At 75.3% G+C, this 57,268-nt stretch carries 47 protein-coding genes and 1 pseudogene (2 of these 48 running past the window's edge); 28 read left to right on the top strand and 20 right to left on the bottom strand.

Annotated features, from left to right (window positions below; genetic code table 11):
• Positions 1-371, bottom strand: partial view of a GNAT family N-acetyltransferase gene (locus J0910_RS07145; protein ID WP_420157727.1) — the 5' portion only. Its footprint begins 154 nt before the window's first position; only the first 371 of its 525 coding nucleotides appear in the window; it begins with the start codon at positions 369-371; its stop codon lies off the left edge, out of view.
• A 507-nt stretch (positions 372-878) separates the two neighbouring features.
• Here J0910_RS07145 and J0910_RS07150 point away from each other — a divergent pair.
• Together J0910_RS07150 and J0910_RS07155 are read left to right on the top strand one after the other, a co-directional pair.
• Complete coding sequence (locus J0910_RS07150; protein WP_420157728.1) at positions 879-1,760, top strand: hypothetical protein; 882 nt, start codon at positions 879-881, stop codon at positions 1,758-1,760.
• A gap of 32 nt (positions 1,761-1,792) precedes the next feature.
• Complete coding sequence (locus J0910_RS07155; RefSeq protein ID WP_420157729.1) at positions 1,793-2,047, top strand: RpnC/YadD family protein; 255 nt, start codon at positions 1,793-1,795, stop codon at positions 2,045-2,047.
• A gap of 9 nt (positions 2,048-2,056) precedes the next feature.
• On the opposite strand, the gene J0910_RS07160 is transcribed toward J0910_RS07155, so the two are convergent.
• Positions 2,057-2,767, bottom strand: a complete 711-nt coding sequence (locus J0910_RS07160) for a DUF5710 domain-containing protein (RefSeq protein WP_420157730.1) — start codon at positions 2,765-2,767, stop codon at positions 2,057-2,059.
• A 137-nt stretch (positions 2,768-2,904) separates the two neighbouring features.
• Between J0910_RS07160 and J0910_RS07165 the strand changes: the two genes are divergently transcribed.
• Positions 2,905-3,663, top strand: a complete 759-nt coding sequence (locus J0910_RS07165; protein WP_420157731.1) for an RNA ligase family protein — start codon at positions 2,905-2,907, stop codon at positions 3,661-3,663.
• A 222-nt stretch (positions 3,664-3,885) separates the two neighbouring features.
• Positions 3,886-4,263 (top strand): ADP-ribosylation/crystallin J1, encoded by a 378-nt coding sequence (locus J0910_RS07170; protein ID WP_420161914.1) that lies wholly within the window; start codon positions 3,886-3,888, stop codon positions 4,261-4,263.
• A 188-nt stretch (positions 4,264-4,451) separates the two neighbouring features.
• On the opposite strand, the gene J0910_RS07175 is transcribed toward J0910_RS07170, so the two are convergent.
• Together J0910_RS07175 and J0910_RS07180 are read right to left on the bottom strand one after the other, a co-directional pair.
• Complete coding sequence (locus J0910_RS07175; RefSeq protein ID WP_420157732.1) at positions 4,452-4,715, bottom strand: hypothetical protein; 264 nt, start codon at positions 4,713-4,715, stop codon at positions 4,452-4,454.
• The gene (locus tag J0910_RS07180) at positions 4,712-5,065 is read right to left on the bottom strand and encodes a hypothetical protein (RefSeq protein ID WP_420157733.1); all 354 of its coding nucleotides are present in this window, start codon (positions 5,063-5,065) and stop codon (positions 4,712-4,714) included. The genes J0910_RS07175 and J0910_RS07180 overlap by 4 nt, the downstream gene beginning before the upstream one ends.
• Before the next feature lie 225 nt (positions 5,066-5,290).
• Between J0910_RS07180 and J0910_RS07185 the strand changes: the two genes are divergently transcribed.
• The 5 genes from J0910_RS07185 to J0910_RS07205 all read left to right on the top strand — a co-directional run bounded on the left by J0910_RS07185 (position 5,291) and on the right by J0910_RS07205 (position 11,745).
• Positions 5,291-6,472 (top strand): hypothetical protein, encoded by a 1,182-nt coding sequence (locus J0910_RS07185; RefSeq protein ID WP_420157734.1) that lies wholly within the window; start codon positions 5,291-5,293, stop codon positions 6,470-6,472.
• A gap of 213 nt (positions 6,473-6,685) precedes the next feature.
• The gene (locus tag J0910_RS07190) at positions 6,686-8,305 is read left to right on the top strand and encodes an MFS transporter (RefSeq protein WP_420157735.1); all 1,620 of its coding nucleotides are present in this window, start codon (positions 6,686-6,688) and stop codon (positions 8,303-8,305) included.
• A gap of 212 nt (positions 8,306-8,517) precedes the next feature.
• A complete protein-coding gene (locus J0910_RS07195) occupies positions 8,518-10,113 on the top strand; it encodes an MFS transporter (RefSeq protein WP_420157736.1) in 1,596 nt (531 codons plus the stop codon).
• 166 nt (positions 10,114-10,279) lie between these two features.
• Positions 10,280-11,107: a TIGR02452 family protein gene (locus tag J0910_RS07200; RefSeq protein WP_420157737.1), complete on the top strand. Its 828-nt coding sequence runs from the start codon at positions 10,280-10,282 to the stop codon at positions 11,105-11,107.
• A 101-nt stretch (positions 11,108-11,208) separates the two neighbouring features.
• Positions 11,209-11,745, top strand: a complete 537-nt coding sequence (locus J0910_RS07205; RefSeq protein ID WP_420157738.1) for a GNAT family N-acetyltransferase — start codon at positions 11,209-11,211, stop codon at positions 11,743-11,745.
• A gap of 66 nt (positions 11,746-11,811) precedes the next feature.
• Here the strand turns inward: J0910_RS07205 and J0910_RS07210 are convergent, their stop codons facing one another.
• Positions 11,812-14,082: an ATP-binding cassette domain-containing protein gene (locus J0910_RS07210; protein WP_420157739.1), complete on the bottom strand. Its 2,271-nt coding sequence runs from the start codon at positions 14,080-14,082 to the stop codon at positions 11,812-11,814.
• A 65-nt stretch (positions 14,083-14,147) separates the two neighbouring features.
• On the opposite strand from J0910_RS07210, the gene J0910_RS07215 reads away from it, so the two are divergent.
• Positions 14,148-15,104, top strand: coding sequence for a helix-turn-helix transcriptional regulator (locus J0910_RS07215; RefSeq protein WP_420157740.1), 957 nt, complete (start codon positions 14,148-14,150; stop codon positions 15,102-15,104).
• A gap of 435 nt (positions 15,105-15,539) precedes the next feature.
• Complete coding sequence (locus J0910_RS07220; RefSeq protein ID WP_420157741.1) at positions 15,540-16,412, top strand: ATP-grasp domain-containing protein; 873 nt, start codon at positions 15,540-15,542, stop codon at positions 16,410-16,412.
• A 273-nt stretch (positions 16,413-16,685) separates the two neighbouring features.
• On the opposite strand, the gene J0910_RS07225 is transcribed toward J0910_RS07220, so the two are convergent.
• The 3 genes and pseudogenes from J0910_RS07225 to J0910_RS07235 all read right to left on the bottom strand — a co-directional run.
• The gene (locus J0910_RS07225; RefSeq protein WP_420161915.1) at positions 16,686-17,330 is read right to left on the bottom strand and encodes a response regulator transcription factor; all 645 of its coding nucleotides are present in this window, start codon (positions 17,328-17,330) and stop codon (positions 16,686-16,688) included.
• The gene (locus J0910_RS07230) at positions 17,321-17,731 is read right to left on the bottom strand and encodes a sensor histidine kinase (protein ID WP_420162124.1); all 411 of its coding nucleotides are present in this window, start codon (positions 17,729-17,731) and stop codon (positions 17,321-17,323) included. The genes J0910_RS07225 and J0910_RS07230 overlap by 10 nt, the downstream gene beginning before the upstream one ends.
• A 64-nt stretch (positions 17,732-17,795) precedes the next feature.
• Positions 17,796-17,879 (bottom strand): annotated as a pseudogene (locus J0910_RS07235) (hypothetical protein); the annotation flags it as partial.
• On the opposite strand from J0910_RS07235, the gene J0910_RS07240 reads away from it, so the two are divergent.
• The 3 genes from J0910_RS07240 to J0910_RS07250 all read left to right on the top strand — a co-directional run bounded on the left by J0910_RS07240 (position 17,851) and on the right by J0910_RS07250 (position 20,629).
• Positions 17,851-18,141, top strand: coding sequence for a hypothetical protein (locus J0910_RS07240; protein ID WP_420162125.1), 291 nt, complete (start codon positions 17,851-17,853; stop codon positions 18,139-18,141). The pseudogene J0910_RS07235 and the gene J0910_RS07240 overlap by 29 nt on opposite strands.
• Before the next feature lie 618 nt (positions 18,142-18,759).
• Positions 18,760-19,431, top strand: a complete 672-nt coding sequence (locus tag J0910_RS07245) for a DedA family protein (protein WP_420157742.1) — start codon at positions 18,760-18,762, stop codon at positions 19,429-19,431.
• 190 nt (positions 19,432-19,621) lie between these two features.
• Entirely contained in the window at positions 19,622-20,629 is a 1,008-nt protein-coding gene (locus J0910_RS07250) for a zinc-binding dehydrogenase (protein WP_420157743.1), read from the top strand.
• A 466-nt stretch (positions 20,630-21,095) separates the two neighbouring features.
• On the opposite strand, the gene J0910_RS07255 is transcribed toward J0910_RS07250, so the two are convergent.
• Positions 21,096-21,719: an HAD family hydrolase gene (locus J0910_RS07255; RefSeq protein ID WP_420157744.1), complete on the bottom strand. Its 624-nt coding sequence runs from the start codon at positions 21,717-21,719 to the stop codon at positions 21,096-21,098.
• Positions 21,720-22,045: 326 nt separating this feature from the next.
• Here J0910_RS07255 and J0910_RS07260 point away from each other — a divergent pair, with 326 nt between their 5' ends.
• The 3 genes from J0910_RS07260 (at position 22,046) to J0910_RS07270 (ending at position 25,828) form a co-directional block, all read left to right on the top strand.
• Positions 22,046-23,422: a DUF2786 domain-containing protein gene (locus J0910_RS07260; RefSeq protein ID WP_420157745.1), complete on the top strand. Its 1,377-nt coding sequence runs from the start codon at positions 22,046-22,048 to the stop codon at positions 23,420-23,422.
• Between the two features lie 484 nt (positions 23,423-23,906).
• Positions 23,907-24,716, top strand: a complete 810-nt coding sequence (locus J0910_RS07265) for a sulfite exporter TauE/SafE family protein (protein ID WP_420157746.1) — start codon at positions 23,907-23,909, stop codon at positions 24,714-24,716.
• 53 nt (positions 24,717-24,769) lie between these two features.
• Positions 24,770-25,828 carry a DUF2293 domain-containing protein gene (locus tag J0910_RS07270; protein WP_420157747.1) on the top strand — a complete coding sequence of 353 codons (1,059 nt, stop codon included), beginning with the start codon at positions 24,770-24,772 and terminating at the stop codon, positions 25,826-25,828.
• 496 nt (positions 25,829-26,324) lie between these two features.
• On the opposite strand, the gene J0910_RS07275 is transcribed toward J0910_RS07270, so the two are convergent.
• Both J0910_RS07275 and J0910_RS07280 read right to left on the bottom strand, forming a co-directional pair.
• Entirely contained in the window at positions 26,325-26,855 is a 531-nt protein-coding gene (locus J0910_RS07275; RefSeq protein ID WP_420157748.1) for a DoxX family protein, read from the bottom strand.
• Positions 26,856-27,355: 500 nt separating this feature from the next.
• On the bottom strand, positions 27,356-28,771 hold the full coding sequence (locus J0910_RS07280) for an MFS transporter (RefSeq protein ID WP_420157749.1): 1,416 nt from the start codon (positions 28,769-28,771) through the stop codon (positions 27,356-27,358).
• 879 nt (positions 28,772-29,650) lie between these two features.
• Here J0910_RS07280 and J0910_RS07285 point away from each other — a divergent pair.
• Positions 29,651-30,178 carry a hypothetical protein gene (locus J0910_RS07285; RefSeq protein WP_420157750.1) on the top strand — a complete coding sequence of 176 codons (528 nt, stop codon included), beginning with the start codon at positions 29,651-29,653 and terminating at the stop codon, positions 30,176-30,178.
• Between the two features lie 92 nt (positions 30,179-30,270).
• Here J0910_RS07285 and J0910_RS07290 read toward each other — a convergent pair whose 3' ends face one another.
• From J0910_RS07290 to J0910_RS07320, 7 genes are all read right to left on the bottom strand, one after another.
• Positions 30,271-32,106, bottom strand: coding sequence for a tetratricopeptide repeat protein (locus J0910_RS07290; RefSeq protein ID WP_420157751.1), 1,836 nt, complete (start codon positions 32,104-32,106; stop codon positions 30,271-30,273).
• A 156-nt stretch (positions 32,107-32,262) separates the two neighbouring features.
• The gene (locus J0910_RS07295; RefSeq protein ID WP_420157752.1) at positions 32,263-32,745 is read right to left on the bottom strand and encodes a hypothetical protein; all 483 of its coding nucleotides are present in this window, start codon (positions 32,743-32,745) and stop codon (positions 32,263-32,265) included.
• A 26-nt stretch (positions 32,746-32,771) separates the two neighbouring features.
• Entirely contained in the window at positions 32,772-33,323 is a 552-nt protein-coding gene (locus J0910_RS07300) for a hypothetical protein (RefSeq protein ID WP_420157753.1), read from the bottom strand.
• Between the two features lie 166 nt (positions 33,324-33,489).
• Positions 33,490-34,956, bottom strand: a complete 1,467-nt coding sequence (locus J0910_RS07305; protein ID WP_420157754.1) for a GntP family permease — start codon at positions 34,954-34,956, stop codon at positions 33,490-33,492.
• A 698-nt stretch (positions 34,957-35,654) separates the two neighbouring features.
• On the bottom strand, positions 35,655-36,068 hold the full coding sequence (locus J0910_RS07310) for a RidA family protein (protein WP_420157755.1): 414 nt from the start codon (positions 36,066-36,068) through the stop codon (positions 35,655-35,657).
• 59 nt (positions 36,069-36,127) lie between these two features.
• Positions 36,128-36,889 (bottom strand): IclR family transcriptional regulator, encoded by a 762-nt coding sequence (locus J0910_RS07315; RefSeq protein ID WP_420157756.1) that lies wholly within the window; start codon positions 36,887-36,889, stop codon positions 36,128-36,130.
• Positions 36,886-37,947: a sugar kinase gene (locus tag J0910_RS07320; RefSeq protein ID WP_420157757.1), complete on the bottom strand. Its 1,062-nt coding sequence runs from the start codon at positions 37,945-37,947 to the stop codon at positions 36,886-36,888. Before J0910_RS07320 ends, J0910_RS07315 begins: the two co-directional genes overlap by 4 nt.
• A gap of 155 nt (positions 37,948-38,102) precedes the next feature.
• Here J0910_RS07320 and J0910_RS07325 point away from each other — a divergent pair, with 155 nt between their 5' ends.
• The 8 genes from J0910_RS07325 (at position 38,103) to cas6e (ending at position 49,594) form a co-directional block, all read left to right on the top strand.
• Positions 38,103-39,413: an alanine racemase gene (locus tag J0910_RS07325; RefSeq protein ID WP_420157758.1), complete on the top strand. Its 1,311-nt coding sequence runs from the start codon at positions 38,103-38,105 to the stop codon at positions 39,411-39,413.
• A 121-nt stretch (positions 39,414-39,534) separates the two neighbouring features.
• On the top strand, positions 39,535-41,142 hold the full coding sequence (locus J0910_RS07330; protein ID WP_420157759.1) for an N-acyl-D-amino-acid deacylase family protein: 1,608 nt from the start codon (positions 39,535-39,537) through the stop codon (positions 41,140-41,142).
• 367 nt (positions 41,143-41,509) lie between these two features.
• A complete protein-coding gene (gene cas3, locus J0910_RS07335) occupies positions 41,510-44,344 on the top strand; it encodes a CRISPR-associated helicase Cas3' (protein ID WP_420157760.1) in 2,835 nt (944 codons plus the stop codon).
• Positions 44,341-46,101, top strand: a complete 1,761-nt coding sequence (gene casA, locus J0910_RS07340; RefSeq protein ID WP_420157761.1) for a type I-E CRISPR-associated protein Cse1/CasA — start codon at positions 44,341-44,343, stop codon at positions 46,099-46,101. Before cas3 ends, casA begins: the two co-directional genes overlap by 4 nt.
• Positions 46,098-46,835 (top strand): type I-E CRISPR-associated protein Cse2/CasB, encoded by a 738-nt coding sequence (gene casB, locus J0910_RS07345; protein WP_420157762.1) that lies wholly within the window; start codon positions 46,098-46,100, stop codon positions 46,833-46,835. Before casA ends, casB begins: the two co-directional genes overlap by 4 nt.
• 9 nt (positions 46,836-46,844) lie before the next feature.
• Entirely contained in the window at positions 46,845-48,020 is a 1,176-nt protein-coding gene (gene cas7e, locus J0910_RS07350; RefSeq protein ID WP_420157763.1) for a type I-E CRISPR-associated protein Cas7/Cse4/CasC, read from the top strand.
• On the top strand, positions 48,013-48,852 hold the full coding sequence (gene cas5e / locus J0910_RS07355; RefSeq protein WP_420157764.1) for a type I-E CRISPR-associated protein Cas5/CasD: 840 nt from the start codon (positions 48,013-48,015) through the stop codon (positions 48,850-48,852). The genes cas7e and cas5e overlap by 8 nt, the downstream gene beginning before the upstream one ends.
• A 1-nt stretch (position 48,853) precedes the next feature.
• Entirely contained in the window at positions 48,854-49,594 is a 741-nt protein-coding gene (gene cas6e, locus J0910_RS07360; RefSeq protein WP_420157765.1) for a type I-E CRISPR-associated protein Cas6/Cse3/CasE, read from the top strand.
• A gap of 167 nt (positions 49,595-49,761) precedes the next feature.
• On the opposite strand, the gene J0910_RS07365 is transcribed toward cas6e, so the two are convergent.
• Both J0910_RS07365 and J0910_RS07370 read right to left on the bottom strand, forming a co-directional pair.
• The gene (locus J0910_RS07365; protein ID WP_420157766.1) at positions 49,762-50,358 is read right to left on the bottom strand and encodes a hypothetical protein; all 597 of its coding nucleotides are present in this window, start codon (positions 50,356-50,358) and stop codon (positions 49,762-49,764) included.
• A 346-nt stretch (positions 50,359-50,704) separates the two neighbouring features.
• Positions 50,705-51,307 carry a hypothetical protein gene (locus tag J0910_RS07370; protein ID WP_420157767.1) on the bottom strand — a complete coding sequence of 201 codons (603 nt, stop codon included), beginning with the start codon at positions 51,305-51,307 and terminating at the stop codon, positions 50,705-50,707.
• 453 nt (positions 51,308-51,760) lie between these two features.
• Here J0910_RS07370 and J0910_RS07375 point away from each other — a divergent pair, with 453 nt between their 5' ends.
• Together J0910_RS07375 and J0910_RS07380 are read left to right on the top strand one after the other, a co-directional pair.
• Positions 51,761-55,141 carry an AAA family ATPase gene (locus tag J0910_RS07375; RefSeq protein ID WP_420157768.1) on the top strand — a complete coding sequence of 1,127 codons (3,381 nt, stop codon included), beginning with the start codon at positions 51,761-51,763 and terminating at the stop codon, positions 55,139-55,141.
• A gap of 157 nt (positions 55,142-55,298) precedes the next feature.
• On the top strand, positions 55,299-57,268 hold the 5' portion of the coding sequence (locus J0910_RS07380) for an AAA family ATPase (protein ID WP_420157769.1). It continues 1,399 nt past the right edge of the window; the window shows 1,970 of its 3,369 coding nt (coding positions 1-1,970); the start codon lies at positions 55,299-55,301; its stop codon lies off the right edge, out of view.

The following is a 57,268-nucleotide window of genomic DNA, read 5'->3' on the forward strand; positions in this document are numbered from 1 at the left end:
TCGGCGTGCCCGAGCACCAGCACCAGGTTCTCGCCCATCGCGCGGGCCGCCTCCAGGGCGGCGCGGACGGCCGCCGAGCCCGCTCCCCTCCCCTGGTACTCGGGGAGCACCGCGCACGGCGCCAGGGCCAGCGCCGGAGCGCCGTCCACCCGGCAGCGGGTGATCAGGGCGTGCCCGACGACGGTTCCGTCCGGCGCCTCGGCGACGAAGGACAGGCCGTCGATCCACGCCTCGGGGTCGGCGCGCAGCGCGTCGACCAGGTCGGCCTCCCCCTCGGTGGGGAAGGCGGCCGCGTTGACGGCGCGGACGGCGCCGGCGTCCCCGTCGGCCTCGGGGCGGGTGGTCCACTCGGTCGTGGCGTTGTCGTCCATGGCGTTGTCGTCTTCCGTTCTCTTCCGTTCCGTGGTTCAGGGTGCGCGGCCGCCGCCGGTCCTGCGGGCGGAGAGCGCCGGGCGCGGAAACGGGCGGCCGCCGGGCGGCGGTGCGGTGATCCCCGTGCCCCCGGACGGGCGGGCGCGAGCGCGCCGGCCCCGGGGGCGGGAACGGTGAACGGAGCAGGACCTCAGCGGTCCGGGAAGGACGCGAGCAGAGGGCTCGGGTCAGACCGGAATCCGGTCCGTGAGGACGGTCCGGGCACCGCGCGCCGCGGCGGCCTCCTGGGAGGCCATCAACTCACCTCCGGGTCGGGTCTGCTTCGGATGCGGTGCGGACACCGCAGCAGGGAAGACGCTAGCACGGCCCCCGGGGCTGCCCGGTGAGAGCAGGGCCGCGCGGAGCAGGGGCCGCTCGTTCAAGGTGCGGAGGCCTCGGGGAGTGGGAATGCGGACTTATCGGAAACACACTGTGCTGGACTTATCGCCGTCGGTAGTTTGCCGGTCATGCCCAAGATCGAGCACGAGTTCATGACCGAGCTGCTCCAGAACGACCCGGGCCTGGTCGCGGAGCTCGCAGAGCTCGGCTTCGGGGTCCGGCTCCCCCCTTTCTCCCAGGCCACCCTGGAGAGCAACCGGGTGGGGCGCATCGACCCGCCCGAGCTGACCGCCGACTCGGTGGTGCTGCTGCGGGACCCGGCGAAGAAGCGGATGGTCCACGGGAAACCGACCGATGCGGTGGCCGGGATCATCGCCGAGGTGCAGCGCGGTGAGGACCCGGGCAAGCGGTTGAGCCGGCCCTGCTATATCGCCAACCTCCGGCACCGGATCGATGCCCCGGTCCTGCTGGTGGTGCTGTGCCCGAGGCCGTCCGCGGCGGCCTGGGCCCGGAGGGCCATCCCCACCGGGCATCCCGGGTTCACCCTGGAACCCCTGGTCCTCGGCCCCGCCGAGGTCCCGGTGGTCGCCGACCCGGACGCCTTCGCCGAGTCGCCCGAACTGGGCGTGCTGTCCGCCCTGGTGCACGCCGACGACGACGTCGACCTGGTCGACGTGATGATGGAGGGCCTCGACAAGATCGACCCCTCCCGCGCTGAAATCTATACTCAATTCGTGATGGCGCTCCTCAGCGGGGCGCCGCGACATCGGCTGGAGGCGATCGTGGCATCTGCGATCTATGACTTCACCACCCCGTTCACCGAGCGCTACGTGGAGAAGGGCCGCGCTGAGGGCATTGCGGCGGTGATTCTCGACGTGCTGGACACGCGGGGGATCCCGGTCGGGGTTGAGGTGCGTGCGCGGGTGTCCTCCTGTACCGATGTCGAGACGCTGCGCACCTGGGCGCGGCGTGCGGCCGTGGTCTCCTCCGCCGACGAGCTCTTCGCATGACGGAGGAGCGGCGGAAGGCGATCGGGGCTCTCATGGTCGAGGAGTTCAGTACCCCGTTCACCGAGAGCTACGTGGAGAAGGGGCGGGCCGAGGGCCGTATTGAAGGCCGTGCTGAAGGCCGCGCCGAGGTCATTGCGGCGATGGTCCTCGACGTGCTGGACGCGCGCGGGATCCCGGTCGGGGTTGAGGTGCGTGCGCGGGTGTCCTCCTGTACCGATGTCGAGACGCTGCGCACCTGGGCGCGGCGTGCGGCCGTGGCCTCCTCCGCCGACGAGCTCTTCGACTGACGCGGCCGCTCAGGCCTGCCCGGGGCGGTGCTCCAGTTCGATGCGGGCGGCCTCGGCGCGGGACAGGGCCTCAGGGGGCGGGGCGATCTCGATCCCGGCGGAGGTCAGCATGGACAGGTCCAGCGTCCAGGCCAGAGCCGAGCGGGCCTCCCACAGCGTGAACGCGTCGTCGATGTGCTCCCGGGCCTGGGCGTCGGTCATCCCGGTGACCTCGCGCAGGTGGTCCAGGGCCTCGGCGGCGCGGCCGCGGATCCCGGCCAGGCCGAAGTGGGTGACGGTGTGGCACGGGGTGCACAGGCAGATCAGCCGCCCGAGCGCCTGCACCCGGGCGGCGCCGTCGTAGGTCCACCGCTCGTGCACCTCCATCCAGGTCCGCTCGGCAGGAACCGCGGCGGCGCCGCAGACCTCGCACCGGCGGCCGGCGCGGCCGACGACCATCCGGCGCAGCCGCTCCCAGTCCCGCTGCGGCACGCACGACCGGACGTTGGTGAACCAGCAGGTGCTCGGGACCAGGTCGACGTAGAGACCGGAGCCCAGCGACCGGTCCTCGCCGGGGAGCGGGTCGGGCACGTCCGGTGCGGCGGCCCACCGGTCCAGCCCCGCCATGCCCGGCCGCGGCGCGTACCACCGCCGCTCCCGCGCGTCCCAGCGCGCGCCGAGCGCCTTCGCCTCGTCCTTCTCCGCGAACGGCACGTCCAACCAGATCCGCTCGGCCGCCATGGTTTCCTCTCCGCTCGGCGCGGCCACCGACCGCGCCCCGACCCTACGGTCCGCCGGGCGCGGTGAAAAACGGGTGCGCCCGGCCCGGCGCTTCGGGCACCCTGGGACCCCGACCCCCGCCGGAAGGATGAAGGCCCGTGGACCCCCGGACGGTCGACCTCGACGCGCTCAACTCGGCCACCAAGTACCCGAGCATCCCCACCTACCACGTGCTCGACCCGAAGAACGGCGGCCTGCTGGAGCAGACCGCCGCCTTCTCCGGCGAGGTGGTGCTGAGCGAGAAGGTGGACGGGACCAACGCGAGGATCATCCTCTTCCCCGGCGGCGACTACATCCTCGGCAGCCGGGAGGAGCTGCTCTACGCGCGCGGCGACCTGATCGGCAACCCGGCGCTGGGCATCGTCGACGCGCTGCGCGGCCCGGCCGGCCGGCTCACCCCGCCCGAGACCGGTCTGCGCGTCCACTACCTGGAGGTCTACGGCGGCAAGGTCACCGGTGCGAGCAAGGAGTACACCGGAAGCCGGGCGGTCGGCCACCGCCTGTTCGACATCGCCGACGTCGGCGCGGACGTGCTGTCCCTGCCGCGCCCCAGGATCTCGGCCTGGCGGGAGGAGGGCGGCCAGGCGTTCCTGCCCGAGGACGAGCTGGCCGCGGCCGCGGAGAAGGAGGGCTGGGAACGGGTCCCGCTCCTGGGCGCCGTCGACGCGGCGGAGCTGCCCGCCGGCGTCGCCGAGATGCAGGAGTTCCTCGCCGAGCGCCTGCCCGGCACCCGTGCGGCCCTGGACGGCGGCGCCGGCGGCCGCCCCGAGGGCGTGGTGCTGCGCACCCCGGACCGCTCCGCGATCGCCAAGGCCCGGTTCCAGGACTACCGCCGCACCCTGAAGCGGCGCGGCTGACCCGGCCCTCCGTTGCCGGGGGAGGGCCGAGGGCCTTCCGGGCCTGCGGCCGCCCTCTTTCCCGGGAGGCGGGGGCTCGGGAGGGCGGAGCCGCGGGTCCGCCGCTCCGCCCTGCCGCGCCGGAAAAGCGGTGGCCGCCCGGCCCGCGGTGCCGCTATCGTCCGGGCCCCGGACGGAGAGCGGGCTTCGGGCCCGGTTGGGAGGCGGCACCCCATGACCGGCATGACCGGCGCGGACACGACGACCCTGTGGCGCCCCACCGGCCCCGCCGAGCTGGAGCTGGTCCGCGGACTGGAGTGGAGGGCCTGGCCGCCGCGCCTGCCGGAGCAGCCGATCTTCTACCCGGTCCTCAACGAGGACTACGCGGTGCGGATCGCGCGCGACTGGAACGTCCGCCACGACGGGGCGGGCTATGTGACCCGGTTCGAGGTGGACACCGCCTTCCTGGCCCGCTACCCGGTCCGCCGGGCCGGCGGCCGGACCATCCTCGAACTGTGGGTCCCCGCCGAGGAGCTGGACGAGTTCAACGCGCACATCGCTGGCGAGATCCGGGTCGTGCACGAGTTCCACGGCCCCGGCGGCACCGGGGAGGAAGAGTGACCGGCCCGCCCGGCGCCGGCCCTGCGGCGAAGGCGCTCCGCCGCGGCCGGATCCGGCCGCCGTACGGAGGCGGAATCCTGCCGCCTCGGTGATCGGGAAGGAAGGGTCGAGGGGCGCGGGGGACGAGGAGGGCGAGGGGCGAAAGGCGGGTTCATGCCCGAGCGGGCGGTCGGCCCCTCGACCGGGGGTCAGCCGAGCCAGACCACGCGGACGATCGAGATGACCTGCATCCGCTCCGGTGCCAGGTACATGAAGAATCCGCGTCCGCCGAAGAGGTCCAGGGTGCGAAGGCCGCCGCCGTGGGCCGGGCCGCGGCCGGCCGCGGCGGCGTCGTGGGCGAGGACGGTGAGCTGCTCGGCCAAGCGCTCCACCTCGGTGACGACTTCGGCGGGGAGCCCGGCGGCGACGTGCTCGGCGTCAGGGTTGTAGTGCCAGGTCCACTCGTCGCTCACGCCGCGACCTCGCGGCGGGCCTCCGCCAGGATCCGCCGGATCTCGGAGGCCAGGCGGGTGAGGGTGTCCGGGTCGGTCGCTGCGTCGGCGGCGGCTTCGAGCTCCTGGAGGCGGGCGGCCCGCCGGGGGAAGCGCTGCACCGCGATGAACTCGCCCCAGTACTGCAGGAAGGCGCGCAAGGGGGTGATGGTGCTCTGCTCCGCGGCCTGCTCGGCGGCCCGGTCGAGGTGCTCGCCGAACTCCGGAAGCCGGGCGGGGGCGATCTGCGCGACGGCGCTGCGCAGGGCGGCCGGAGTGAGTGCGGGCATGGAGATCAGCGGCGCGTCGGGTGGGAGGTGCTGCTCGGTCATCACCGTGCTCCTGGACTGCCGGTCGGGAATGCAGGGCGGCCACGGCGCTCGTGTCCGGTGTCCCCGGTAGCCAGCTTAGGTCCTGGGAGGCCGGTGCACACCGATATCCGGTAGGCGGCCGCCGCTGGATTCCGTACCTCCGGGGCCTCCTGGCGTAAGGGCGGGAACTCTGCGGGGCTCCGGGGCGTCGCAGGTGCGACGGTCGGATGAGCGATGGGCAGTGGGATGCAGAACGGTTTCGGGCAGGTCATGGTCGCGGCGTTCGCGGATGCGCGGATCGAGGCGGAGTACGTGCCGCCGGCGGGGGTGCGGGTGGTGCTGCCGGACGGGCGGTCCAGCGAGATGGATCTGAGTGCGGCGTTCCGGCACGTCGAGGCTGAGGTGCCGGAGGCGGAGCATCCGGACTTCGCCGCCGGGGTGGTGCGCGGGATGATGCGGTCGTTCCGGCGGAGCGGGATCCGGATCGGCACGCACTACCCGCCGCCGGCCGACGACGCGGCCGGGCACGCGCTCCTCGAGGCGTTCCGGCAGGCCGGGCACCGGGCCCTGTTCGAGGAGCCGGAGGTGCTGGCGGTGGAGTACGGCGACGGCCGGAAGGGGGTGTTCAAGGTCGACCGGTACCGGGCCGCCGCCGAGGGCGCGTACGAGCAGGAGGTCCGCGGGCAGGCCGCGGAGTTCGTGGCCGGGACGGTGCGCGGCTTCGCCCAGGGGGAGGCGCAGAGCGACCACGTCGGCGGGGACACCGAGGCGCTCCGGCTCCGGCTCTACCCGGAGGGCATGCTCACCGAGGAGCTGCGCGGCTCCGTGGTGACCCGGTCGCTGGCCGACGGGGTCTGGGAGACCGTCGCGGTCGACCACCCCGACTCGGTGCAGCCGCTGTCCCGCAGCGCGGCGGAGGGGCCGAACGCCCAGCCCTTCGACCGGCTGTTCCAGGCCGCGGTGGAGAACTCCCTGGCCGAGCCGTTCGAGGTCAGCGAGCACGAGATGCACGGCGTCAAGCTGCTGCACATCGGCGGCGAGCACTTCTACATGGCGGCGCACGCGCACGTCCTCGGCCGCTACCTGGGCCGGTACGCGCCGCTGGAGAACGGGGCGCTGGTCGCCTTCCCCGTGCCCCAGGTGGTGCTGGTGAACCCGTTCGGCGCCGGGCACCCGATCGCCGCGATGGAGGCGATGCAGGACCTGGCCGCGAGCTTCGCCGAGGGGGACAAGCCGATCAGCCCGCAGGTCTTCTGGTGGCGCCCCAGCGCCGCGGAGCAGGCCGACCCGGGCCGCGCCCCCGCCCAGGACCACCGCCCCGACCTGCGCCAGGTCCGGGTGGAGGTGGACCACGAGGCCAAGAGCGTCTCGATCTTCGGCGACGAGGACTTCCGCGCCCTGCTCAACCGGCTGATGTCGGAGGAGTAGCGGGCGGGGCCGCCGGCGGAGGGGCGGGGCGGCGGCGGATCGGCGCCTCCCCGCCCCTCCGCCGTGTCCGGGGCGGCGCCGGCGGGGGAGGAGGAAGGAGAAGGGGAGAAAGGGGAGAGGCGGGGGGTTGAGCTCGAGTTAACTCGAACTTCTAAGGTCGCCCTGTCGCGATCGGGCACGACGGCCCGGCGCAACCGAGAGAGGGACGGAGACATGGCGACCGACGGCCCGGAACGGGCGACCTGGCGGGAGTGGGTCGGACTGGCGGTGCTGACCCTGCCGCTGCTGATGACCGCCGCCGACATGAGCGTGCTCTTCCTCGCGCTGCCGAGCATCGCGGCCGACCTGGGCCCCGGGAGCACGCAGCTGCTCTGGATCACCCACGTCTGCGACTTCCTCGCCGTCGGGTTCGCGCTGACCATGGGGCGGCTGGTGGACCGGCTGGGCGCCCGCCGGGTGCTGGTCGCCGGGGCGGCGGTCTACGGGCTCGCCTCGCTCGCCGCGGCCTACGCGCCGGCGCCGGAGGCGCTGATCGGGATGCGCGCGGTGCTGGGGATCGCCTCGGCCACCGTGATGCCGGCGGTGCTGTCCCTGCTGCGCCCGATGTTCCGCGCCCCGGCCCAGTTCTCCCTGGCGGTCGCGGTGGTGATGAGCGCCTTCTCGGTGGGGATGGCGGTCGGGCCGCCGCTGGGCGGGCTGCTCCTGGAGCACTTCTGGTGGGGCGCGGTCTTCCTGATCAACGCGCCCGTCGTGGCGGTGCTGCTGCTCAGCGCCCCGCTGCTGCCGGCCGGGCGCGGGGCCGGGGCGGGCAGGGTCGACATGCCCAGCGTGCTGCTCTCGCTCGGCGCGATCCTCTCCGTGGTCTACGGCTTCCAGGAGATCGCCGACGCCCGGGCCGGCGGCGGCGGGGAGGCGGTGTGGCCGCACGCCGCGGTGGTCGCGGCCGGGCTGGTGCTGGGCGCGCTGTTCGTCCGGCGGCAGCTGCGCCTCGCCGACCCCCTGCTCGACCTGCGGCTCTTCGCGATCCCGGCGTTCTCCGTCTCGCTCGGCGGCATGCTGCTGATGCTGCTCGCCTACGGCGGCGCCGATCTGCTGCTCACCCAGTTCCTGCAGACGGTGCTCGGGCTGCCGCCGGGCCGGGTCGGCCTGCTGATGGTCGCCCCGGCGGCGGCCGCGCTGGCCAGCGGGATGGCCGCACCGCTGCTCACCCGGATGTTCGGGCCGGTCCGCACGATGGCGGGCGGCCTGCTGCTCGCCGGCGCCGCCGCGGCCGGCATGGCGGTCCTGGTCGGCCGGGCCGACCCGGCCGTGCTCATCGCGCTGGTCACCGTCATCGCGCTGGCGGTGGGGCCGCTGTTCCCCGTCTTCACCGAGCTGGTCGTCGGCTCCGCGCCGGAGGAGCGCTCCGGGACGGCGGCCGCGGTGAACGACGTCGGCGGCGGCCTCGGCCAGGCGCTGAGCGTGGCCGCCCTCGGCTCCATCTCGCTGGTGCTCTACCAGGGCGCCCTGCGGGACACCGCCCCGGAGGACGCACCGGAGGCGGCGGTGCGGGCGGCCGGGGAGAGCATCGGCGGCGCGGGCGCGGTCGCGGAGGGCCTGCCCGGTGAGGCGGGCCGGGCGCTGCTGGACTCCGCGAACGCCGCGTTCACCACCGGTGTGCAGGGCGGCTACGCCTTCGGAGCGGTCCTCCTGGTGCTGGCCGCGGCGGTGGTGGGCTGGTTCCTGCGCGGCGGCCGCGCCGACGCCTCCGCGCGGAGGAAGGGCGCGGAGAAGGCCGGCCCGGAGGAGGGCGCCGCGGAGGGCGCCGCGGCCGCGGGCACCCGGTCCGGCTGACCGGGCCGCACCCGCCTTCCCGGGGAGGCGCGCGCCGCCGATGGGCCGGCCGGGAACCTCCCGGCCGGATCCGGCCGGGGCCCGGAAGCACTGCGGCGCCGGGGTGGGGAGCACCTCACCGGGCGGCCGTTGACTTCCACCTGAGAGCAGCTTCTAGCCTCATCGCGGGGAATCGGAACCGGCGGTGAGGACCGAGCGACGGGAGTCCGGAGATGGAGACCGAGAAGGAGGCGGCGCCCGGAGGGGCCCGCCGGGCCGGTGCGCGGGAGTGGGGCGGCCTGGTGCTGCTGGCGCTGCCCGCCCTGGTGATCGCGATGGACTTCTCCGTGCTGCACCTGGCGGTGCCGCACCTCAGCGCCGACCTGGACCCGACGAGCACGCAGATGCTGTGGATCGTCGACGTCTACGGGTTCCTCATCGCCGGGCTGCTGGTCCCGATGGGCACGGTCGGCGACCGGATCGGGCGGCGCAGGCTGCTGCTGGCCGGCGCGGCCGCGTTCGGCGCGGCGTCGGTGCTCGCCGCGATGGCCACCGGCCCGGAGATGCTCATCGCCGCCCGCGCCCTGCTCGGAGTGACCGGGGCGACCCTGCTGCCGTCCACGATGTCGCTGATCACCACGATGTTCACCGACCCCGGGCAGCGGCGGCTGGCCATCGCGGTCTGGTCCGGCGGGTTCATGGCCGGCGGCGTGGTCGGGCCGCTGGTCGGCGGGGTGCTGCTGGAGTACTTCTGGTGGGGGTCGGTGTTCCTGCCGGCGGTTCCGGTGATGGCGGCGCTGATCGCCTTCGGCCCGTTCCTGGTGCCCGAGTACCGGTCCGCATCGGCGGGCCGCGTCGACGCGCCCAGCATCGCGCTGGCCATGGCGGCCATCCTGCCCGCGGTCTACGGGATCAAGGAGACCGCCAAGGACGGGCCGGGCGCGGTCCCGCTGCTCGCGCTCGCCGCCGGCGCACTGATCGGCTGGGTCTTCGTCCGGCGCCAGCGCCGCCTCGCCGAACCCCTGCTCGACCTGCGGCTCTTCGCCGCGCGCGAGTTCAGCGCCTCGCTGGGCGCGCAGACCGCCGGACTGTTCGCGCTGGGCGCCGCCACCTTCTTCACCATGCAGTACCTGCAGATGGTCATCGGGCTGTCCCCGCTGGCCGCCGGGCTGTGGACGGTGCCCGGCATGCTCCTCGGCGTGGTCGGGAACCTGCTGGTGCCGATGCTGGCCCGGCGCGTCCCACCGGGCGCGGTGGTCACCTGGGCGTTCGCCGCGGCCGCCGGGTCGCTGCTGCTCGTCGCCGCCGCCGGAACCTCCGGACCGGCCCTGGCGGTCGCCGGGTTCACCCTGCTCAACCTGGTGATCAACCCGGCCATGGTGCTCACCTACGACCTGATCCTCACCTCCGCGCCCCCGGAGCGGGCGGGCGCCGCCGCGGGGGCCGCCGAGACCGGCAACGAGCTGGGCGTCGCCCTGGGGGTGGCGATCACCGGCAGCATCGGCACCGCCGTCTACCGGCGGATGCTCGCCGGGGACGCGCTGCCGGACGGCCTCCCGGCGGAGGCCGCCGCCTCGGCCCGGGACACCCTGGGCGGCGCGGTGGCCGCGGCCGAGGGGCTCTCCGGAGCGAGCGCGGAGCGGCTGCTGGATGCAGCCCGCGAGGCGTTCGTCCAGGGGATGCAGCTGGCCTCGGTGCTGCTCGCGGTCCTGCTCGCCGCGGTCGCGGCCACCACCGGCGTCCTGCTCCGCCGCCGCCCGGCCGCGGCCGCCGCGCAGGAGGGTCCGGAAGGGGTCCCCTCCGGCCGGGAGGCCGCCCTGGACCGGTGAGGGGAGGGCCGCCGGGGAAGGCGGCCCGGCCCCGGCGGTACCGGAGGGGCGCCGCCTCCGGCCCTGCCGGGGCGGCGGGACGGGGGGCGGGCCCCGCGCCGCCGCCCGGTCCGCCCCGCGGAAAACCGATGGCCCCGGGGCCCGCGCAGCCGCTAGCTTTCCGGGCATGTCTACACGATTGCGCCGGCTGTGGGCTGAGACCAGGGACGCCGTCGAGCGGGGGTACTACACGGTGGACGGCCGCAGGGCCGACCTCACCGCCCACCTCGCCGCGATGCGCGAGGGGACCCGGCTCTACCTGCCCGAGGAGCTGCCCGCCCTGGCCGAGGCCGCGGTGGCGGCCGGGCGGCCCGGCGCGCCCGCCGCGCGGACCGAGGTGACCGGGGAGACCACCCTGGAGGCCGCGCGCCGGATGGCCGCGGACGGCCCGGTGGCGGTGCTCAACTTCGCCTCGGCGCGCAACCCCGGCGGGGGAGTCGCCAACGGGGCGCGCGCCCAGGAGGAGAGCCTGGCCCGGTCCAGCGCGCTCTACGACAGCCTGGTCCGGTGCCCGGAGTTCTACGAGCACCACCGGGCCGAGCGCAGCCTGCTCTACACCGACAGGATCATCTACTCGCCGGACGTCCCGGTCTTCCGCGACGACGGCGGCGGGTGGCTGGACGAGCCCTGCACCGCGGCGTTCCTCACCGCCGCAGCGCCCAACCGCCGGATGATCGAGCGGAACACCCCGGAGCGGAGCGGGCAGGTGCGGCCCGCACTGGTCGGCCGCTCCCGCGGGGTCCTCGCCGTCGCGGCGGACCGCGGCCGTACCCGGCTGGTGCTGGGCGCGTGGGGCTGCGGCGTGTTCGGCAACCGCCCGGCCGAGGTCGCCGAGGCCTTCCGCGAGCACCTCACCGGGGCGTTCGCCGGCGTGTTCGAGGAGGTCGTCTTCGCCGTCCTCGACCGCCCGGACGGTACGACCCGGCGCGCCTTCGCCGACGCCTTCGCCGGGTAGCCGGGCCCTGCTCCCCGCCCTCCTGCGGCTGTCGTAGGGGGCCGGTGGACACAGGGGCGCGGATCCCCGGCGGGACCGCCCGACGGAACCGGGAGCAGAGCATGGCGGACACCCCCTCACCCGAACGCGCGGAAGCGCCCGCGCTGCGCGACGTCGACCCCGGCGACCTGGGCGTCTACCTCCGGATCCGGTGCGACCCGGTGATGATGGCCGACCTGGGCGGGCCGCTGCCGCGCGCAGGCATGGCGGAGAAGGTCGAGGCCGACGTGCGCAGCGTCGCCGAGGGGCGGGCGCTGATCAAGATGATCATCCCGGACCCCGGGCGCCCCGGCGAGGTCGCGGGGAGCGTGAGCCTGTGGTGGGACGCGGAGGAGCGGCGCACCGAGATCGGCTGGACGGTCCTGCCCGAGTACCAGGGCCGCGGCCTGGCCGAGCGGGCCGCCGCGCAGGTCCTGGAGCTCGCCCGCGGGCAGGGGCGGTGGGGCGCGGTGCACGCCTTCCCCGCCGTGCGGAACGCCGCCTCCAACGGGGTCTGCCGCTCGCTCGGCTTCACCCGGCTGGGCCGGGCCGACATCGACTTCGCCGGCCGGACCCTCCACTGCGAGCACTGGGTCCTCGACGGCGCCCCCGGGCGATGATCTTGACGTCGCGGCCCTGTGAACGCGCGTTGACAGGGCCGCAGCGTCAAGATCATCGGGGGCCGGTCAGCCGCGGCCGGCCGGGTCGGCCGCCATCGACCGGCGCAGGTGGGCGCCGGTGACGGAGTGCGGGTCCTCGGCCAGCCGGGCGGGCGGGCCGGTGAACACGACCCGGCCGCCGTGGTGGCCCGCGCCCGGGCCCATGTCGATCACCCAGTCGGCGCGGCGGACCACGTCCAGGTCGTGCTCGATCACCACCACGGTGTTGCCCGCGTCGACCAGCCGGTCCAGTACGTCCATCAGCCGGCCGGTGTCGGCCCGGTGCAGGCCGGTGGTCGGCTCGTCCAGCACGTACAGGCCCCCGGCCGGGCGCCGGCGCAGCTCCGCGGCGAGCTTGATCCGCTGGCACTCGCCCCCGGACAGGGTGTTCAGCGGCTGCCCCAGGGCGAGGTAGCCGATGCCGGTCTCGACCAGCGCGTCCAGCATCGGGCGGATCCGGTCGTCGTCGAACGCGTCCCGGGCCCCGGCCGCGGTCATGTCCAGCACGTCGGCGATGGAGTACCCGTTCCAGGTGTGCTTGAGCACCTCGCCGGTGAACCGCCGGCCGCGGCAGGCGCCGCACACCGACGTCACCCCGTCCATGAACGCCAGGTCGGTGTAGACCGCGCCCAGCCCCCGGCAGTCCGGGCAGGCGCCGGCCGAGTTCGGGCTGAACAGGGCGGCCTGCACCCCGTTGGCGCGGGCGAACAGCCGCCGGACCGGGTCGGCGATCCCGGTGTAGGTGGCGATGGTGGAGCGCCGGTTGCCCGCCACCGCCCTCTGGTCGACCGCGACCCCGCCCGGGTGCTGCTCCAGCACGACCCCGACCAGGCTGCTCTTCCCGGACCCGGCCACCCCGGTGACGGCGGTCAGCACCCCCGCGGGCACCTCCACCCGGACGTCGCGCAGGTTGTGCCGGTCGGCGCCGGCCACGGTGAGCGCGCCGGTGGGGGTGCGCGGTTCGGCGCGGGGCGCGAGCCGGCCGCGCAGCGCCCGCCCGGTCACCGTGTCCGACCGGAGCAGCCCGGCGTAGTCGCCCTGGTAGGCCACCTCGCCGCCGTCCGCGCCGGCCGCCGGGCCCAGGTCGACCACGTGGTCGGCGACCGCCACCACGTCCGGGTCGTGCTCGACCACCAGGATGGTGTTGCCCTTGTCGCGCAGCCGCCGCAGCAGCGCGGTCAGCCGCTCGGTGTCGTGCGGGTGCAGCCCGATGGACGGCTCGTCGAAGACGTACAGCATCTCGGTGAGGCTGCTGCCGAGGTGCCGCACGGTCTTGATCCGCTGCGACTCGCCCCCGGACAGGGTGGTGGTGGGCCGGTCCAGGGAGAGGTAGCCCAGGCCGATGCCGGCCAGCGCCTCCAGCCGCTCGGCCAGCGACTCCACCACCGGCTCGGCACCCGGGGCGTCGGTCCGGCGCACCTCCCGGGCCAGGTCGGACACCTCCATCGCGGTGCAGTCCATGATCGTGCGCCCGTGCAGGCGCACCGAGCGCGCGGCCCCGTTCAGCCGGTGGCCGCCGCAGTCCGGACAGGTCCGGGAGGTGGTGAACCGCTCGGTGACGGCCTGCTTGTGCTCCGAGGCCTCGCCCTCGGCGTGGATGTAGACGCGGGTGAACCGCTCCACCAGCCCCTCGTAGTCCTTCGGGGCCCTGGAGCCGAGCCGGGCCGCGGCCTCCCCGCCGTACAGCAGGGCCTCGCGCTGCTCCTCGGTCCACTCGCGCAGCGGTGCGGCCGGGTCGAACAGCCCGATGTCGGCGTACTGCCGGTACCAGTACTGCCCGCTGCCGAACCCGGGCAGCAGGATCGCGCCCTCCTCCAGCGACCGGTCCGGGTCCAGGAAGGCGGAGGTGTCGGGGAGCACGACCCTGCCGATGCCGCTGCACCGCGGGCACATGCCCGCCGGGTCGTTGAACGAGAACCGGTTCGACTCGCCGATCGGCGGGGTGCCCGCCCGGGAGAACAGCAGCCGCAGCAGCGTGTAGATGTCGGTGATGGTGCCGACGGTGGAGCGCGCGTTCCCGCCGAGCCGGCGCTGGTCGATGACGACCACCGGGGACAGGTTCTCGATCAGGTCGACGTCGGGCCGCCCGGCGCTGGGAAGCCGGTTCCGCACGAACGCGGTGAAGGTCTCGTTGAGCTGCCGCCGCGCCTCGGCCGCGATGGTGTCGAAGACCAGGGACGTCTTCCCGGACCCGGAGACCCCGGTGAAGGCGGTGATCGCCCGCCGGGGCACGGTCAGGTCGAAGCCCTTCAGGTTGTGCTGGCGGGCACCGGTGATGCGGATCGCGTCATTGGGCATGCGCCCGAAGCTAGGCGGAGTAGTTGCCACCTTCCGGCCACAATCCGGTGCATCATCGGAGGACCATGAACGGACCGAGCACCCGGATTCTGGAACTCCTCTCCCTGCTCCAGGACGGCCGCACCTGGGACGGGGCGGAGCTGGCCCGCAGGGTCGGCGCCTCGCCGCGCACCCTCCGCCGCGACCTGGACCGCCTGCGCGAGCTGGGCTACCCGGTGGAGTCGGCGCGCGGGCCGGGCGGCGGCTACCGGCTCGCCGCGGGCCGGGCCGTGCCGCCGCTGCTGTTCACCGACGACGAGGCGGTCGCGGCGGTGGTCGGCCTGAGGTTCGCCGCGCTCACCTGGGCCGGAGCCGACACCGGGGTCGCCGACAGCGCCCTGGCCAAGCTGGAGCGGGTGCTGCCGGACCGGCTGCGCCACCGGGTGCGCGCGGTGTCGGCGTCGATGGAGACCGGGTCCCGCCCGCACCGCCAGGCCGACCTGGGCGTCCTGCGCCTGCTCGGCGGCGCCGCCTCCGGCCGGAACCACGTCCGGTTCCACTACACCAGCCGGAGCGGCGCCGAGACCGACCGGCGGGTCGAGCCCTACGCCCAGGTGCTCTTCGCGCACCGCTGGTACCTGCTGGGCTGGGACCGGGACCGGGACGACTGGCGGACCTTCCGGGCGGACCGGATCAGCGGCCTGGAGGTCCTGGGCACCGCCTTCGCCCCGCGCCCGCTGCCCCCGGGGGGCGCGGTCAGCTTCGTCCAGGACAGCGCCCGCCTGCCGATCACCCGGCACCGGGCGACGGTGCTGTTCCGGGCGCCGCTGCAGGTGGTCTCCGAGCGGCTGGTCGCCGAGGCCGGCGAGCTGACCGCCGTCGACGCGGAGAGCTGCCGCTACGTCAGCGCCCCCGACTCCTGGGAGTGGCTGGCGATCACGCTGGCCACGGTGGGCGTGCCCTACACCGTGGAGGGGCCGCCGGAGCTCATCGAGGTCTCCCGCGCCCTGGCCGGGCGCATCGCCCGCGCGGCCGGCGGCTGAGCGGCGCCCGCGCGATGCGGGCCGGGCGGCGGCCGGGCGGCCGGGCGGCGAGGGAGCGCCCGGCGGGCACCGGGCGGCCCGCGCCGGGCGGCTCACGCCGGGGCGCGCCGGGCGGCTCACGCCGGGGCGCGCTGGGGATCCGGCCACCTGGTTCCCGCGGGCAGGGGGTCGGTCGGGGTCGCGCCTGGAGGGCGTTGGGCGGTTCGCGGCGGGGGCCTGCTCCGGAGATCCGGCCGCCTGGTTCCCGCAGGCGGGGCTCCGGCCGGGGGCGCCCCCGGCCGGAGCCGGCCCGGCCCGGCCTCCCACCGGACGCCCCCCCACCAAGGGCGCCCCGGCGCCGGGCCGCCCGGTCCGGGAGGGGCGGAGGGCCGCCGCGCGGGCCGGCGATCCGAAAACGGCCGGGCGGGGAGCGCCGCGCGGGGTTAGCATCGCGCCATGGCCGACCCGATCCCGTTCCTGTTCCCCGGAGACCCGCTGCGCCCCCGGCGGGTGGACGGCTTCTTCGCCGACGAGCACGCCGCCGCGCTGCACGCCGGCGCCGAGGCGTTCCTCATCGACCACGACGCCCTGGTCCGGGGCGACCTGCGCGAGGCGGTGCGGGGCCTGCCGAGAGGGCTGGGGCCGGTCCGCTACCGGGGCTGGATGGTGCCGGCCGCCCGCTACGCGGAGTTCGCGCGGGCCCTGGCCGAGCGCGGCTGCCGTCCCGTGGTCTCCGCGGAGGACTACCGGCGCGCCCACGAGCTGCCCGGCTGGTACGCGCTGTTCGAGGAGGTGACCCCGCGCAGCGTGTGGTGCGAGGCCGACCCGGGCTGCGCCCCGGACCCCGGTGAGCTCGCCGAGCTGGTCCGGCCGCTGCGCCCCGGGCCCGGGATCGTCAAGGACTACGTCAAGTCCCGCAAGCACGAGTGGGACCAGGCCTGCTTCGTCCCGGACCTGTCCGACACCGGCGCGCTGCACCGGGCCGTCGCCGAGCTGGTCCGCCTCCAGCAGGAGGACCTGGCGGGCGGGGTGGTGGTCCGCGAGTTCGAGCGGTTCGACGGTGCGGGCGAGGCCCGGGTGTGGTGGATCGGCGGCGAGCCGGCGCTGGTCGGGCCGCACCCGGACACCCCCGGCGCGGCCCCCGCCCCGGACCTGGACCCGGTCCGCCCGGCCGTCGCCGCGCTGGGGCACCCCTTCGTCACCACCGACCTGGCCCGCCGCGCCGACGGCGCCTGGCGGGTGGTGGAGGTCGGCGACGGCCAGGTCAGCGGCCGCCCCGAGGGGATCACCCCGGACCGCCTGATCGGCCTGCTCGCCGCGGCCCGCTGACCGGCCGCCGGGCACCCGCGCGGCGCCCCGGTCCGCCTGCAGGGCGGGCGTTCCGGCGGAGGGCCGGCCCGTCTGCCCGGGGCACTGCCCCCCGGCCCGGGACGGGCGCGGGGCCGGGCCGCATCGATCCGTCCGTCCGGGCGGGGCCGGCCTGCTCCACTCGGCCGCCGGGCGTCCGCGCGGCGCGCCCCGGCCCGTCCGCCCGGGTGCCGGGCCCGGCGTCCCCTCCCCGGGGCCGGGCGGCCCGGCCGCCGGAGGCCGTCCCGGCCGGGGTCAGGCGCCGATGTAGCGGAGTACCGCCAGGACCCGGCGGCTGTACCCGGGCGCCGAGCCCAGGTCGAGCTTGGCGAAGACGGCGTTGGCGTGCTTCTCCACCGCGCTCTGCGACACGAAGAGGCGCTCGGCGATCGATGCGTTGGTGTGCCCCTGCGCCATCAGGTCGAGCACCGCGCGCTCGCGCTCGGTCAGCCGCCCCAGCGGGTCGGGCCGGGGCCCGCCGGCCAGCAGGTGGCGGACCACCTCGGGGTCGAAGGCGGCGCCGCCCGCGCCCACCCGCTCCAGCGCGGACAGGAACTCCTCCACCTCGACCACCCGGTCCTTGAGCAGGTAGCCCACCCCCTCGGTGTTCTCGGTGAACAGCTCGACGGCGTACCGGCGCTCGACGTACTGGGAGAGCACCAGCACCCCGACCCCAGGGTGCTCGCGGCGGATCCGCACCGCGGCGCGCAGCCCCTCGTCGGTGTGGGTGGGCGGCATCCGGACGTCGGCGACCACCGTGTCGGGCGGGTCCGCGGCGACGGCGCGGAGCAGCGCGGCGGCGTCGCCGACGGCGGCGGACACCGTGTGCCCCTCGTCCTCCAGCAGCCGGATGAGCCCCTCGCGGAGCAGGGCCGAGTCCTCGGCGATGATCACCCGCACGGCAGCTCCGCGAAGACCACCGTCGGGCCGCCCGCCGGGCTGTGCACGGTGAGGCGGCCGTCCACCGCGGCGGCCCGGTCGGCCAGCCCGGCCAGGCCGGTGCCGGCCGGGTCCGCGCCGCCGGCCCCGTCGTCGGAGACCCGCACCAGCAGCCCCGGGCGGCCGCCGGGCCCGCCGGCCCCCGGCCCGGCCTCGTCGACCAGGACCGAGACCCGGGCGGCCCCGGAGTGCTTCACCGCGTTGGTCACCGCCTCGGCGACGATGAAGTAGGCGGCGGTGGCGGTGCTCGGCTCCGGCGCCCGGTCCGGCCGGTAGTCCAGGTCGACCGGGAGCGCGGAGCGGGCGGCCAGCCCGCTCAGCGCGGCGTGCAGCCCGGACTCCGACAGCGCGGTGGGGTACACCCACCCGCCAGGCCACCTCGCGCAGGTCGGTCAGGGCGCGGCGGGACTCCTCGTGGGCCTGGAGCAGCAGCTCCCGCCCCTTCTCCGAGCCCGGCTCGCGGCGGGCCCGCCCCAGCGCCATGCCGAGCACGACCAGCCGCTGCTGCACGCCGTCGTGCAGGTCGCGCTCGATCCGGCGGCGCTCCTCGTCCACCGCGGAGAGGATCCGGGCCCGGCTCTCCGCCAGCTCCCCGACCCGCTGCTCCAGCAGGTCCTGGCGGGTGGGGCCGAGCAGCCGCCGGGCCAGCCAGCGCTCGGTGCCGACCAGGCCGACGGTGCCCTGCACGCTGACGTACATCAGCGCCAGCCCGAACGGGACCACCGCGGGGGTGTTGCCGTCCAGCACTCCCAGCGGCGACACCACGGTGTAGGCGCCCATCGGGAACAGCGCCAGGACCAGCCCGCCGAACAGCCCCACCGGCGCCCGGAGCGCCGGGTAGGCGAGGGAGCGGGCGGTGCCGGGGCGGCCGGCCGTCTCGATGCCGAACAGGGTGGCCAGCCGGAGCCGCTCCACCGCGACCGCGGGCCGGACCAGCGTGCCGAGGGCGCGGGCGGGAAACCGCCGGGCCGCGGGCCACGGCGCGGCGAGGGCGGCGGGCAGCGCCAGGAGCGGCAGCAGGGCCAGGAGGGCGCAGGCCGCCGGCGCGGTCGCCGATCCGGCGGCGGCCCCGGCCGCGGCCAGGCACCAGGTGCGCAGCACCCCGGCGGCGTCCGCGGCCCCGGCCGCCGCGCGAACCGGTCCCTCCTGTGCGCAGGCCATGTGCATCCTTCCGGCGGTCCCGTCCCTCCCGCCGGAGCGTAGCCAGCGCCGGAGCGCCCCGGTACTGCGGAGTTCCGCATTTCCCGGCTGCGGAAGAACATCATGAGCGGTACGGGGATCTTTATCGGATAACGGCGCGGCCTTCTGTAGCGTTCACGGCGTCCGCCCGGTCTGCGGACGGACGCCGGTTCCGGCCCGGGTACACCCCTACTGACGATTGGAAACCGACGTGAACAGCACCGCTGTCCCCTTCGCCGCCTCCGGCGGCGGCCTCCTGGACGGAGTCGTGGACTGGGTCGTGGGCCTCATGGAGACCCTGGGCGGCCCAGGCGCGGGGCTGGCCATCGCGCTGGAGAACATCTTCCCGCCGATCCCCAGCGAGGTGATCCTGCCGCTGGCCGGGTTCACCGCCTCCCAGGGCGAGCTGAACCTGTTCGAGGCGATCGTGTGGACCACGATCGGTTCGGTGGTGGGCGCGCTGGCGCTGTACGGCATCGGCGCGGCGCTCGGCAGGGAGCGGTTCCGCGCGGTCGCGGCCAAGGTTCCGCTGGTGAAGATCTCCGACATCGACAAGACCGAGGAGTGGTTCGCCAAGCACGGCACCAAGGCCGTGTTCTTCGGCCGGATGATCCCGATCTTCCGCAGCTTCATCTCGATCCCGGCGGGCATCGAGCGGATGTCCGTCCCGCTCTTCCTCGGCCTGACCACGCTGGGCAGCCTCATCTGGAACACCCTCTTCGTGATGGCCGGCTACCTGCTCGGCGAGAGCTGGCACCTGGTCGAGGAGTACATGGGCTACGTCTCCAAGGCCGTCGTGGTCGCGGTGCTCGTCGCGATCGTGTGGTTCGTCGCCGCCCGCGTCCGGGACATGCGCCGCAGCGGAGCCGCAGAGGAGCGCTGATCCGGTTCCGGCCTCCTCCCCGCGCCCGCCGGGAGGAGGCCGGACGTCTTCCCGGGCCTGTGAGCGCGGTCACGCCGCTGCGGGGACGGCTCCGCCCCTCGAACCCTTGACCTCAAGTGAACTTGAGGTACGAGACTGCTGTGCGTGGCCCGGAAAGCGGTCATGGCGACGCGAACGGAACGAGGCGGACATGCGTGCGGTACAGGTGGACGAGTACGGGGCTCCGGAGGTCCTGAAGCCGGTGGAACTGCCCGACCCGGTCGCCGGTCCGGGCCAGGTGCTGGTGGACGTGGCGGCGGTCAACGTCATGTTCCTCGAAGTGCAGATCCGCAGGGGCTGGGGCAAGGACTTCTTCGCGGTCTCACCGCCCTACGTCCCGGGCACCGGCGTCGCCGGCCGGGTCGCGGCGGTCGGGGAGGGCGTCGACCCGGCTCTGGTCGGGACCGAGGTCCTCGCCGAGACCGGCGAGCGCGACCCCGAGACCGGCAGCGCGAAGTCCCCCACCGGCGGGTACGCGGAGAAGGCCGCGGTGCCCGCCGAGGACCTGGTCCCCGTCCCGGACGGGCTGGACGGCCGGGAGGCGCTCGCGCTGCTGCTCGACGGCCCCACCGCGCTGCTGCTGGAGCGGGCCGCCCGGTTCGAGCCGGGCCGGCGGGTGCTGGTCATGGCGGCGGCCGGGGGCGCCGGCAGCCTGGTGGTGCAGCTGGCCCGGCGGGCCGGCGCGCACGTCATCGCCGCCGCCCGCGGTGAGAAGAAGCTGGCCCTGGCGCGCGAGCTCGGCGCCGAGCACGCCGTCGACTACACCGAGGCCGGCTGGCAGGACCGGGTCCGCGAGATCACCGGCGGCGAGGGCGTCGACACGGTCGTCGACGGCGCCGGCGGCGAGCTGGGCGCCTCCGCCTTCGACCTGGTCGCCGACGGCGGCCGGTTCATCACCTACGGAGCCTCCAGCGGCGAGCTCGCCGAGGTCGACGCGGACGAGGCGGAGCGCCGCGGAATCGCCGTCACCACCCTGTTCGACCTGGAGAAGGGGGACGGCGAATCCTCCCGCCGGCTCACCGGCGAGGCCCTGGAACTGGCGGCCTCGGGCGAGGTCCGCCCGCACATCGGCCTCACCCTCCCGCTGGAGCGGGCGGCGGACGCGCACGCCGCGCTGGAGTCCCGCACCGTGCTCGGCAAGGTCCTGCTGGTCCCCTGACGGGACACGGAACCACCCGCCCGCCCCCTCCGCGCGGGGGCGGGCGGGTCCCCCGCCCGGAGGCGGCGGAACCGCCGGGACCCCACCGGGGACAGGGTCCTGGCGGTCCCCCCGCCTCCGGCTTTCGCTTTTCTGCGGCCTCGGCCCTGTCCTGCGGATCCTTTCGTGCGGTGCCGCCCCGCAGGCGGGGCAGGCGAGCGGCGAAGGAGGAGGGGAAGGCGGCCGGGCGCCCCGGCCGGGTACGGCGTCTCACGGGGTCGGGGTTCATGCGGGCGGCGACGGCCGAGGTGGGGCCGGGGTGAAGGCGGTCACCCGGGCGCGGCCTCTCGGGGAGCGAAGGTTAAGGCAGGCGGCGAGGGCGGGAGCGGGCCGGCGCCGCGCTCCGAGAACCCGGTGGTGGGGCGGTGCGGAAGGCCGCCCCCGCCGAGGCGGCCGCCGGAGACCGCTCCGGATCGGGCTCGCCCGCTCAGCCCAGGAGCGGCGCGAGCGCCGTGCGCAGCCCCGCAGCGCCTCGGGCGAGCACGGCGCGCATCCCCGCGGCCCCGGCGGCCGCGACGTCGGCGGGGGAGTCGCCGATGAAGAGGCAGCGCCCGGCGGGCGCCCCGGCCATGGTGGCCGCCACCGCGTACACCCGGGCGTCGGGCTTGGCGAAGCCCAGCCGGGCGGAGTTGGCGATCGCGTCGAACGCGCCGGCGATCCCGAGCCGGGACAGGTCGGGCTCCAACCGGTCGGTGGCGTTGGCGACCAGCACCACCGGCACCCGGGCGCGCACCTCGGCGATCAGCGCCAGCGCCTCCTCGTCGGCCCGGCCCGGATGCCGCGACCACTCCTCCACCAGCACCCGGGCGCGCTCCTCGGAGCCGCAGGCCGGCACCAGCGCCTCGCGGACGGCGGCCCGCCACTCGGCGTCGCGGACCGCCCCGGTGACGGCGGGCAGCAGCCGCTCCGGCGCGAACGCGGCGGCCTCCAGGGTCCCGGCCGGGAGCCCGTGCCGGCGGTGCAGGTCCTCGGTGACCCGGCGGTCCCAGTGCCGGATCACCCCGTCGAGATCGCAGAGCACGGCGGCGATGCCGGCAGCGGAGGCGGACATGGCCGCGATCCTCGCCGACCCCGCCGGAAAAGGCCAGGGTCCGGTGGTCCGGTCCGCCGACCGGAAGCGGCCACCCGCCGCCGGCCCGCGTTCCCGGCCCGCCCGTCTCCCGAACGGCCCCGCGCCCGCCCCGGGCGCGCCCGGTCCTCCCGCCGGAGCACGCGCCGCGCCCCCGATCCCGCCCGAGCCCCGCGACAGAGGCCCCGGACGGGGCTCCTGGACGGGGCTCCCGCCCAGGCCGGCGCGGTGCCGGCGGCGGACGGGGGACCTCCCGCCGCTGGCACACTGGACGGCGGGCGCAGGGCATCGGACGGACAGGGGCGGGCGTGGGACGGGGCAGCGGCAAGGCGAAGGGCGGCGGGAAGCGGCGCGGCACCGGCACGCACCCCTACCGCCGGGCCCGGAGCGGGAAGGAGCGCCCCGCCGAACCCCGGAACGGGGCCGCGGGAACCGGCCCGGAGGCCGCGGAGAGCGGGGCGGGCGGCGCCGAGCGCGCCGCGGAGCTCGTCGCGGCCGCGCTGTGCGCCGTGCACGCCGACGACCGGGGCGCCTTCGACGCCTCGCTCGCCGTGCTCGCCGACACCGAGCGCCCGGAATGGGCCGCGGCGGCCAGCCGCGCCCTGGTCTCCTGCCTCACCTCCCGGCTCGCCCGCGCCTGGCGGCTCGGCTGGCAGCCCGCGGAGGCGGTCCGCCAGGCCTCCCGCGGACTCGACGGCACCGCCGCCGCGATCTGCGCGGACATGGTGGCCGCCGAGCACCGCGCGCACCCCGCGGCCTCGCTCGACCCGCGCTGGGCGGAGCAGCTCGGCGCGCTCGGTGAAGGGGAGTGGTGGCACGAGGACGCCGGATACCTGGCCGGGCTCACTGCCCGCCACGGCCTGCTCCGGCTGGAGGCGGTGGAGGCCGCGCTCCGGCTGGCCGCGCTGCTGGAGGCGGTGCCGCCGCTGGAGCCGCTGCTGCCCCGTCCGGGCGAGCCCGCCGCACCGGCCCCGGCACCGGCCGCGGCGCCGGGCGACGCGGCCAGGCTGGCCAAGATCCGCGCGCTGCTGGCGAAGGCCGAGTCCACCGAGTTCCCGGACGAGGCGGAGGCGCTCTCCGCCCGCGCCCAGGAGCTGATCGCCCGGCACAGCATCGACGCGGCCCTGCTCGGCGCGGAGCCGGCCGGGGGAGGGGCGTCCCCGGCGGCGAGCGGCCGCCGCATCCCGGTCGACGCCCCCTACGAGCAGCACAAGGCGTCCCTGCTGCACGTGGTCGCCGAGGCCAACCACTGCCGCGCCGTCTGGCACGACGACCTCGGGCTGTGCACGGTCGTCGGCCACCCGGACGACGTCGCCGGCGTCGAACTGCTCTTCACCTCGCTGCTGGTGCAGGCCGGCACCGCGATGCGGGTCTCCGGCGCGGCCCGCGACCGCTCCGGCCGCGCCGCGGACCGGAACTACCGGGCCTCGTTCCTCATCGCCTTCACCGACCGCATCGCCGACCGCCTCGACCGGGCCGCCGCCGACGCCGAGCAGGCCCACACCGGCCGGGACCTGGTCCCCGTCTTCGCCGCCCGCAAGGAGCAGGTCGACGCCGCGGTCGAGGCCATGTTCGCCGGCCTCACCACCACCCGGCTCCGCGCCCCCACCGACGCCGACGGCTGGAACGCCGGCCGCACGGCCGCCGACACGGCGACCCTGAGCGGCCGGGAAGAGCTGCGGTAGCGGGGCCTCCCGCGCCCTCCACCGGCTCCGGCGCCGGAGCCGTCCGGAAGGCCGGTCCGCGCTCGCCTGCCCCCTCTCTTCCTCCTCCTCCGAGACACGGGGCTCCGGCTCCGCGGCGATGGAGCCGGGCAGGGGAGGGAGGACGCTCCGGCGTGCCGTACGCCGGAGGCCGCTCCCTCGGAGGCCTCCCGCTCCCCGCCGGAGGCGGACACCGGGTGAAAAGGCGGCCCCGGTCTTGCCCCGCTCGGCGATCACGGGACCCTTCGTCCTCCGGGAGGCGGCCTCTTCCGCCGCGCCGTCCGCCCGCTCCGCCCGGAACGCCGGCCGCTCCCTTCCCCGGGGGCGGGTCGGCGCAAGGCGGCGGGACGGCGGTGTATAGCTTGTCGAAAATGCGAACCCTGGAACGTCCGAGCACCGTTCGAGCGCCGGAGCCGGCGGCGCCCTCCACCGCGCGGGCGGGCCGGTGATCGCCGAGGTGCTCGGCGTGGACGCCGGGCCCTGGATGCTTCTGCTGCTGGTCGCCGGGGGGTTCGCCGCCGGGCTCATCGACGCGATCGTCGGGGGCGGCGGGCTGCTCCAGCTACCGGTGCTGCTCTCGGTGATGCCGGGCGGCACGGCGGTTCCGCTGGGCGTCAACAAGTCGGTCTCGGCGGTGGGGAACGTCGCCTCGGCGGCGGTCTACTGGCGGCGCAACCCCGGCAGCCGGATCGACCTGCGGCTGCTCGCGTGGTCCGGCGGCGCCGCGGTGGGCTGCGCCATGCTTGGGGCCTGGATCGCCACCGGCATCTCGATGGAGCTGTTCCGGCCGCTGGTCATCGCGGCGCTGCTCGCGGTGCTCGGCTTCACCGTCCGCGGCTGGGTGAAGGAGGCCCGCGGCGGGGGAGCGGCGGCGGGCGCCCCGGAGAACCCGGCGGCCGGCGCCGGCGCGCCGGGGGTCCGGGGCAGGCTGGCCGGGGCGTCGGCGGCGATCGGCGTCTACGACGGGCTCATCGGCCCGGCTACCGGGAGCTTCCTGCTGCTGGCCTTCCGCCGGATCCTCGGCGGCCGGCTGGTCGACGCGCTGGCCACCGCCAAGGTCGTCCAGTGCCTGATGAACATCGGCGGAGCCGCGGTGTTCGCCGCGCTGACCGCACTGCCCTGGCCGCTGATCGCCCTGCTCAGCGCCGCCAACCTGACCGGTTCGGCGATCGGTGCGCGGATCGCCCTCAGCAGGGGCGACCGGCTGGTCAAGACCCTGCTCGTGGCCGGCGTGCTGGCCACCGTCGCCAAGCTCTGCTGGGACCACTTCTCCTGAGCCCTATCCTGCTCAAGCCCGAGCGGAACGGAAAAAGAGCAGGGGACGGGAACGTGGCAGGGGCCGGGGCGGAGACGAGGCTGGAGCGGCGGGTCCGGGAGGCCGCGGAGGACGCGGTGCGGCGGCGCGGCGCGGTCAGCGCACTGGACGTGCTGACCGGGCTGGGCTGGGTCACCGACAAGGCGGTGCAGGACTGGCGGCAGGGCAGGGTGGACGCGCTGGACCGGCTGGTCCAGGCGCCGCCGGAGAAGCGGGCCGCGGCGCTGGAGGCGCTCCGCGCCTGGGCGGAGCGGGGCGGCCTGGCCGCCGAACCGGTCGACTACGCCGCGGCGACCCGGGACCGCAGGCCGCTGCGGTTCACCGCCGAGGGGTCGGCCGACACCGAGCTGGCGCACCGCACGCACTGGGTGTCGCCGCAGGCCACCGCGGCGCAGCGGCGGCGGGAGGAGACCCGCCGGGCCAAGGCCCCCGACCTGGTGGTCACCGAGGTGCAGGCGGTCCGCGAGTGCGCCGAGTGCGCGGAGAGCGGCACCGGCCCGCACCTGGAGGAGGGTTCCGCGGTGTACTGCCTGGACTGCGCGGACCTCGGCCACCTGGTGTTCCTCCCGGCGGGCGACGCCGCGCTGACCCGCCGGGCGAAGAAGGCGAGTCGGCTCTCCGCGGTGGTGCAGCGCTGGGTCGCCTCCCGCCGCAAGTACCGCAGGATCGGGCTGCTGGTGGAGGAGGGCGCCCTGGAGGAGGCCGAGGCGCAGTGCCTGGCCGACGAGGACGCCCGCGCCCGCCGCCGGGAGCGGGACGCGGTCCGCCGCGCCGCGCAGGACGTCGTCTTCCAGGGGCGGTTCGCCGAGGAGGTCCGGGCGGCGTTCCCCGGCTGCCCGGAGGAGCGGGCCGAGCGCATCGCCGCGCATACCGCGCTGCGCGGCAGCGGCCGGGTCGGCCGGTCCGCCGCCGGCCGGGACCTCGACCCGGGGGCGGTCCGCCGCGCCGTCGTGGCGTCGGTCCGGCACGAGGACACCCCCTACGACGACCTGCTCATGTCCGGGGTGCCCCGGGACGAGGCCCGCGCCCGCATCGCCGCCGGCATCGACCGGGTCCTCGCGGCCTGGTCCTGACAGGGAGGGCCTCTCCCCCCCGGGGCGCGGGACCCGGCGGGGAGGCCGGCCGGCTGCTTCGCCCGCCGCCCCGGCCGCTTCCGGGAGAGGGCGGGTGCGCACCGGAGAGCGCCCCGGTCCCGTCCCCCTCCCCGAAGGTCTCGGTGCTGGGGAGGGCCCCTCCGGCCGGCGGCCTCGGTGGGGGGACGGGATTCGCGCCCGGCCGGGCTCCGAGCCGCCCCTTCCACCCGGATCGCCCCATCGCTTTCCGCGGTGCGCCCGGCGCTCGGGGAGAGCGGCGGTTCCGCCCCGAGGGCGGGGAAGCCGAGGGTTCCGAGCACGGTGTCCTGGTGAAGCACCACCGCCCGGCCCGCCGCTCGTCCGGACGGCCGGGGCGGGGAGCGGGCAGGCGGCCGTGCGGAACCGGGGCGCCCCTGCGAGCGGCGGCCGCCCCTCGCGGGGGGCGGGGAGGCGACCGCGCCCCGCGCCGTTCCGGGCGGGGCGCGCCGTGCAGGCCCTACGCGTTCTCGGCCGCCGCCTCCTCGGCCAGGGCCCGGCGCCGGCGGGCGACCACGACGGAGATCGCGGGCACCAGCGAGGCCAGTGCGGCCGCCCGCATCCACGGCCGGTCGAAGACGTGCCCGGTGAGTTCGTCCAGGGAGATGCGGCCGGGGCCGGAGACCGCGATGGACGCCGCGGTCAGCCCGATCAGCGCCGGGTACTCCAGGCCGCCCTCGGTGTTGAAGAACCCGTTGGCGGAGTGCATCTCCGCGGCGACGCCCATCGCCCCCGCGACCGCGGCCGCGCCGGCCGGGGTGGCCAGGCCCAGGGCGAGGCAGGCGCCGCCGCCGGCCTCGCTCAGGCCCGCGGCGAGCGCGGTGGTCTCCCCGGGGCGGTAGCCCATGCCCTCGAAGCCCTTGGCGGTGCCCTCCAGCCCTCCGCCGCCGAACCAGCCGAACAGCTTCTGCGCGCCGTGGGCGAAGAGCGTCGCCCCCACCCCCACGCGCACCGCGAGCACCGCGACGTCGCCGGCCCGAACACACCCCATGGCAGATCCCCCCGAATCGCCGTCCGTACCGGGGCGGGCGCCGACCGGCCGCGCCGACCGCGCCCGCACCGTGAATCCACACCGTCCTCTACCCGCTTCCCACCGGTCCGAAAGCCGTTGACCTGCGCCGGGTCGGCGGGCTCAGAGGGCATGCGCCTCCACGGTGCGGCCGTCGGAGTCGGTCGGGGGTGCCGCGGCTCCAGCGGCGGCCGGGCGGCGACGCCGTCCGCGAACGCCGGGCGCACCGCGCCGGTCCGCCTCTTCCCGGAGGCCGGGCACGCCTCGGAGACCGCCTCGCCGCCGGGCACCGCGGCGAAGCGCTCCGGGCCCCGGCCGTGCCGCTCGCGGCGGAGGTCCGGGCCCAGGTCCCGGTAGGGCTCCCGCCGCTCCTCCGGCCGGTCGGTGCGGAGCACCGCCGGGGAGTGCGCCGGGAGCCGCGGGGCGTCCGGCCCCTTCGGCCGGGGCATGCCGCCCGTGCGGCCGCACGGGCGGCGGCCCGGTCAGCGCGGGGTCCGGGTCCGGCCGTGCAGCGCCAGCACGGCCGCGGTGGAGAGCGCCGCGAACCCGGCCAGCGCCAGGCAGACGGTGTGCAGCGCCGACGTGTAGGCGGCGCCCTGCAGCGCCCCCGAGGTCAGCGCGGCCAGCAGGGCGCCCACGGCGGCGATCGCGACGGTCTCCGCGGTGATCCGGACGGTGTTGAACACCCCGGCGGCGGCGCCGGCCTGCTCGGCCGGGACGCTGCCGACGGCGAGCCCGTCCAGGATGCCGTTGGTCAGGCCGGCCCCGGAGCCGACGAGCACCAGTCCGGGCAGCACCGCGAGCGGCCCGCTCTCCGGGCCGATGCCGGTGAGCAGCAGCGCCCCCGCCCCGCACAGCAGCACCGCCGCCGCGACCAGGGCGACCGGCGGCACGGCGCGGGCCAGCCGGGCGCCGGCGGAGGGCAGCAGCACGCTGGGCACGGTCAGCATGAGCAGCCACAGCCCCGCCTGCCCGGCGTCCAGCCCGACCACGCTGATCAGGTAGGACGGCAGGTAGACCAGGAGCGGGATGAGCACCGCCATGAGCGCGCCCGCCGCCGCGGCGTAGGCCAGGAACCGCCGGTCGGCCAGTAGGCCCAGGGCCAGCATGGGGTCGGCGGTGCGCCGCTCCACGAGGACGAACACGCAGCCCAGCACGGCGGCGCCGATCGCGCAGCCGAGGGTCAGCGGGTGGCCGAACCCCCGCTCCGGGCCCTCCACGAGCAGGGTGATCAGCAGGAGCAGCGCGGCGGAGAAGGAGACCGCGCCGGCGGCGTCCACCGTGCGCCCGGGGGTTCCCGGGAACCGGGGCAGCAGCGGGCAGAGCGCCAGCACCGCTCCGGCGACCAGCGCGGGCGCGACGAACACCGCGCGCCAGCCGACCAGGTCCACCAGCGCTCCGGCCACCGTCGGGCCGAACGCCGTACCGACGCCCAGCACCGTGCCGAGCAGCCCGAACGCGCGCGCCCGGGCGGCCCCGGTGAACGTCTGGGAGAGGAGGGAGGTGCCGCCGGCCACCGCCGCGGCGGCGCCCGCCCCGGCCAGGGCGCGCAGCACGTTCAGCAGCAGCACGCCGTCGGCCAGGCCGCACAGCGCCCCGGCGGTGGCGAACAGGGCGACGCCGCAGGTGAAGACCTGGCGGCGCCCCAGGACGTCGGCCAGCGACCCGGCCACCGCCAGGAAGCTCGCGAAGCAGGCGTTGTAGCCGTTGACCGCCCACTGCGCGGCGGACAGGCCGGTGCCGAGGTCGGTCTGGATGTCGGGCAGGGCGAGCGAGGCCCCGGTGATGGTGAGGGGGAAGGTCAGCGTCGACAGCAGCACGGCGGCGAGCACGAAGCGCTCGCGGCCCGCGGGCGGCACGGACGGCCGGTCGGCGCGGTCAGGGCGGATGAGGTTCACGGGAAGGCTCCGGAGATCGGGCGTGGAGCCGGGCAGCCCGAGGAGGCGCACCGGCGTCGGGCACGGTGCGGCGGAGCAGGAACCTGGGGTGAGCGCCGCCGCTAGAGGCGGCGCAGATCATTCGACTCGGGCACGGTCGGGAGCGTAGCCGAGCGGCGGTCCCGGAGCGAGCGGTTTTTCCGGGAGCGGCCGCGGCGCGGGCCGAAGGGGCCGGTGCCGCGGCCCGCGGGCTCTGCTCCCGGAGGGCCCGGAGGACGCGGAAGAGGTCGTCCACAGGCCGCCGTCCACAGGCCGCCGTCCACAGCTCCGCAGTTCGTCCGGCCGCTTGGCCCCGCCGCTGTGAGAATGCCGGCATGAACCGAGAAGACGGACGCCCCGGACCCCCCGGACCGCCCCTGCCCGGCCCCCTCCCCGCGCCGCACCGCCCCCGTGCGGAAGAGGGCCGCCCGCCTCCGCGCCCCCCTGCCTCCGGCGGCACGGTCCTCGGGCGCGCCCGAGGGGGCGGGCGCCCGGCGCTCCGCCCGCCCGCGTTCGGCCCCGGGCCGCCCGCTTCCCCCTCCGCGGCCCCCGCGCGGGCGGCCGCCGGCGGTCCATCGGTCCTCCTCGCGGCGCTCCGGCGGCCGGCCCGGCGGTCTGGAGGGGCGGTGCGGAGCGGGGCGGGGAGCCGCTCTCTGCCGCCCGGCCGCGCCTCCGGCGATAATGCGGGGCATGAATTCGGGAGACGAACGTTCCGGGCCCACCGGGCCGCCCCGCCCGCCGGCGCCTCCGCCGGTGCGGCCCGCGCCCTCAGCGCCGCCGCCTGCGCCGTCCGGGCCCTCCGCGCCGCCCGGATCGGCCGGGGGCCAGAGCGCCGGCGAGGCGGGCCGGCCGGACGAGGCGATGGTGCGGATCGCGCGGTTGGAGGACGCGGTGCACCGGGCGCAGCGGGCCGCGCCGCGGCTGCGGCTCGCCACCGCGGGGCTGGCCGCGGGGTTCACCGCGCTCGCGGTCTCCTGGTCGCTGCCGTGGCTCCGGGCCGACGCGCCGATCGGCGGCGGCTACGAGATCTTCTCCGCCCCCACCCGCAGCGCCGCCACCGGGGCCGAGCTGCTCAGCTGGACGCTGCTCCGCCCGGAAGGGCACCGGGGCATGGAGATCACCCTGGTCGCGCTGGTCCCGCTCCTCGCGGCGATGCTCGCCGCCCTGGCCGCCCTGGTCTACTCGGCCGAGGCCACCCGGGTTGCGGCCACCGTCGCCGGCGGGCTGGGCGCGATCTCCGCGCTGCTGCTCTGGGCGGGCTGGGACAACAGCGCGACCGTGCCGACCACCGGCATGCCCACCGCGCTGCTCGGCTCCGCGCTGGTGTGCGCCTCCGCGGCCCTGTGGAGCGCCGGCGAGCGGGCGGCGAGCGGCGGCCCGCCGCCCTGACCGCCCCGGCCGCGAGGGCCGCCCGGCCGCGCGGGCGGCCGGCCGGGGACGCTCCGCCCCCGGCGGCCCGCGGCCGCCTCGGAGGGCGGGTCCTACCCCCGCTCTCCGCCGTCCTCCGCGTCCCCGCCGTCTGCGGAGAGGACCTCTTCGGCGAGGCGGAGGATCTCCGCGGAGGCCTCGGGGGCGGCCTGCACCAGCCGGGCCAGCGAGTCCAGGATGGTGACCGGGCGCCCGCGGGCGGCCTCGGCGGCGGCGAGGAAGCGCCAGGAGACCAGCTCGGCGACGTCCTGCCGGGCCTCGGGGTGGGTCCAGGCGGTGGCGACCAGGGCGAGCAGCGCCGCCTCGGTCACCCAGTCCTCCGGGCCGTAGGCCAGGTCCACCAGGACGCGGCGGCGCTCGGACCCGTCCCACGGCTCGTCGCTGCGGTGGTGGGCGATGCCCAGGCAGGCCCAGGACTGCACCCGGCGCACCCAGGCCGGCCACACCCCCGGCGTCCCGGTGGGCGGCTCCGGCGGGTGCACCAGCACCCCCAGCAGGTCCTCCAGCGGGACCCCGGACAGGTGCACGGCGTCGTCGTAGGCGCCGGGGAGGTGCCGCCACGGGTAGGCGGCCGCGCGGCGGACCGCCTCGGCGGACTCCGCCGAGGGCGGCGGGACGCCCGGCCGGGCGGCGGTCCCGTCGTACTCCCACACCCGGCGGTCGACGCGGCGCACCGGCCCGCGGTCGAACACCTCGGGGACCGGCCTCCGGACGTCGGGCTCCTGCACCTCGGTGATCTGCACGGAGGAGCCCGGCAGGGCGCGGCAGAAGGCCAGCAGCGCGCTGGGCGGCTCCGGCGCGGACACGGTCAGCGACGCGCTCGGCAGCTCCTCCGGGGCGGCGCCGTCGTGCTCGCCGTCCTCCAGGAACCGGTGCAGCACGTTGGCGACCGCCTCGGTGGGCGGCGGGATCGGCCCCAGCCAGTAGCGGGACTGGGAGCTCTGCGCCAGCACGTTGTCGCCGTGCGCGTTGTCCGGGCGGTCGCGCAGGTGGTCGGCGAGCTCGACGAGGTGGTGCAGCGACCCGTCCAGGCGGAACCGCAGGCCGCGGGAGGTGGGGAAGGCGCTGGGGTCGTCCGGTTCGAACGCCAGCCCGCGCTCGACCCAGGACAGGCCGTCCCGGGGCCGGCCGGCCGAGGCGAGCAGCTCGCCGATGTCGGTGTGGAGCGCGGCGTTGGTCGGGTCGAAGCCGAGCGCGCGGATCCACGCGTCCTCCGCCTCCTGCCAGCGCTGCTCGGCGCGGTAGGCGTACCCGGCGGCGGTCGCGGCGTGGAAGGAGGGGTCCAGCCGCTCGGAGCGGAGCGCGAGGTCGATCGCCTCCCCGGTGTCGCCGGTGCGGCGGAGCAGCATCGACGCCGACCACATCAGCGCGGCGTGCCCCGGATCGGCCGCCAGCACGGAGCGGACCAGGGACAGGTAGGGGGCGACGGCCGCGCGGGCCTCCTCGGGGACCGGGTCGTCCAGCGCGGAGACGAGCCGGAGCAGGGAGGTGTGCACGAGCTCGGCGGGGAGCCGGCCGGTGGTCGCGGGATCGTGCATCCAGGCGGAGTCGGCCCAGGCGCCGTCGGGCCGGTGGCACTGGGCCGAGACCAGCAGCGGCAGCGCCTCGTCGTACCGGCCCAGGGCGGCCAGAGCGTGCGCCCGCGCCACCACCGTGCCGAGGAAGACCGACTTGTCCATCGGGAACAGGTCCGGTCCGCCGTCGGGGCGCACGGCCAGCCGGGCGAGCAGCTCATGGGCCTCGGGCAGTGCCGGTTCGAAGACGAGGGCCCGGGCGACGTGGTCGGCGGCGTGCCGCAGGTCGCCCTCGTCCAGCGCGAGCCGGGCCATGCTCAGCTCGCCCTGCGCCTCCAGCCTCGGGTCGGCGGTGCCTTCGTGTCCCTCAGTCATCAGCCCCTCACACCCTCCGATTTGCGGGTTTATGTGAAGGACTCTTCCACAACGGAGGGACAGCGGGCGACCTTCCGCGCTGTTCTTCCCGCCGGCTTCCCTACCTCCGCCGCCCCCTGCCGGTCCCGCCGGACCCGGTCGGCCGGGGCGCGGGGATCACGGCGCGGGGCGGCGGCGGGCCCGGTCCAGGTCGCGGGCGAGGTGCGAGCGGTGCAGGCGCCGGGTCCGCAGCAGCCGGGCGAGGTCGGCGCGGTTGTCGTGGGAGAGCTGCACGTGGAAGTAGTTCACCTGCTCCACCAGCGCGAAGAGCCAGAGCAGGACGCCGGGCCAGACCCGGGTGCCCGTATCGCCGCCGGCCAGGGCCGCGGCGATGGCGGCCGCCGCCGCGGCGAACAGCACGAGGTTCGCCCGCTTCAGCGCGGCGAAGACCGGCATGCCCTCGGGGAGAGGCAGGTCCCGGGCCAGCTGCCGCGCCTTGGCCCGCCAGTAGGCGCCGCCCTCGGCGATCAGGAGGAAGAGCAGCCCCAGGCCGGCGGCGTTGGCGGCGGTGAGCGGCATCTCCCACAGCAGCGCGACCGCGGCGAACAGCGGGATGCACAGCGTCTCCACCACGGCCAGGCCGCGGATCCGGCGCACCACCGACCCGCTCCTCCCGGTTCGGGTGTTCACCGCCCGCCGTCCCGCGCGCCCGCGTCCCCGTCCCGCAGCGACCCCAGGATCAGCCGGGTCAGCTCGGGCCAGGTGTCGGCGCGGACCGCCCAGCCGGGGACCGCGGACGGCGGCTCCTCCTCGCCCAGGCCGCCGGTGAACAGGTACCGGTGCGGTACGGAGTCCAGGTGGACCAGGACGTCCAGCCGGTCGTCGACGAAGTGCGTGACGCCCAGCCGCGCGGCGACCGGCGCCTTGTCCGGCCGCTCCCGGACGAAGTGCAGGTCCTCCAGGGGGACGCCGGTGCGCTCGGCGAACCGGTGCACCGCCATCCAGTCCCTGGTGCGCTGCGCGGTCCGCGGCCCGGCCTTGGAGATCACGTGGACCCGCCCGGCGAAGGCCTCGGCCAGCGCGGCCAGCGCGGCGAACACCCCGGGGACCGCGGGGGTGCTCATCGGGTCGTCGCCGAAGAACGAGGTGTCCGTGCCGTCGGCGACCCGGTCGATCACCACCCCGCCCACGTCCACCCCGAGCACCGGGGGGCCGGCGGGGGCGCGCCGGGCGGTCACCGGCCCGCCTCGGGGGCGGAGGACGGCCGGGGCGGCAGGGGCGGGGCGGCGCCCGGCCGGCCGGGGAGGGCGCCGCCCTCCCCGGCCCGGCGGCGCGCGCGGGGGCGGTTCTGCATGGCGCGAACCTACCGCCCCGCCCCCGCGCGCGCCGACCCCGGCCGGGGGGTCAGACGAACAGGCTGACCAGTGCCGCCACCGCGAAGCCGGCCACGGACAGCACCGTCTCCAGCACCGTCCAGGTGCGCAGGGTGTCCCGCTCGGAGATGCCGAAGTACTTGGCGACGATCCAGAAACCGCCGTCGTTGACGTGCGAGGCGAAGATCGACCCGGCCGAGATCGCCATGATCACCAGGGCGATGGCGGGCTGGGAGTACTCGCCGCCGGACAGCAGCGGCGCGACGATGCCCGCGGTGGTCACGATCGCCACCGTCGCCGAGCCCTGCGCCACCCGGAGCGCCACCGCCAGCAGCCAGGCCAGCACGATCACCGGCATCCCGGCGCCCTGGAACACGTCGGCCAGCGCCTGGGCGATCCCGGTGCCCTGCAGCACCGCGCCGAACACGCCGCCCGCGCCGACCACCAGCAGGATGTTGCCGACCGGCTTGAGCGAGTTGGTGGAGACGGTCTCCAGCGACTTGCGGCTCCAGCCCTGCCTGACCCCGAGCAGCCAGTACGCCAGCAGCAGGGCGATGGTCAGCGCGACGAACGGGTTGCCGGTGAACTCCAGCGCGGTGCGCAGCGCCGACTCCTCCATCGCGATCGAGGAGAAGGTGGCCAGCAGGATCAGCACCAGCGGGACCCCGATGATGGCCAGCACCGCACCGAGCGGCGCCGGCTCCTCGGTCGCGGCGCCGCCCTTGGCGCGCCGCTCCGCCTCGACCGCCGCCCGGGACTCCTCGGCGGCCTCCACCATGTCGTGCGGGACCTCCACGAACACCCGCCGGCCGATCCAGGCGGAGAACGCCCAGCCCGCGATCACCGCGGGGAGGCCGCAGACCAGGCCCATGATGATGACCCAGCCCAGGTCGACCCCGAGCAGCCCGGCGGCGGCCACCGGACCGGGGTGCGGCGGAAGGAAGGCGTGCGTCATGGAGAGCCCGGCCAGCAGCGGCATGGCGTACAGCACCACCGACTTTCCGGACCGCCTGGCCGCCGCGTAGACCAGCGGCGCGAGCACGAAGATGCCGACGTCGAAGAAGACCGGGATGCCGAAGATCAGCCCGGTCAGGCCCATGGCGAGCGGGGCGCGCCGCTCGCCGAACAGCCGCTCGATCCGCTGCGCCAGCACGGCGGCGCCGCCGCTGGTCTCCAGGATCGCGCCGATCATCGTGCCCAGGCCGATGATGATGGCGACGTGGCCGAGGATGCCGCCCATCCCCGATTCGATCAGCGAGACCGCGTCGGACTTCTGGACGGTGCCGAACAGGTCGGTGACGGAGAGCCCGGCGGCCAGGCCGACGGCGATCGACACCGCGAGCAGCGCCACGAACGGCTGCAGCCGGAAGCGGATGATGAGCAGGAGCAGCAGGGCGATGCCGAGGACCGCGATGGTGATCAGGCCGGCGGTCCCTGGGATGAAGGCGAGGAGGCCGCCGGACGCGGCGCCTTCCCCGGCGGCTGCGCTGAGGTGCATGGGAGGTACGTCTTTTCACTCGGTGGTGGACGGTGGTGGTGCTCCCGGCCCGCGGGCCGGGTTCGGGGGATGCCGGCGGGAGAGCGGGGCGGAGTCCCGCTCCGGCCGGGTGCCTGGAGGCGCGTAGAGGGCGGTGGGCCGCGGTGTCCGTGCCGCGGGAGAGGCGGCGGATCGGTTCGCGGATGCGGGGGGCGGCCGTTCGCGGCCGGGTTCCACGGGTTCCTCCCGCGCAGGGGCGCGGGCGCTCGGGGCCGGCGGGTCCGGGCCCGGCGGCCGTCCGTTCGGGCGGCTCTCCCGCCTCCTGCGGACCGGTCGGTCCTCCGGTGGACGGCGGGTGCGCCCCTTTTCCCGGAGGCGGCGGCCGGTCGGGGCCGGGGGCGTGCTCTCCGGGTGCGGTGTGCTCTTCGGATGTACCGGGGGCGCCCGGCGGGGCGGCCGGTGCGCCGGCCGCTCCTCGGGGTCCTCCGTCTTCTCCCCCCGGCGGGGGCCGCTCCGGCCTCCGCCGGGGGCGGCCGGGGGCGGTCCGCGGGGTGCGCGGTGCCGCCGCGCCCCCGTCCGGGCCGCGTCCGCCCGGAGGGCGCCGGTACCGGTGCGGGACGGGCGCGACCGGTACCGGCGCAGGGGCCGCGGCGGCTCCTCCCGGGGTCTCCGGGGCAGGCCGCCGGGCCCGGACCGGGGGCGCGCCCCCGGCGGGGGCGTCAGCCCAGCACGGCCAGGGCGTCGACCTCCACCAGCAGCCCGGCGGGCAGGCCCACGTAGACCGTGGTGCGGGCCGCCGGGGCCTCCTTCAGGTCGGCGAAGTAGGAGTTGTAGATCTCGTTGAACTCGGCGAAGTGCGCGGTGTCGGTCAGGTAGACGCGGACCATCATCACGTCCTCCCAGGTCGCGCCGCCCTCCTCCAGGATCGCCTGCACGTTGGCGAAGGTCTGCAGGGTCTGCTCGCGCAGGGTCGGGCCGACCGGGGCCGGGGCCTGGCCCTGCACCGCCGGGCCGAACCCGACCTGCCCGGCGACCTGCAGGATGCTGCCCTTCTTCACGCCGTGCGAGAACTTCGCCGGGGGCGTGGTGTGGGTGGCCGGGGTGAGGGCGGTCTTCTTCGACGGCTCGCTCATCGGTGCGCTCTCCTCATACGTGGCTGTTCTTCGGTGCCGCGGGGGCGGGTGCCCGGCGGTCAGGTTCCGGCCGGCCCGGGGGCCGTTCCGGAGTACTCCGCGGAGATCGCCTCGGCGGTGCGCCGGATCTGCGGGAGCAGGGCGAGGAGCCCGTCCGCGCCCACCACGACGTTGGGCGCGGACAGCGACATCGCCGCGGCGACGCGCCCGTCCGGGCCGCGGATCGGCGCCGCGACGCAGTTGATGGACTCCTCGTGGCCACCCAGGTCGGTGGCCCACCCCTGCGCGCGCACCTTGGCCAGTTCGGCCAGGAAGGCCGGGGCGTCCGGTGTCGAGCGGGGCGTGTATCGGGGGTAGTCGAGGCGGCGGGCGACCTCGTGCCGCTCCGCCTCGGGGAGGTCCGCCAGCAGCAGCTTGGCCACCGCGGCCACGGTGATCGCCACCGGCCGGCCGATGCGCGAGTACATCCGCACCGGGTAGCGGCTGTCGACCTTGTCGATGTAGATGACCTCGCCCTCCTCGTACACCGCGAGGTGCACGGTGTGCCCGGTCTCGGCGTTCAGCCGGGCCAGGTGCGGGTGGGCGACGTCGCGCACGTCCAGCGACTCCATCGCCTGCTGGGCCAGGGCGAACAGCCGGGCGCCCAGCCGGTAGCGCTGGTCGGGCTGGCGGTAGACCACGCCGTGCTCGCACAGGGTGCGCAGCAGCCGCAGCGCGGTCGACTTGTGCACGCCGAGCCGGGTGGCCACCTCCTCCAGGCCGGCGGGCCCCTCGGCGAGGAGCGGGAGGATGGTCAGGGCGCGGTCGACGGTCTGGCTCATGGCGTCCGGGCCTTTCCGGCAGGAGATCCCGCCCCGGCGGTCCAGCCGGGGCCGAGGCGCAGTCTCTCCCAGTCGCCGTCGGAGAGGGCGGCCAGCTCGCCGGTGCGCTCCCGGGACGGCGGCTCGGCCAGGTCGCCGGGGACGGCGAGCGCGGCGGCCGCGAAGAGGTGCCCGTGGCGGAGCCGCTCCAGCGGGGCCAGGCCGCGCAGCGTCGCGGAGAGGAACCCGGCGGCGAACGCGTCGCCCGCCCCCACCGGGGCCACCACGTCCACCCGGGCGGCCGGGGCGAACAGCCCGCCGGGGGTCTGCGGGGTGAACGCGGTGGCGCCGGCCGGGCCCTCCTTGACGACCAGCACCGGCGGCTCGGGCAGCGCGGCGCGCACCGCCGCGGGGCCGCCGGACACCCCCCAGGCCGCCTCGGCCTCGTCCTCGCCGACGAACACCACGTCGCAGCCGCGGGCCAGGTCGAGCAGGACCTCCGGGCCGGCCGGGGCGCCGGGCCACAGCCCGGCCCGGTAGTTGACGTCGAAGGAGACCAGCGGGCGGCCGGGGCGGTCCGAGGTGAGCCGGCGGAGCAGGCCCAGGCAGTCCGCGGAGAGCGCGGCGGTGATGCCGGTCAGGTGCAGCACCCGGCCGGCGTCGGCGTCGGCGGCGGGCACCGTCTCCGCCGACATCGCCGAGGCCGCGGAGCCGGCCCGGTAGTAGACCACCTCGGACAGCTCGGGGCCGCCATCCGGGCCGGTGGGCCGCTCCCCGGCGGTGCGGAAGTAGACGCCGGTGGGCCGGTGCGGGTCGCGGCCGACCGCGGAGGTGTCCACCCCGTAGGAGGCGACGGCGCGCACCAGGTAGTCGCCGAAGCCGTCGGCGCCGACCCGGCTGAGCCAGCGGGCCCGGTGCCCGGCGGCGGCCAGGGTGCAGGCCACGTTGGACTCGGCGCCGCCCAGCGAGCGGTCGAACGAGGGCACATCGGCGAGCCGGCCCGGGCGCGACGGCAGGAACGTCACCAGGGACTCTCCGAGGCAGACCGCCTCGGGGGCGTGCGGCGCGGTGCTGTTCACGTCGGGAAGGGCTCCTCGTCCACCGGGGCGTCGGTCGGACGGCGGCCGGACGGCCCGAAGGCGCCGTTGACCACCGCTTCCCCGGATGGTAGACAGCGATGAGCGACGAACGCAACGACCATTGCACATGCTGCAACGCACCTCGGGGAGCCGCCATGACCAGCGCCGACAGCCCTTCGGGGGGCCGCCTCACCGGCCTCGACACGCTCGCCGGCGAGATCGTCGACGAACGCTTCAAGGGGCTCCCGCCGGACGCCGCGGGGCTGGCGGCCGGCGCGCTGGCGGCCGAGCGGCGCAACCTGTTCACCGGCGGCTTCACCACCCCGGTGCTGGCGCTGTCGGCCGAGCGGACCGAGCACAACCTGGCGCTGATGGAGTCCTACGCCGAACGGCACGGCCTGGCGTTCGCCCCGCACGGCAAGACGTCGATGGCGCCGCAGCTGTTCGAGCGCCAGCTGGAGCGCGGAGCCTGGGGGATCACCCTGGCCGTGCCGCACCAGGTGCGGCTGGCCCGCCGGTTCGGCGTCCCGCGCATCTTCCTCGCCAACGAGCTGGTGGACGCCGCCGCGCTGCGCTGGCTCGCCGCCGAGCTCGACGCCGACCCCGGCTTCGCCTTCTCCTGCTACGCGGACTCGGTGCGCGGCGTCGAGCTGATGGACGCCGCGCTGCGCGCCGCCGGCGCCCGGCGCCCGGTGGACGTCGTGGTCGAGCTGGGCGCGGGCGACGGCGCCCGCACCGGGGTGCGCACCGAGAAGGAGGCCGCCGAGGTCGCCGACGCGGTCGCCGCCGCCGGCGCGCTCCGCCTGATCGGCGTCGCGGGCTACGAGGGCGAGGTCCCCGGCGCGGACCCGGAGCGGGTCGCCGCCTGGCTGCGCCGGCTCACCGGCCTGGCCGCCGCGTTCGACGCCGCGGGCCGCTTCGACCACCTCGGCGCGGACGAGCAGATCATGGTCACCGCCGGCGGCAGCGCCTGGTTCGACCAGGTCGCCGAGGTCTTCGCGGAGCTCGGCGGGCTCTCCCGGCCGGTGCTCAAGCTGCTCCGCTCCGGCGCCTACGTCTCGCACGACGACGGCCTGTACCGCGAGCGCACCCCGTTCAACCGGGTCCCGGAGGAGGGGGAGCTGCGCGCGGCGTTCACGCTGTGGGCGCAGGTGGTCTCCCGGCCCGAGCCCGGCCAGGCGTTCCTCAACGCGGGCCGCCGGGACGCCGCCTACGACCAGCACCTGCCCGAGGTGCACCTGGTCCGCTCGGCCCGCGACGGCGCGGTCCGCCGCGCCGAGGGGGTCGCCGTCACCGGCCTGTCCGACCAGCACGCCTGGCTCCGGGTGGACGGCGCCGACCTGGAGGTCGGCGACTGGGTCGGCATGGGCATGTCGCACCCCTGCACGATCTTCGACAAGTGGCAGATGGTGCCCCTGGTCGAGGAGGACGGCACGGTCACCGACCTGATCCGCACCTTCTTCTAGGCCGGCGCGAGGAGGGGCCCGGGGAGGGGCGCACCGCCCCCCGGGGCCGCCCTTCTCCCCGGCCCGCGCCACCGGCCCCTCCGGGCCCGCCGGAGCCCACCAGACCGAGGAAGGACCCCCCATGGACCTGGTCATCACCGGAGCCCGCGTCATCGACGGCGGCGGAGGCCCGTCCTACCGCGCCGACGTCGGCGTGGACGGCGGGCGCATCACCGCGATCCACCGGGAGGGCGACGCCGGGCCGCGCCCCTCGGCCGCCCGCACCCTGGACGCCGGCGGCCTGGCCCTGGCGCCCGGCTTCATCGACATGCACGCCCACTCCGACCTGGCGCTGCTCCGCGACCCGGACCACTCGGCCAAGGCCGCCCAGGGGGTCACCCTGGAGGTCATCGGGCAGGACGGGCTCTCCTACGCCCCGGTGGACGACCGCACCCTGGCCGAGGTGCGCCGCGCCATCACCGGCTGGAACGGCGACGGCTCCGACATCGACTTCGACTGGCGCACGGTGGGGGAGTACCTGGACCGCCTGGACCGGCAGGGCACCGCGGTCAACGCCGCCTACCTGATCCCGCAGGGCACGGTGCGCATCCTCGCGATGGGCTGGGCGGACCGCCCGCCCTCCGCCGACGAGCTGGACACGATGAAGCGCTTGGTCGCGGAGGGGATGGAGCAGGGCGCGGTCGGCATGTCCTCCGGGCTGACCTACACCCCGGGCATGTACGCCTCCGGCGCGGAGCTGGCCGAGCTGTGCAGGGTGGCCGCCGCCTACGGCGGCTACTACTGCCCGCACCACCGCTCCTACGGGGCCGGCGCCCTGGAGGCCTACGCGGAGATGGTCGAGCTGGCCAAGGAGTCCGGCTGCCCGCTGCACCTGGCGCACGCCACCATGAACTTCGCGCCCAATGCCGGCCGCGGCCAGGACCTCCTCGACCTGCTGGACGCGGCCATCGCCGAGGGCGCCGACATCAGCCTGGACACCTACCCCTACACCCCGGGCAGCACCACCCTGGCCGCGATGCTGCCCAGCTGGGCGGGGGAGGGCGGCCCGGAGGCGACCCTGGCCCGGCTCGCCGACCCCGCCGAGACGGCGCGCATCCGGCACACCATGGAGGTGGAGGGCTCCGACGGCTGCCACGGGGTGCCCATCGAGTGGGACACCATCGAGATCTCCGGGGTCTCCGATCCGGAGCTGGCGCCCTACGTCGGCCGCACCATCGCCGCCTCGGCGGCCGAGCGCGGCGAGGAGCCGTTCGCCGTCGCGCACCGGCTGCTCACCGCCGACCGGCTGGGCACCGCCATCCTCCAGCACGTCGGGCACGAGGAGAACGTCCGCACCATCATGCGCCACCCGGTGCACACCGGCGGCAGCGACGGCCTCCTCCAGGCCGCCAAGCCGCACCCCCGCGCCTACGGCACCTTCCCCCGCTACCTCGGCCGCTACAGCCGCGACCTGGGCCTGCTCTCCCTGGAGGAGTGCGTCGCCCACCTCACCTCCCGCCCCGCCGCCCGCCTCCGCCTCCCCGACCGGGGCCTGGTCCGCGAGGGCCACCGCGCCGACCTCGTCCTCTTCGACCCGGACACCGTCGCCGACACCGCCACCTTCGACGAACCGCGCAGCCTCCCCGAGGGCATCCCGCACGTCCTCATCTCCGGCCGGCCGGTCATCCGCGACGGCCGCCGCACCGACGTCCTGGCAGGCCGCTCGGTCCGCCGCACCCCGCTCTCCTGAAGACCCCGCCCCCGCCCGCCCGCCCGCCCGGCCGGGCGGGCGGGGGCGGGCATGGCCGCAACCGGCCGACCGCTCTGCTCCGGAGGCGTTCGCCCGTTCCGGGCCCACGTGCCGGAGAAGACCGCACCGACTGCCCTGGAAGCCATCGGAATCAGCGGGGCGGGCTCCCCTGATCAGGCCGGATCGCTGTACTCGGTGCCTCGGCCGAGTGCGTTCCCCGCCCGCCTCCTCTGCGCCGGGGCGGGTTTCACCTGATCCCCCGGTCCCCGGGACCGCTCTTCGGCGAGCACTCCGGGACGGGAATTGTCGTTCGTTCGTGACAGTATGCGTTCGGCTGGTCGCAGGTACTGGGGATCGGGGTGTGTCCATGGATGTCCGTTTCGGACCTGAGGCGTGGTCCGTTTGGGGAAAGACGGGCGCGAAAAGCAGAGCCGAAGGGGTGACCGAAAAAGATTGGCACCCGCTGGCGGCGCATTCGCTGGACACCATGAACGTGGCCGATCGGTTGTGGGACGGCTACCTTTCCCCTGCGTTCCGGAGGCGCCTGGCGGTCGGTCTCCCCGGTGGGCCCGAGCAGCGGGACCAACTGGCCCGAGGGCTCTTCCGGTGGTTGGCGGCCCTGCACGACCTGGGCAAGTGCACCCCCGGATTCCAGCAGCGGAGCGATCTGCACTTTCCCCGGGTGAAGGCCCTGCTGCCGGTGGCGAAGGCGCCGGAGCACCGGGCGCACAACCTCGTCTCGGCGCACCTCCTCTACCGGTTCGCCAGGGAATCCGGCTGGGAGGTACGGGCGGCGAAATGGGCGGCCGCCGTCGTCGGCGGCCACCACGGGGTGTTTCCCGCCCCTGATCTCCTCCATGCGGAATCGGCCTTCGGCGAGAGCGAGATCGGCGGCGGGGAATGGCGCCGTGCTCAGCGGGAACTCTTCGACCGGCTCACCGAGGCATCCGGGGTCCGGCTCGACCTCCTCGCGGGCCACGTGCCGCCGATCGGGGCGCAGATGGCCTGTGCCGGCGCGGTCATTCTGGCCGACTGGCTGGCCAGCAACGAGGGGTTGTTCGGATACGCGAACAAGGGGTCGGAGGACTACCCGGAGGCCTCGCGGCGCACCTCGTCCGGTTTCGCCGCCACCATGCAGTTGGGCGACGTCTGGCGGCCCGAGCCGGAACCGGACGCGCACGCGCACTACCGCTCCCGGTTCGGGATCGGGACCCCGCGCGACACCCAGGTCGTCGCCTACGACATCGCGGCGTCCATGGAGCGGCCCGGCCTGATGGTCATCGAGGCCCCCACGGGTGAGGGAAAGACGGAGGCCGCACTGGCCGCCGCCGAGGTCATGGCGGCCCGGTCCGGTGCCAACGGGCTCTTCTTCGCACTGCCCACCCAGGCCACCGGCAACCAGATCTTCGACCGCGTCCTCGACGACTGGGTCACCCGCCTGCCGCAGGGCACCCCGCCCACCGTGGGGCTGGTGCACGGCAAGGCCGCCCGGCACGAGAAGTTCCACGACCTGCCGCTGGCGGGCGTGGGCGAGCACGGCCAGGACGCGGTCACCGCGTCCCAGTGGATGCGGGGAGGCAAGAAGGCGCTGCTCTCCCCGGTGTCCGTGGGCACCATCGACCAGCTGCTGTTCGCCGGGGTGAGCGCGCCGCACGTGATGCTCCGGCACACCGCCCTGGCCGGCAAGGCGGTGGTCGTGGACGAGGTGCACGCCTACGACACCTACATGGCGCAGATCCTCCACCGGGTACTGCGCTGGCTCGGCCTGCACGGAGTCCCGGTGATCCTGCTGTCCGCCACCCTGCCCCCCGCCGCGCGCGCCGCCCTCGTCGATGCCTACGCCCCCGGGGCGGACGGCACGGTCGACGCAGGGTATCCGCAGGTCACCTGGGTGGAATCGGCGGACCCCGCCGAGCCCGCACCGGCGGAGTCCTTCTTCGCGCCGAGCGTAGAGGAGGCATCGGCGCCACGGGTGGGCGTCCGCGCGGCGGAGCGGACCGAGGAGCGGGCCGCGGACCTGGCCGTGGAGTTCTTCCCGGAAGGAGAGGGCCCACTGCCGCTCGCACGGCGGATCGCCGACCTGACGGCGGACGGCGGGTGCGCGCTGGCGGTCCGCAACACCGTCGGGCGCGCCCAGGAGCTCTATGACGGGCTGGTCGGCCTCTTCGGCGCAGAACAGGTCACTCTGGTCCACTCCCGCTTCACCGCGGACGACCGGAACCGGTTGGACGCCTCGCTGCGGGAGCGGTTCGGGCCGCCGAAGAAGGACGAGGAGACGGGGGACGCGATCGAGCTCCCCGGGCGCCCGAGCCGGCATGTCGTCGTCGCCACCCAGGTCGCAGAGCAGTCCTTGGACGTCGATTTCGACCTGGTCGCCAGCGACATGGCCCCGGTCGACCTGCTGCTGCAGCGGGCCGGACGCCTGCACCGGCACCGGCGGCCGAAGCCCCGGCCCGAGGCCCTGAGGGAACCGAAGCTGATCGTCGCGGGGTTCTCGATCGGAGCCGAAGCGGCGCCGCCGCGGTACCCGACCAAGGACGACCGCCCCTACCTGCACCACCTGCTGCTGCGCACGCATGCCGCTCTCATGGCCGCGGCCGGGGAGCAGAAGCGCGCCACCGGCCCCGTGCTGCGGATCCCGCAGGACGTTCCAGGCCTCATCGACACGGTGTACGGGGAGGACGAGATCGGCCCGCCCGGTTGGGAAGCGGCGATGAAAGAGGCCCGAGCCGGTGCGCTGAGCGCCTTCGACGACCTCAGGCGGCACGCGCGCGCCCTGTTGCTGAAGGAGCCCGACGCCTCCGATCCGGACCTGGGCGCCCTCTGCCGCGCCACCGCCCACGAAGCCGATGAGGAGGAGCGCGGGCATCTGCTCCGGGTCCGCTCGGGACCGATGAGCGTGGAGGCGGTCCTGCTCCGCCGCGCCGGAACGGCGGTGGCGCGAACCGTCTCGGCCGGAGGCAAGGTGGACGTTCCCCTCGATCGCACCCCGAACCGGAGGCAGAAAGAGGCCGTTCTCGGCCAAACGGTCCGCCTGCCGAAGTGGATGGTCGACACTGATGCACTCGAGTGCCCACCGGGGTGGAAGAACGCCCCCTGGGCGCGCGGGCTGCGCGTGCTGCTGCTGGGACGGACCTCCGGAACGGTCCGGCACGGAAAGAAGACCTTGGGCTACGACCCGGAGCGGGGGATCAGCGCATGACCGTGACCGTCCCTACAGAGGCCGGCCTCTCTTTCGACCTGATCGATGAGCCCTGGCTGCCCTGCATCGGGGTGGACGGGCGGCACCGCACCGCCTCCCTGCGGGAGGCGCTGACCGAGGCGCACGAGATCCGGGACCTCGTGGTGGACGTCCCCACCCAGTACCCGGCGCTGGTCCGGCTGCTGCTGGCGGTGCTGCACCGGGCCCTCGGCGTCAAAGGCGGGAAGCAGTACGCGTCGCAGCCCCGGAACCAGGTCGACTGGAAGCTCCTCTACGGTTGGGGGCGCTTTCCCCGGGAACCGCTCGACGCCTACCTCGACACCTGGCGGCACCGGTTCGACCTGTTCGCGGAGGAGCGCCCGTTCTTCCAGGCGGCCGATCTGGCGGTCAAAGGCAGAAGCGATGCCGAAGGCGGTGGGGCCAAACCCTCCAACCTGCTCATTCCGCACGCGGCCAGCGGCAACAACGCGCCGATCTTCTCCGCGGCCCGGGACGGCCGTCCCGTCCGCCTCACCCCGGCGGAGGCGGCGCGCTGGCTGGTGCACGTGCACGCCTGGGACACGGCCGGCATCAAGACGGGGGCCATCGGCGACCCGAAGGCGAAGGCCGGCAAGACGACCGGCAACCGGACCGGCCACCTCGGCTCGCTCGGGGTGCTCCTCCCCACCGGGGCGACCCTGTGGGAGACCCTCATGTTCAACCTCCTTCCGTTGGACGACGACGTGTCCCCCGAGGACGACCTCCCCTTCTGGGAACGGGAGGAGGGCCTCGACTCCACCTGGCGGGAGCGGCTGCCCCGCGGCGTCATCGACCTGTACTGCTGGCCGGCGCGGCGGGTGAGGCTGCGCCCCGGCGGGGCCCGAGACGGAGAGGGGCCGTCCGTACGGCACGTACTGGTCTGCGCCGGGGACCGGTTGCTGGACGGGTCCACCCTGCACAGCCTGGAACCGCACTCCGCCTGGTGGGCGGTGTCCAAAGACGATGAGAAGAAGGAGAAGCGCACCGAGGGGATGCCGGAGCAGTACCGGTCGGAGCGGCACCGGCCCGGTCGGCAGCTCTGGCGGGGCCTCGGCGGCATTCTCGGCCGCAAGAACGAGCTCAGCGGTCCGAAGGCCTACAAGCGCCCATTGGCCTTGGAGAACCTCGCCGCCGCCGCCGACGGAGCGGTGGCCGGGGAGCGCGTCATCCAGGTGCGGGCGTTCGGCACCACATATGGGATCCAGAGCGCCGTCGTCGAGGAGACCTACACCGACACGCTTCCGCTGCCGGTGGCCCTGCTCCGCCCGCAGGGAGCACACGAGCTGGACGCCGTCGCGGTCAGGTGCGTCGAGGACTCGGAGCGGGCGGCGCGGGCGCTCGGCCGGTTCGCCGCGGACATCGCCTTCGCGGCAGGCGGCGACGGGGACGCGGAGAAGAGCCGCCAGGCCGAGGCGCAGAACCGGCTCTACCTGATGCTGGACCACCCGTTCCGGGACTGGATCGCCCGCCTCGCCGACGGACGGGCCGCAGAGGAGCACAGGGGCGGATGGCACCGGCGGGTCCGCACCGCGGCCGGCAGGCTCGCCGCGGACCTCGCCGCGTCCGCGCCGGTGACGGCAGAGCGGGTGCGCCTCCGCCCTCCGCCCGGCGGCAAGGAGGGAAGGCCGCGGCCGATCAACCTCGCCATCGCCTGGAACGACTTCACCCACCGTCTGCACCAGGCGGTACCGCAAGCCGGTCGGGGAAGCGGAGACGACGAGAACGGAGGTCCACGATGACATCTCCGACCGTGTGGACGGACGGACACCTGAACCGTGCCGCGGAGTGGCGGCGCGAGTGCGAGCGGCGCCTCCAGCGGGAGCTGGGGGAGCTCTTCACCGAGGGCGGGGAGGGAAAGCGGGCTCCGTCCGCGCTCCGGGAAGGAGCCCCGGCGACGCTCAACCGGTGGCGGAAGGCGTTCGCCGGCCCGCCCCGGTCCAATCCGGTCCTGGCCATGCCGATCGCCAACATCCTCGGAGACCTGGGGGAGGGCCGGCAGGCGCGGCGCTGGGAGGAGGCGATCCACTACGGACTGGGCCTGTTCGCGGTCCACCAGCAGTCCAAGGACGCACCCATGCACGTCCCCGCCGAGCGGGGGCAGGCCGGTTTCAGCCTGGGATCCGCCTGCCGGGAGCTCGCCCGCAGGAAGGCCGGCGAGTTGGAGAAGCGGGAGTACCCGCCGCAGCTCCCCCAGCACGAATCGGTCAACCGCGGACTGGTGCGGCGGCTCGACGCGGCGGTCGGCGCGGGCAGCACCAGAGAGGCGGTCCAGCACGTCCGAGGGCTGATCCCCCTGCTCAAAGCGGAGGACATCGCCCTGGACCACGGTCGGCTCATCACGGCCTTGGCCGAAAGCGGCGACCCGGCCCGGCGCGGACGGGTCGGATACGGGTGGAGCCGCGACTTCTACCGCCCCCTTCCGGCGCCCGCCCGCGATGGCGCCGCTTCCGAAGACGACGACAGCAAGGAGTAGCGAATCCCCATGGTCTTCCTGGACGTGCACGCGATCCAGTCGGTCCCCCCGGCCAACATCAACCGGGACGAGAACGGCAGCCCGAAGACGGCCCTGTACGGCGGGGCGCGGCGGCTCCGGGTCTCCTCCCAGGCGTGGAAGCGGGCCGCGCGCAAGGAGCTGGAGCGGGCCTCGGCCGGCTTCCAGGAGTCGCAGCGCACCAAGCGCCTGCCGGAGAAGCTGGAGGCGGAGATCACCGCCCTCGCCCCGCACCTGGCCGACCGGGCGGGTGAGATCGCTGAGACCGCGGTCAAGGAGCTCTTCAAGGTCAAGACCAAGGCCGGGAAGAACGGGAAGCGGCCGACCACCGAGTACCTGCTCTTCCTCGGCGACGAGCAGCGCAGGCGCGTCGCCGAGCTCCTGGTCGGGGCCGAGGAGAAGGTCCTGGGAGCCGTGGGCGACGCCAAGAGGTTCGAGAAGGCCGCCAAGGAGCTGGGGCTCCGGGAGGCGATCGACGGCGGCCACCCGCCAGCGGTCGCCCTGTTCGGCCGGATGATCGCCACCGATCCCGAGCTCAACGTCGACGCCGCCTGCCAGGTCGCGCACGCCATCTCCACGCACGCGGTGGAGGCCCAGTTCGACTACTACACGGCCGTCGACGACGCCGCCCAGGACGCCGACGAGACGGGCGCCGGCATGATCGGCAGCATCGAGTTCAACGCCGCCACCATGTACCGGTACGCCGCCGTCGACCTGGAGAGCCTGGTCCGCAACCTCGACGGGGACCGCGGGTTCGCCGCCGAGGCGGCCACCGCGTTCGCCAGGGCCTTCCTGCTCAGCATGCCCACCGGGAAGCGGACCACCTTCGCCAACAACACCCGGCCGGACTACGTGCTGCTCTCGATCCGCGACGACCAGCCGGTCAGCCTGGCCGGGGCGTTCGAGCGCCCGGTCACCGCGGAGAACGACGACGGCGACCTGCTCGGTTACACCGCCCGGTCGGTGCGGCGGCTGGTCGACTACCACGCGGCCCAGGACGAGCAGTACGGAAGCGCCCCGGACACGGTCGCCACCGCCTCCCCGGACTGGGTCGCCGAGGCGGTCGGGGGCGGCCTGCGGGTCCCGGCGGAGCCGGTACCGCTGCCCAAGGCGCTGGACCGGGTCCGCGGCCGGCTGGCCGAGCTGATCGGCGGCGGGGATGGCTGAGCAGGTCGACGTGCTCGCCCTGCGGCTGGGCGGCCCGCTGCAGTCGTGGGGCGGGGGGACCCGGTTCACCACCCGGGGAACGCTGAGCCACCCGACCAAGTCGGGGGTGGTAGGGCTGTGCGCGGCCGCGCTCGGCCGGCCGCGCGGGGCGGACCTGTCCGATCTGGCCGCACTGGAGTTCGGGGTGCGCACGGACCGGCCGGGCGAGCTGCTGATCGACTACCACACGATGTCGGCGGCCTCCCACGGGCCGCTGGCGCCGAAGGAGCAGCGGCTGCCCACCGCCGACGGCAAGATGCTGAAACCCGGGGAAGGGAAGATCTCGCGCCGCTACTACCTGCAGGACGCCGTCTTCACCGCGGCGTTCGCGGGGCGGACGGACGGGCAGCGCGACTTGCTGCGCCGGCTCGAGGAAGCGCTGCGCCGACCGCGCTACCCCCTCTTCCTCGGCCGCCGCTCCTGCCCGCCGGACCGGCCCGTGCTCATCGCGCGGTTCGAGGGCGCCGCGGGGGCGCACCGGGCGCTCTCCTCGCTGATCCCGTGGCAAGTGCCGAAGTGGCGGCGTGTGCGGCGCCGCGAGGCCCCCGAGCGGCTGGCCGTGGCGTTCGACCACCCCGAAGGCGAGGAGCTCATCGACGACCTCCCGGCGGGAGGGGCCGCGTTCGATCGGGTCTTCGCGCACCGTCCGGTCCGCCACGATCACATTGAGCCGGGCCGGCTGCCGGTCGGCCCGGAGGGCTCCGGGCCGCCGCAGGAGGAAGAAGACGAACCGCCGCTCTTCGACGGCGAGGCGGCGCTGGGACTTCTCCCCGCGCTGAACGAGGAGGTGTGAGGTGTACCTGACCAGGACGTTCATCAATCCTCGCCGGCGTGGGGCCGTCCCCTTCATCGGGAACCCGCAGAAGCTGCACGCGGCCGTGATGCAGGCGTTCCCGCAGTCGCCGGCGTCCGATGCGGCCGAGGGGGCGCGGGTGCTCTGGCGGTTGGACGGAGACGATCCCCGGCGGCCGGTGCTGTGGACGGTCTCGCCGGACAGGCCGAGCATGAGGCACGTCACCGAGCCCTACGGCTGGCCGGAGTCGGACCGGGCCTTCGAGACCAGGGAGTACGGTCCACTGCTGGACCGGCTGGGGGAAGGGCAGCGCTACATCTTCCGGGTGACGGTCAACCCGGTCAAGGCGCTTCCGCCGGCAGAACCGGAGCAGGGGAGCCCGGACGGAAAGCGCCCCCGGGGCGGGAGGGTCCCGCTCGTCGGCGTCGAGGCGCAGGTCGAATGGTTCGCGGAGCGGAGTGAGAAATGGGGGTTCCGGCTCCTGCCCGGCCGGGTCGGCCGCCCTGACGCCGATGCCGACGGGCGCCCCGCTCGCGCGGTCGAGGTGAGGGACAGCCGGAAACTCCGCTTCTGGCGGGAGAAGAAGGCCAAACCGGTGGTCCTCAACACCGTCACCTTCGAAGGGCTGATGGAGGTCGCCGACGCCGAGGCCCTGCGCACGTCTCTCACCCGCGGCGTCGGACGGGCCAAGGGGTACGGCTGCGGCCTGATCAGCCTGGCCCCCGCCCCCGGCGGCCGGTGACGGAGCACGGCCCGAGAGCGAGCGCCGGAGACGTCCGGAAAGGGAACCCGGGGGCGGTCTCACGTGAAGGGGTGAGGCCGCCTGAGAAGCCGCCTGAGAACAGGCCCGGCAGCGCCGGAGGCGCTCTGGCCGGCCTGCCCGCTCCGGGAAGGGGATGTCCGGCCGGGTCAGCCGAAGGCCGGCCCCAGGGCGGACAGCTCCGGGTGGTGGCGCAGGTTGTCCTCGCCGAACACCAGGTAGACCAGGAGCACGGCGAGCCAGGGCGCGGCCGGCCCCTGCCAGCGCACCGGCTCGCAGTCGGGGAACATCTGCACCACGGCCCATTCGCCGAGCAGCGTGTGCACCTGGATGCTGCCCTGGTGGTACCAGGAGAGCCACCGGGTGCCCTCCACCAGCGCGAGCAGCCGGGTGCTGGTCACGTACACGGTGACCTGCTGGAATTCGCGCCACTGGGCCCGGGCCATCGCCTCCGCGCGGCCGCGTGCCGAAGCGTTGCCGATCGCGTCCGCGGCGAGCCCCGTGGCGACGAACAGCGGGGACCCGAAGTAGAAGTTGGAGTTCTGCTGGTAGGAGACGTCCATCCCGTAGTACCGGGAGTAGTCGAGGACGACCGCCGCGTGCGCCTTCTCCCCGGGCTCCAGCCGGACGGGCACGTAGGGCATCTCCGGCAGCGGTTCGCCGCCGAGGAGCGCCTCGCGGAGCGCCACTGCGGACTGCCAGCCCTGGTTCCAGATCCCGTCGAGGGTCGGCACGTTGTCGGTCATGGTGTGCTCCGTCGCGTCACGATCGGCAGGGGGGCACGCGGCCGTCCCGGCGGCGGGACGGCCCCCGCCGCACCGGTTCCGGTGCGTCGACGGGATTCTACGCAGTGCCGCCCCGCCGCACAGGCCGAAGAGGGCGGCCGGGAGCCCCCTCCGGGGGACCGGTACGCGGATCTGCGCCGCCGGTTCGCTCCCGGAGGGCCGAGGCTCCGTCTTCTCAGGCTTCCTCGGCCCTCCGGACGCCGGGTCCGGGCGGTGCCTTCGGCGGTTTCGCCGTACTGCGGGGCCCGGCCCCGGGGCCGGTAGGCCTCCTCGCCGGGTCGGGCCTACCGGACCCCGGCCGCTCCGCTCAGGGGGACTCCCAGATGGTCAGCTCGATGGTGTTCTCGCCGCTGCCCTTCGGGGCCGCGGTCACCTCGAAGTAGGCCGGGAGGCCCTCGCCGGTCTGCAGGCAGAAGCGGGCGCCGCGCTCGAAGTCGCCGTCGTAGGTGCCGTTGGTCGAGACGTTGTCCAGGCACTCCTCGGGGCCGGGCTGCTCGCCGCCTTCGGGGAGCGGGGCGAGGTAGGGCTTGTACCCCTCGGTGGACATGCTCGGTGCTCTGGAGCCCGGCTCCAGGGACAGGTCGGCGCCTCCGATGGAGGAGGAGGTGACCAGCGGCGGGTCCGAGTCCAGGTCGATGTTCTGCCCGTCGTCGCTCAGGTCGATGACGAGCTCTTCAGGGCCGAAGAGGACCACGGCCTCCTCCGGTGCCTCGCTCTCCTCGGTCGTGGTCTCCGCCGAACCGCTCGGAGCGGTCTCCGAGTCGCTCTCTTCCTCCGAGGGGGCGGTGTCGCCGGCGCTGTCCTGGGCGGGCGCCGCGGTCTCCTCCCCCTCGTCTCCGGAGCCGAAGTTCACCATGACCAGGATGACGACGACGAGCATGACCGCCGCGCCGAACAGCGCGGACAGCACTATGGCCCCGAAGTTCCGCTTCGGCGGCCGACCGCCGGCGGCGGGCTGCCCCGGGGGAGGAGGCGGTGGGGGATAGAAGCGGTTGCCGCCGGGGGCCGGGGGTGTGCTCACGTGACGTCTCCGATGCCGATTTCGTTGTGCCGACGGGGATTTTACGCAGCGTCGCCGGTCCGTGCGCCGTCCGGGCGCCGCCCCGAAACGGGAGGCGGGCGCCGGGAACGCGACGGTCTGCGGACTTCGGGAGCGTCCTTCCTGCTCCGTCGGGGTGTCCGGAATTCCTCCCCGCGGCCGAGGGGCGCCCGGGCTGCGGAAGAAGCGGCCGGACATGGCCGCCGATGGCCGAACGCGGGGCGGGGGCGGGCGATACCGTACGGAACACACCGTTGGGGGCGTGTGTCCGGGACCGGCGGTGCGGAAGAGGGTTCGCGGCGACTGGTTCTCTGGGGTGCATGGATGTTCACGGTCCAGGTGTCGAAGACCGCGCGCGGCGCCGCGTCGGACCTCAATGAGATCCTGCGGCACCCGCAGTGCGCGGGCATGGACCTGTACCTGCACGTCGACCCGGGCGAGTACGTGGTGCCCGAGGCGCACCTGGTGGACCGGCGCGTCGTCGTGGTGCCGACCGAGGGGCCGGGCACGGTGACGGTGGCCGTCGGGCGGGCGCCGGTGTTCACCGTCGTCTCCGGGAGGCTGGAGCTGTACGGGGTGGACGTGGTCGGCGGCTCCGAGGAGGACCCGCCGGTGTCGCTGCACCCCGGGGCGTCGTTCTACGCCCAGGACTGCACGTTCACCGCCCCTTCGCAGATCGACGCGCACCAGGCGCCGGTGGAGCTCGTCCGGTGCCGGTTCGAGGGCGGCGGGCTGGCCATGTTCGGCGGCGGCGGGAGCGTCACCGAGACTGCGTTCGACGGGGCCTGGCTGACCGTGGGCGGCGCCGGAGCCGCCCAGCTGGAGGGGCTGGCCTTCACCGGGTCCGGCGGGGCCGCGGGCATGACGGTCACCGCGCAGGCCGAGCCGGTGGTGCGGGACTGCTCCTTCGAGGGTGCGGGCTCCGCGGAGAAGCCGGCGCTGCTGGTCGCGGACGGGGCGGCCCCGGTGCTCACCGACTGCAGGCTCGGCGGCAGCCCCGACATCTCGGTGCTCGTCACCGACCGGGCCCGCGCCGTGTTCACCCGGCTGACCGTGGACGGCGGCGGCCCCGGCCGGGCGTCGGTGCACGTCGAGGGCGAGGCCGAAGCGGTGCTGGAGGGGTGCGAGATCACCGGCGCCGGCATCGGGCTCTACGTCAGCGGCGCCCAGGCGCGGGTGGCCGGCCTGCGCGTCACCGGCCCGTCCTGGCAGGGGATCCTGGTCGACGGCGGGCGGATCACCGGCGAGGGGGTGCGGATCGAGGACCCCGAGGCCAACGGCCTGCACCTGCGCGAGGCGCGGGCGCTGCTCTCCTCGGTGGAGATCACCGGCGCCGCGGCCGGCGCGGACGCCGCCTACCCCAGCCTCTACCTGGAGGAGAGCCGGGTGGAACTGGACGGGCTGCGGGTGCTGGGCAACCGCGGCAGGCAGGCGGTGACCGCGCAGGGCGGGGGCGGTGCGCTGCGCCGGGTGGAGCTCTCCGACATCGGCGGCGGCCTGTGGGTCGCCGAGGGGTGCTCGCTCACCGTCGACGGGCTCACCGCCACGATGTGCGGCAGCAACGCGATCAACGTCATGTCCGGCGGCTACGTCGAGGTCACCGGGGCGAAGGTGCGGACCACGGTCAGCGACGGGGTGCACGTCGGCGACGGCGGCCGGCTGCTGATGAAGGAGTCCGTGGCCGGCGGGGCCGCGGGCGGCGTGGGCGTCATCGACGGCGGCACCGCCACCCTGGAGGACACCCTGCTCTCCGGGGCCGGCCGGGCCGGGGCCGCGGTCACCGGCGGCGGCCGGCTGCACATGGTCCGCTGCACGGTGCGGGACAACGGCGAGAACGGCGTGTACGCCGAAGAGGGCGCGGTGCTCCAGCTGGTCGACACCGAGCTGGAGGGGGTGGAGCAGCGGGTCGGCGCGTTCACCGGCGACGAGGAGGGCGGGCAGGCCTGGGCGGTGGTCGGCGCCGACCGGCCCGGACCGGCCCCCGCCCCCGACCCCGCCCCGGCGGACCCGCCGCCCGCCCCGCCCGCCGAGGGCGCCCGCCCGCTGGAGGAGGTGCTGGCCGAGCTGGACGCGATGGTCGGCCTGGACGGGGTGAAGCAGGAGGTCCGCTCCCTCATCGACCTGCAGCGGGTGAACGAGCGGCGGCGCGGCGCCGGCCTGCCCGAGCTGGACTTCGGCCGGCACCTGGTGTTCTCCGGCCCGCCCGGCACCGGCAAGACCACGGTGGCCCGCATCTACGGGGAGGTGCTGCGCTCGCTGGGCATCCTCCGGGAGGGCGTGTTCATCGAGGCGTCCCGGGCCGACCTGGTCGGCGAGCACTTGGGCGAGACCACCCGCAAGACCACCGAGCTGCTCGAGCGGGCCCGCGGCGGGGTGCTCTTCGTCGACGAGGCCTACGCCCTCTCCCGCACCTTCGGCTCCGGTTCGGACTTCGGCCAGGAGGCCATCGACGCGCTGATCAAGCTGATGGAGGACCTGCGCGACGAGGTCGTGGTGGTGTTCGCCGGCTACTCCGACGAGATGCGCACCTTCCTCGCCGCCAACCCCGGGCTCAAGTCGCGGGTCTCGCGCACCATCGCGTTCGAGAACTTCGGCCCCGACCAGCTCGCCGAGATCTTCGCCGGGATGGCGGAGGGCAAGGGGTACGTGCTCGGCCCCGGCGTGCGCGACCTGGTGGTCCGGCACTTCCGCACGCAGGTGCGGGACGAGTCGTTCGGCAACGGCCGGGAGGCGCGCCGGATGTTCGAGGAGGTGGTGCAGCGCCAGGCCAGCCGGCTCGTCGCGGACGGCGGGACCACCGCCCGCGAACTCGCCCTGGTGCTCCCCGCCGACCTGGAGGGCGTGGTGGACCCGGGGCTGGCCGCCCGGCTGGGCGCCCCGCGCGACGAGCGGCAGGCGCGCGCCCTGACCGCCCGGCTGGAGTCGATGGTCGGCCTGCACGACGTCAAACGCGAGGTGGCGGAGCTGACCAGCCTGATCTCGGCGGGCCGGCGGCGGCAGGCCGCCGGGCTGGAGGCCCGGCCGCCCTCCCGGCACCTGGTCTTCGCGGGCCCGCCGGGGACGGGGAAGACCACCGTGGCGCGGATCTACGGCGAGCTGCTGGCGGCGCTCGGCGTGCTGGCCCAGGGCCAGGTGGTCGAGGTGGGCCGGGCCGACCTGGTCGGCCAGTACGTGGGGCAGACCGCGCAGCGCACCCGGGAGGTGTTCGAGAAGGCCCGCGGCGGGGTGCTCTTCATCGACGAGGCCTACGCCCTCTCCCGTGCCGCGGGTGCGGCCGATTTCGGCCAGGAGGCGGTGGACACGCTGCTCAAGCTGATGGAGGACTTCCGCGACGAGGTGGTGGTGATCGCGGCCGGCCACACCGGCGAGATGCACGGCTTCCTCACCGCCAACCCGGGGCTGGCCTCCCGCTTCTCCCGCACCGTGGTCTTCGCCCCCTACACCGCCGAGGAACTGGCCGCGGTGTTCGCCGCCACCGCCGCCGAGGCCGACTTCGCGGTCCCCGACGCCACCCTGGCCGCGGTCGGCGACGCGGTCCGCGCCGACCCGGACCGCTACGCACAGGGCAACGGCCGCGAAGTGCGAAAACTCTTCGAGGAGAGCACGGCCCGCCAGGCCCGGAGGATCGAGCGGATGGCGCTGTCCGGCGAGGACCCGAGCATCGAGCAGCTCCGCGACCTGCTCCCGGAGGACGTCCGCCCCTAGCACACGGGCCGGAGCACACCTCCCGGAACCCTCCGACCGGGCTCGGGATGCCCTACAGGGCAGGCGATAGCGTACGGAGCGCACCGCCGCGGACACCGGTGCTCCGGAGTGCGGCGGTGCGGACGTCCTCCCGATCCCGGTCCAATGGAGTGCATGGATGTATACGGTCCACGTGTCGCAGACGGCTTACGGCGCGGTGTGGGGCATCGAGGAGGCCCTGAAGCATCCGCAGTACGCGGGGGCCGACCTCTACCTGCACGTGGATCCGGGGCACTACACGGTGTCGAGCAGCCAGGTCATCAGGCGCCACGTCATCATCGTGCCCACGCAAGGGCCGGGGACCGTGACGGTGTCCCTGATGGGCGAGCCGACCAATGTGTTCAACGTTCGCAAGGGCCGGCTGGAGCTCTACGGCATCGAAGTGAACAGCCGGGCCGAAAAATACCCGCCGGTGTACATGCATCCGGAGACGTCCCTCGTCGCCGTGGACTGCGTCTTCAGCGCCGAATGCACCGTCAATGTGAACGACGCCTCGTTCGAGGTGAAGAACTGCCGGTTCGCCGGTGGCGGCTTCAAAGGGGTCGGCGCCAAGGGAGTGGTGGTCGGTAGTCGATTCGAGGCGTCCGGATTGCAGATTCTCGATGGCGGAGAAGTCGACCTCCGTGGGCTCCGGTTCGATGGACCGGTCAAGCAAAACGGTTTGAGTATCCGATCTGGGGTGCGCGCGGTCGTGCGGGACTGCGAATTAAACGGAATGGGCGGTGAATCATGGCCCTCTGTCTATGTTGAAGATGCTCTTTCTGTTGATTTTTCCGACTGTCGAGTGAATTCGAGTAAGGGGGTGTCCATAATCGCCTCCGGGAAGGTTGAGGCCTCATTTAGGAGAGTTTGGCTGAATGGAGGTGTTCCGGGCAATATGTCCTTCTATGTGCGCTCAGGTGCGCAGGTCCGCTTGGAGGACTGCGTGGTGAGTGGTTCGAAGGAGACGGGTGTGCATGTGGCCGACTCCGTTCTGTCCGTCTCCGGGGTGAAGGTGGAGCAGGCCGGGTCGACCGGGATCGTTGCAGATAAGAGCAGAGTCGTCCTCAAGAAAGTGGAAATCGTCGGGGCTCTGTGCAATGGAATCCTGCTGGAGGAGTGCAGTGGTGAACTGGAGGATGTGGAGGTTAAGGAGTTCGGGGGGAAGAAAGTGGCTGGTAAATCGTTCGCCGCCCTGTTCGTCAAGGGAGGGCGAATTCAAGGTCGTAAGTTTCATTTCACTGGGGGTGGGTGCGGATATGGCGCGGTGATCAGTGGAGGATCCAACTCGCTGTCGGATATCTCTATGTCTGACGTTGCTATAGGGGTCGCGGCACAGGAGGATGGGGTCTCGAAAATCTCCGACCTTGAAGTGAAGAAGTGCGACACCGGTCTCCTGGTTGGAGAGGGGAGCTATGTGGAAATCGACCGCGCCAAAATGGAGGGCGCCGCGGACGCGTGCGGCATCCAGGTTGGTGAAGGCGGTCGGGTCGTTCTGAAGAATTCCTCTGTTCTTTCTCCTGGTCTGGGAATCGGAGTCCTGGAAGGGGGCAACGCCACAGTAGAGGAGACGGAATTCTCCGGAGCCGACGGCTATGGTGCCGGGGTGGACGAAGGCGGCCGCCTCCGCCTCGTCCGTTGCACCCTGCGCGACAACGGAACCCCCGGCGTCTACGTCGAGGACGGCGCGATCCTTCAGCTTGAGGACACCGAGATGGAGGACGCCGGTCCCGAGTTCACCGATGGGACCTACGGCACGGTCAAGGTCCCCGCGGGCAGCGGCGGTGCGGACTCTTCCGGCCCTTCCGCGGAGGACGGCGCCCGCCCGCTGGAGGAGGTGCTGGCCGAGCTGGACGCGATGGTCGGCCTGGACGGGGTGAAGAAGGAGGTCCGCGCGCTCATCAATCTCAACCGGGTGAGCGAGCAGCGACGCGAGGCCGGGCTGCCCGAGCTGGAGATCAGCCGGCACCTGGTGTTCTCCGGTCCGCCCGGGACCGGTAAGACCACGGTGGCGCGGCTCTACGGCGAGATCCTGTGCTCGCTCGGTGTGCTCAGCGGCGGCGGGTTCATCGAGGCGTCCCGGGCCGACCTGGTCGGCCAGCACTTGGG

Origin of the sequence: Nocardiopsis oceanisediminis (assembly GCF_048595525.1) — a bacterium.
GTDB classification, from domain to species: domain Bacteria; phylum Actinomycetota; class Actinomycetes; order Streptosporangiales; family Streptosporangiaceae; genus Nocardiopsis_A; species Nocardiopsis_A oceanisediminis.

Bases quoted from the DNA above. Each gene is read 5' to 3' on its own strand.
- J0910_RS07215 (WP_420157740.1), top strand. From the start codon at position 14,148: ATGAACGGACCGAGCACCCGGATTCTGGAACTCCTCTCCCTGCTCCAG.
- cas5e (WP_420157764.1), top strand. From the start codon at position 48,013: ATGGCTGAGCAGGTCGACGTGCTCGCCCTGCGGCTGGGCGGCCCGCTG.
- J0910_RS07200 (WP_420157737.1), top strand. From the start codon at position 10,280: ATGTCTACACGATTGCGCCGGCTGTGGGCTGAGACCAGGGACGCCGTC.
- J0910_RS07195 (WP_420157736.1), top strand. From the start codon at position 8,518: ATGGAGACCGAGAAGGAGGCGGCGCCCGGAGGGGCCCGCCGGGCCGGT.
- J0910_RS07310 (WP_420157755.1), bottom strand. From the start codon at position 36,068: ATGAGCGAGCCGTCGAAGAAGACCGCCCTCACCCCGGCCACCCACACC.
- J0910_RS07290 (WP_420157751.1), bottom strand. From the start codon at position 32,106: ATGACTGAGGGACACGAAGGCACCGCCGACCCGAGGCTGGAGGCGCAG.
- J0910_RS07375 (WP_420157768.1), top strand. From the start codon at position 51,761: ATGTTCACGGTCCAGGTGTCGAAGACCGCGCGCGGCGCCGCGTCGGAC.
- J0910_RS07185 (WP_420157734.1), top strand. From the start codon at position 5,291: ATGCAGAACGGTTTCGGGCAGGTCATGGTCGCGGCGTTCGCGGATGCG.
- J0910_RS07240 (WP_420162125.1), top strand. From the start codon at position 17,851: ATGCCGAGCACGACCAGCCGCTGCTGCACGCCGTCGTGCAGGTCGCGC.
- J0910_RS07325 (WP_420157758.1), top strand. From the start codon at position 38,103: ATGACCAGCGCCGACAGCCCTTCGGGGGGCCGCCTCACCGGCCTCGAC.
- J0910_RS07315 (WP_420157756.1), bottom strand. From the start codon at position 36,889: ATGAGCCAGACCGTCGACCGCGCCCTGACCATCCTCCCGCTCCTCGCC.
- J0910_RS07205 (WP_420157738.1), top strand. From the start codon at position 11,209: ATGGCGGACACCCCCTCACCCGAACGCGCGGAAGCGCCCGCGCTGCGC.
- J0910_RS07220 (WP_420157741.1), top strand. From the start codon at position 15,540: ATGGCCGACCCGATCCCGTTCCTGTTCCCCGGAGACCCGCTGCGCCCC.
- J0910_RS07160 (WP_420157730.1), bottom strand. From the start codon at position 2,767: ATGGCGGCCGAGCGGATCTGGTTGGACGTGCCGTTCGCGGAGAAGGAC.
- J0910_RS07365 (WP_420157766.1), bottom strand. From the start codon at position 50,358: ATGACCGACAACGTGCCGACCCTCGACGGGATCTGGAACCAGGGCTGG.
- J0910_RS07255 (WP_420157744.1), bottom strand. From the start codon at position 21,719: ATGTCCGCCTCCGCTGCCGGCATCGCCGCCGTGCTCTGCGATCTCGAC.
- J0910_RS07155 (WP_420157729.1), top strand. From the start codon at position 1,793: ATGGTCGAGGAGTTCAGTACCCCGTTCACCGAGAGCTACGTGGAGAAG.
- J0910_RS07305 (WP_420157754.1), bottom strand. From the start codon at position 34,956: ATGCACCTCAGCGCAGCCGCCGGGGAAGGCGCCGCGTCCGGCGGCCTC.
- J0910_RS07250 (WP_420157743.1), top strand. From the start codon at position 19,622: ATGCGTGCGGTACAGGTGGACGAGTACGGGGCTCCGGAGGTCCTGAAG.
- J0910_RS07210 (WP_420157739.1), bottom strand. From the start codon at position 14,082: ATGCCCAATGACGCGATCCGCATCACCGGTGCCCGCCAGCACAACCTG.
- J0910_RS07150 (WP_420157728.1), top strand. From the start codon at position 879: ATGCCCAAGATCGAGCACGAGTTCATGACCGAGCTGCTCCAGAACGAC.
- cas7e (WP_420157763.1), top strand. From the start codon at position 46,845: ATGGTCTTCCTGGACGTGCACGCGATCCAGTCGGTCCCCCCGGCCAAC.
- J0910_RS07190 (WP_420157735.1), top strand. From the start codon at position 6,686: ATGGCGACCGACGGCCCGGAACGGGCGACCTGGCGGGAGTGGGTCGGA.
- J0910_RS07275 (WP_420157748.1), bottom strand. From the start codon at position 26,855: ATGGGGTGTGTTCGGGCCGGCGACGTCGCGGTGCTCGCGGTGCGCGTG.
- J0910_RS07285 (WP_420157750.1), top strand. From the start codon at position 29,651: ATGGTGCGGATCGCGCGGTTGGAGGACGCGGTGCACCGGGCGCAGCGG.
- cas3 (WP_420157760.1), top strand. From the start codon at position 41,510: ATGGATGTCCGTTTCGGACCTGAGGCGTGGTCCGTTTGGGGAAAGACG.
- J0910_RS07170 (WP_420161914.1), top strand. From the start codon at position 3,886: ATGACCGGCGCGGACACGACGACCCTGTGGCGCCCCACCGGCCCCGCC.
- J0910_RS07180 (WP_420157733.1), bottom strand. From the start codon at position 5,065: ATGACCGAGCAGCACCTCCCACCCGACGCGCCGCTGATCTCCATGCCC.
- casA (WP_420157761.1), top strand. From the start codon at position 44,341: ATGACCGTGACCGTCCCTACAGAGGCCGGCCTCTCTTTCGACCTGATC.
- J0910_RS07330 (WP_420157759.1), top strand. From the start codon at position 39,535: ATGGACCTGGTCATCACCGGAGCCCGCGTCATCGACGGCGGCGGAGGC.
- casB (WP_420157762.1), top strand. From the start codon at position 46,098: ATGACATCTCCGACCGTGTGGACGGACGGACACCTGAACCGTGCCGCG.